Source organism: Lactobacillus sp., assembly GCF_051893255.1.
Classification (GTDB): domain Bacteria; phylum Bacillota; class Bacilli; order Lactobacillales; family Lactobacillaceae; genus Lactobacillus.
The window spans coordinates 1-54,476 of sequence record NZ_JBJFHB010000014.1 but is presented as its reverse complement, the minus strand read 5'-3'; the positions used below and the strand labels follow the sequence as shown (position 1 = coordinate 54,476).

Annotated in this window: 42 protein-coding genes, 1 tRNA gene and 1 pseudogene; 12 read left to right on the top strand and 32 right to left on the bottom strand. The window is 47.6% G+C overall.

What is annotated here, in order from left to right; all coding sequences use genetic code 11:
- Positions 1-8: 8 nt before the first annotated feature.
- The 11 genes from ACI4WN_RS01170 to ACI4WN_RS01120 form a co-directional block, all read right to left on the bottom strand.
- Positions 9-962, bottom strand: a complete 954-nt coding sequence (locus ACI4WN_RS01170) for an ABC transporter ATP-binding protein (RefSeq protein WP_439776612.1) — start codon at positions 960-962, stop codon at positions 9-11.
- A 14-nt stretch (positions 963-976) separates the two neighbouring features.
- The gene (locus ACI4WN_RS01165; protein ID WP_008463477.1) at positions 977-2,020 is read right to left on the bottom strand and encodes an ABC transporter ATP-binding protein; all 1,044 of its coding nucleotides are present in this window, start codon (positions 2,018-2,020) and stop codon (positions 977-979) included.
- Positions 2,021-2,031: 11 nt separating this feature from the next.
- Entirely contained in the window at positions 2,032-3,063 is a 1,032-nt protein-coding gene (locus tag ACI4WN_RS01160; RefSeq protein ID WP_439776611.1) for an ABC transporter permease, read from the bottom strand.
- Positions 3,064-3,087: 24 nt separating this feature from the next.
- Entirely contained in the window at positions 3,088-4,008 is a 921-nt protein-coding gene (gene opp3b, locus ACI4WN_RS01155; RefSeq protein WP_439776610.1) for an oligopeptide ABC transporter permease, read from the bottom strand.
- A 454-nt stretch (positions 4,009-4,462) separates the two neighbouring features.
- Positions 4,463-6,106 (bottom strand): peptide ABC transporter substrate-binding protein, encoded by a 1,644-nt coding sequence (locus ACI4WN_RS01150; protein WP_439776609.1) that lies wholly within the window; start codon positions 6,104-6,106, stop codon positions 4,463-4,465.
- 202 nt (positions 6,107-6,308) lie between these two features.
- Positions 6,309-7,940 (bottom strand): peptide ABC transporter substrate-binding protein, encoded by a 1,632-nt coding sequence (locus ACI4WN_RS01145; RefSeq protein WP_439776608.1) that lies wholly within the window; start codon positions 7,938-7,940, stop codon positions 6,309-6,311.
- Positions 7,941-8,144: 204 nt separating this feature from the next.
- The gene (locus ACI4WN_RS01140) at positions 8,145-9,770 is read right to left on the bottom strand and encodes a peptide ABC transporter substrate-binding protein (RefSeq protein ID WP_439776607.1); all 1,626 of its coding nucleotides are present in this window, start codon (positions 9,768-9,770) and stop codon (positions 8,145-8,147) included.
- Positions 9,771-10,083: 313 nt separating this feature from the next.
- On the bottom strand, positions 10,084-11,712 hold the full coding sequence (locus tag ACI4WN_RS01135; RefSeq protein WP_439776606.1) for a peptide ABC transporter substrate-binding protein: 1,629 nt from the start codon (positions 11,710-11,712) through the stop codon (positions 10,084-10,086).
- 230 nt (positions 11,713-11,942) lie between these two features.
- The gene (locus ACI4WN_RS01130; protein ID WP_439776605.1) at positions 11,943-12,593 is read right to left on the bottom strand and encodes an HD domain-containing protein; all 651 of its coding nucleotides are present in this window, start codon (positions 12,591-12,593) and stop codon (positions 11,943-11,945) included.
- Between the two features lie 138 nt (positions 12,594-12,731).
- On the bottom strand, positions 12,732-13,859 hold the full coding sequence (locus ACI4WN_RS01125; protein WP_439776604.1) for a diguanylate cyclase domain-containing protein: 1,128 nt from the start codon (positions 13,857-13,859) through the stop codon (positions 12,732-12,734).
- A gap of 306 nt (positions 13,860-14,165) precedes the next feature.
- Positions 14,166-14,238: transfer RNA gene (locus ACI4WN_RS01120), tRNA-Thr, on the bottom strand.
- Between the two features lie 330 nt (positions 14,239-14,568).
- Here ACI4WN_RS01120 and ACI4WN_RS01115 point away from each other — a divergent pair.
- Positions 14,569-15,279 (top strand): LytR/AlgR family response regulator transcription factor, encoded by a 711-nt coding sequence (locus ACI4WN_RS01115; RefSeq protein ID WP_439776603.1) that lies wholly within the window; start codon positions 14,569-14,571, stop codon positions 15,277-15,279.
- Positions 15,280-15,338: 59 nt separating this feature from the next.
- Entirely contained in the window at positions 15,339-16,547 is a 1,209-nt protein-coding gene (locus tag ACI4WN_RS01110; protein ID WP_439776602.1) for a sensor histidine kinase, read from the top strand.
- 448 nt (positions 16,548-16,995) lie between these two features.
- On the opposite strand, the gene tyrS is transcribed toward ACI4WN_RS01110, so the two are convergent.
- From tyrS to ACI4WN_RS01080, 6 genes are all read right to left on the bottom strand, one after another.
- The gene (gene tyrS, locus ACI4WN_RS01105) at positions 16,996-18,261 is read right to left on the bottom strand and encodes a tyrosine--tRNA ligase (protein ID WP_279188990.1); all 1,266 of its coding nucleotides are present in this window, start codon (positions 18,259-18,261) and stop codon (positions 16,996-16,998) included.
- A 265-nt stretch (positions 18,262-18,526) separates the two neighbouring features.
- Complete coding sequence (locus ACI4WN_RS01100) at positions 18,527-19,585, bottom strand: acyltransferase (protein ID WP_439776601.1); 1,059 nt, start codon at positions 19,583-19,585, stop codon at positions 18,527-18,529.
- 77 nt (positions 19,586-19,662) lie between these two features.
- Positions 19,663-22,665 carry an LTA synthase family protein gene (locus ACI4WN_RS01095; protein WP_439776600.1) on the bottom strand — a complete coding sequence of 1,001 codons (3,003 nt, stop codon included), beginning with the start codon at positions 22,663-22,665 and terminating at the stop codon, positions 19,663-19,665.
- Between the two features lie 78 nt (positions 22,666-22,743).
- On the bottom strand, positions 22,744-23,361 hold the full coding sequence (locus ACI4WN_RS01090; RefSeq protein WP_439776599.1) for a glycerol-3-phosphate acyltransferase: 618 nt from the start codon (positions 23,359-23,361) through the stop codon (positions 22,744-22,746).
- Complete coding sequence (locus ACI4WN_RS01085) at positions 23,361-24,650, bottom strand: LCP family glycopolymer transferase (RefSeq protein ID WP_439776598.1); 1,290 nt, start codon at positions 24,648-24,650, stop codon at positions 23,361-23,363. The genes ACI4WN_RS01090 and ACI4WN_RS01085 overlap by 1 nt, the downstream gene beginning before the upstream one ends.
- A 262-nt stretch (positions 24,651-24,912) precedes the next feature.
- The gene (locus ACI4WN_RS01080; protein ID WP_008461910.1) at positions 24,913-25,602 is read right to left on the bottom strand and encodes a 2,3-diphosphoglycerate-dependent phosphoglycerate mutase; all 690 of its coding nucleotides are present in this window, start codon (positions 25,600-25,602) and stop codon (positions 24,913-24,915) included.
- Between the two features lie 160 nt (positions 25,603-25,762).
- Between ACI4WN_RS01080 and ACI4WN_RS01075 the strand changes: the two genes are divergently transcribed.
- Positions 25,763-26,509, top strand: coding sequence for a hypothetical protein (locus tag ACI4WN_RS01075; protein ID WP_439776597.1), 747 nt, complete (start codon positions 25,763-25,765; stop codon positions 26,507-26,509).
- 39 nt (positions 26,510-26,548) lie between these two features.
- Positions 26,549-27,508, top strand: a complete 960-nt coding sequence (locus ACI4WN_RS01070) for a Gfo/Idh/MocA family protein (protein WP_439776596.1) — start codon at positions 26,549-26,551, stop codon at positions 27,506-27,508.
- A gap of 57 nt (positions 27,509-27,565) precedes the next feature.
- Here the strand turns inward: ACI4WN_RS01070 and msrB are convergent, their stop codons facing one another.
- Complete coding sequence (gene msrB / locus ACI4WN_RS01065; protein WP_439776595.1) at positions 27,566-28,036, bottom strand: peptide-methionine (R)-S-oxide reductase MsrB; 471 nt, start codon at positions 28,034-28,036, stop codon at positions 27,566-27,568.
- A gap of 291 nt (positions 28,037-28,327) precedes the next feature.
- On the opposite strand from msrB, the gene pgmB reads away from it, so the two are divergent.
- Complete coding sequence (pgmB, locus tag ACI4WN_RS01060) at positions 28,328-28,987, top strand: beta-phosphoglucomutase (protein WP_439776594.1); 660 nt, start codon at positions 28,328-28,330, stop codon at positions 28,985-28,987.
- Positions 28,988-29,266: 279 nt separating this feature from the next.
- Here the strand turns inward: pgmB and ACI4WN_RS01055 are convergent, their stop codons facing one another.
- Positions 29,267-30,451, bottom strand: coding sequence for an MFS transporter (locus ACI4WN_RS01055; protein WP_439776593.1), 1,185 nt, complete (start codon positions 30,449-30,451; stop codon positions 29,267-29,269).
- A gap of 230 nt (positions 30,452-30,681) precedes the next feature.
- Positions 30,682-31,692, bottom strand: coding sequence for an AraC family transcriptional regulator (locus ACI4WN_RS01050; RefSeq protein WP_439776592.1), 1,011 nt, complete (start codon positions 31,690-31,692; stop codon positions 30,682-30,684).
- Positions 31,693-31,809: 117 nt separating this feature from the next.
- On the opposite strand from ACI4WN_RS01050, the gene ACI4WN_RS01045 reads away from it, so the two are divergent.
- The 3 genes from ACI4WN_RS01045 to ACI4WN_RS01035 all read left to right on the top strand — a co-directional run bounded on the left by ACI4WN_RS01045 (position 31,810) and on the right by ACI4WN_RS01035 (position 36,681).
- Positions 31,810-33,513, top strand: coding sequence for a glycoside hydrolase family 3 protein (locus ACI4WN_RS01045; protein WP_439776591.1), 1,704 nt, complete (start codon positions 31,810-31,812; stop codon positions 33,511-33,513).
- A gap of 13 nt (positions 33,514-33,526) precedes the next feature.
- Positions 33,527-36,322 carry a family 78 glycoside hydrolase catalytic domain gene (locus ACI4WN_RS01040; RefSeq protein ID WP_439776590.1) on the top strand — a complete coding sequence of 932 codons (2,796 nt, stop codon included), beginning with the start codon at positions 33,527-33,529 and terminating at the stop codon, positions 36,320-36,322.
- Positions 36,323-36,417: 95 nt separating this feature from the next.
- Positions 36,418-36,681, top strand: a complete 264-nt coding sequence (locus ACI4WN_RS01035; RefSeq protein ID WP_439776589.1) for a SemiSWEET family transporter — start codon at positions 36,418-36,420, stop codon at positions 36,679-36,681.
- Between the two features lie 359 nt (positions 36,682-37,040).
- Here ACI4WN_RS01035 and ACI4WN_RS01030 read toward each other — a convergent pair.
- A pseudogene (locus tag ACI4WN_RS01030) lies at positions 37,041-37,442 on the bottom strand (sugar nucleotidyltransferase); the annotation flags it as partial.
- 14 nt (positions 37,443-37,456) lie between these two features.
- On the opposite strand from ACI4WN_RS01030, the gene ACI4WN_RS01025 reads away from it, so the two are divergent.
- A complete protein-coding gene (locus ACI4WN_RS01025; protein ID WP_439776588.1) occupies positions 37,457-37,648 on the top strand; it encodes a hypothetical protein in 192 nt (63 codons plus the stop codon).
- Positions 37,649-37,754: 106 nt separating this feature from the next.
- Here ACI4WN_RS01025 and ACI4WN_RS01020 read toward each other — a convergent pair whose 3' ends face one another.
- From ACI4WN_RS01020 to ACI4WN_RS01000, 5 genes are all read right to left on the bottom strand, one after another.
- Positions 37,755-39,593, bottom strand: coding sequence for a monovalent cation:proton antiporter family protein (locus ACI4WN_RS01020; protein ID WP_439776587.1), 1,839 nt, complete (start codon positions 39,591-39,593; stop codon positions 37,755-37,757).
- 152 nt (positions 39,594-39,745) lie between these two features.
- Positions 39,746-41,332, bottom strand: a complete 1,587-nt coding sequence (locus ACI4WN_RS01015) for an SLAP domain-containing protein (RefSeq protein ID WP_439776586.1) — start codon at positions 41,330-41,332, stop codon at positions 39,746-39,748.
- A gap of 44 nt (positions 41,333-41,376) precedes the next feature.
- On the bottom strand, positions 41,377-42,618 hold the full coding sequence (locus ACI4WN_RS01010; RefSeq protein ID WP_439776585.1) for an SLAP domain-containing protein: 1,242 nt from the start codon (positions 42,616-42,618) through the stop codon (positions 41,377-41,379).
- A gap of 275 nt (positions 42,619-42,893) precedes the next feature.
- Positions 42,894-43,133 (bottom strand): DUF2922 domain-containing protein, encoded by a 240-nt coding sequence (locus ACI4WN_RS01005; protein WP_439776584.1) that lies wholly within the window; start codon positions 43,131-43,133, stop codon positions 42,894-42,896.
- Positions 43,134-43,248: 115 nt separating this feature from the next.
- On the bottom strand, positions 43,249-43,473 hold the full coding sequence (locus tag ACI4WN_RS01000) for a DUF1659 domain-containing protein (RefSeq protein WP_439776583.1): 225 nt from the start codon (positions 43,471-43,473) through the stop codon (positions 43,249-43,251).
- A 277-nt stretch (positions 43,474-43,750) separates the two neighbouring features.
- Between ACI4WN_RS01000 and ACI4WN_RS00995 the strand changes: the two genes are divergently transcribed.
- From ACI4WN_RS00995 to ACI4WN_RS00985, 3 genes are all read left to right on the top strand, one after another.
- On the top strand, positions 43,751-44,686 hold the full coding sequence (locus ACI4WN_RS00995) for a hypothetical protein (protein WP_439776582.1): 936 nt from the start codon (positions 43,751-43,753) through the stop codon (positions 44,684-44,686).
- A gap of 189 nt (positions 44,687-44,875) precedes the next feature.
- Positions 44,876-45,235 carry a hypothetical protein gene (locus ACI4WN_RS00990; RefSeq protein ID WP_195837460.1) on the top strand — a complete coding sequence of 120 codons (360 nt, stop codon included), beginning with the start codon at positions 44,876-44,878 and terminating at the stop codon, positions 45,233-45,235.
- Between the two features lie 158 nt (positions 45,236-45,393).
- The gene (locus ACI4WN_RS00985) at positions 45,394-47,463 is read left to right on the top strand and encodes a KUP/HAK/KT family potassium transporter (RefSeq protein ID WP_439776581.1); all 2,070 of its coding nucleotides are present in this window, start codon (positions 45,394-45,396) and stop codon (positions 47,461-47,463) included.
- Between the two features lie 1,065 nt (positions 47,464-48,528).
- Here the strand turns inward: ACI4WN_RS00985 and ACI4WN_RS00980 are convergent.
- The 6 genes from ACI4WN_RS00980 to ACI4WN_RS00955 form a co-directional block, all read right to left on the bottom strand.
- Positions 48,529-50,472 (bottom strand): M13 family metallopeptidase, encoded by a 1,944-nt coding sequence (locus ACI4WN_RS00980; RefSeq protein WP_439776580.1) that lies wholly within the window; start codon positions 50,470-50,472, stop codon positions 48,529-48,531.
- Between the two features lie 18 nt (positions 50,473-50,490).
- Positions 50,491-50,838 (bottom strand): glutaredoxin domain-containing protein, encoded by a 348-nt coding sequence (locus tag ACI4WN_RS00975; RefSeq protein ID WP_439776579.1) that lies wholly within the window; start codon positions 50,836-50,838, stop codon positions 50,491-50,493.
- A 122-nt stretch (positions 50,839-50,960) separates the two neighbouring features.
- Entirely contained in the window at positions 50,961-52,181 is a 1,221-nt protein-coding gene (locus tag ACI4WN_RS00970) for an MDR family MFS transporter (RefSeq protein WP_439776578.1), read from the bottom strand.
- Between the two features lie 100 nt (positions 52,182-52,281).
- Positions 52,282-53,613 carry a DUF438 domain-containing protein gene (locus tag ACI4WN_RS00965; protein WP_439776577.1) on the bottom strand — a complete coding sequence of 444 codons (1,332 nt, stop codon included), beginning with the start codon at positions 53,611-53,613 and terminating at the stop codon, positions 52,282-52,284.
- On the bottom strand, positions 53,613-54,200 hold the full coding sequence (locus ACI4WN_RS00960; protein ID WP_439776576.1) for an iron-sulfur cluster assembly protein: 588 nt from the start codon (positions 54,198-54,200) through the stop codon (positions 53,613-53,615). Before ACI4WN_RS00960 ends, ACI4WN_RS00965 begins: the two co-directional genes overlap by 1 nt.
- A gap of 12 nt (positions 54,201-54,212) precedes the next feature.
- A partial coding sequence (locus ACI4WN_RS00955) for a 4Fe-4S single cluster domain-containing protein (RefSeq protein WP_439776575.1) occupies positions 54,213-54,476 on the bottom strand: 264 nt, incomplete at its 5' end.

The window sequence follows — 54,476 nt, the reverse complement described above, 5'->3', positions numbered from 1 at the left end:
TTGCTTTTTTACTTTTCGTAGCTTTGAGCGACCTTTTCGTAGTACTCAACTTCGTCATCAGTACACTTAACAAAGTGGCCTGGGCGAATTTCGTGCATGGTCCGTTGGTCGTCCTTGCCGTCGCCTTCAAACTTGCCGTATTCGTAGTCGATCCGGTGACGGTTGCGTTCGATTTCTGGGTCTGGTTGTGGAACGGCAGAAATCAAACTCTTAGTGTAGTCGTGAAGTGGGTGGTCGTAAACTTCGTCGGCGTCCCCGACTTCCAAAAGCTTACCATAGTGCATAACCCCGATCCGGTCAGAGATGAACTTAACCATGGACAAGTCGTGAGCGATGAAGAGGTAAGTCAAGTTTCTTTCCTTCTTCAAGTCGATCATCAAGTTAACAACCTGGGCTTGAATGGAAACGTCCAAAGCGGAAATTGGTTCGTCGGCAACGATGAACTTTGGTTCAACGGCCAAGGCCCGGGCGATCCCGATACGCTGACGCTGACCACCGGAGAATTCGTGTGGGAAACGTGAAGCGTGGTTCCGGTTCAAACCAACGGTTTCCAACAGGTCTTCAACCCGCTGGCGGCGTTCTTCCTTGGTCTTAACCAAGCCGTGAATGTCCAAGCCTTCAGCGATGATGTCTTCAACAGTCATTCTTGGGTTCAAAGAAGCGTAAGGGTCCTGGAAGATCATTTGGGCGTCGCGGCGGAAGGCCAAGTTTTCTTCCCGACCATGAAGCTTAGTAACGTCCTTGCCTTCAAAGATGACTTCGCCCGCAGTTGGCTTGTAAAGCTGCAAGATTGACCGGCCCGTAGTGGTCTTACCTGAACCAGATTCACCAACCAAGCCGAAGACTTCACCTTCATAGATGTCGAAGCTGACGTCGTCAACACCCTTAGTGATGTTGCGGCCGTTCTTGAAGTATTGCTTCAGGTGCTTGACCTCTAAAATCTTTTTTCTTTCTTCTGCCATAATCTGCGTCTCCTTTAATCCTTGTCAGCTGCTTGCAATTCTTTGTAGTGTTCCCAGCGACGAACGATTTCTGCAGGTGGCGTAACCTTTGGTGCGTCTGGGTGCAAAAGCCAAGTAGCAGCTTCGTGAGTTTCTGAGACCTTGAAGAATGGTGGCTTCATTTGGGTGTCGATCTTCATTGCGTACTTGTTTCTTGGTGCGAATGGGTCACCCTTTGGTGGGTCCAGAAGATCTGGTGGGGTACCAGGAATTGATTCAAGCTTTTCACTGGTCAAGGTTGGCATGGAGTTGATCAAGCCCCAAGTGTATGGGTGTTGTGGGTTGTAGAAGATGTCGTCAACCGTACCCTTTTCCAAGAATTCACCAGCGTACATAACGTTAACCCGGTCAGCCATGCCGGCCACAACGCCCAAGTCGTGGGTGATGAAGATGATTGAAGTCTTAACCCGCTTTTGCAGGTCCTTCATCAAGTCCAAGATTTCGGCTTGAACCGTAACGTCCAATGCGGTAGTTGGTTCGTCGGCCAACAAGATTTCTGGTTCACAGATCAAGGCAATGGCGATAACAATACGCTGACGCATCCCACCAGAGAATTGGTGTGGGTATTCGTTGATTCTTTCTTCAGCGTTTGGAATCCCAACGGCCTTCATCATGTCCAAGGCCTTAGCCCAAGCTTCCTTCTTAGAAGCGCCCTTGTGCTTGATCAATGGTTCAGCGATTTGCTGACCAATCTTCATAGTTGGGTCAAGGGAAGTCATTGGGTCCTGGAAGATCATGGCGATTTGGTTACCACGAATTTGTTGCCATTCCTTTTCAGAAATCTTCAGCAAGTCCTTGCCGTGGAAGAGGATTTGGCCACCCATGATTTGGGAGTTCTTGGCCAAAAGACCGATGATGCTTCTAGTAGTAACTGACTTACCTGAACCAGATTCACCAACGATGGCCAGGGTTTCACCCTCATCCAGGTGGAAGGACACGTCACGAATGGCCTTAACTTCACCAGCGTAAGTGTGGAAGTCAATCTTTAAGTTCTTAACGTCTAAAATTCTATTTGCCATTTGTCTCCCCCTTATCTTTGGCCCTTAGGGTCGAAGGCGTCGCGCAGACCGTCGCCAAGCAAGTTAAAGGCAATCATCAAGATACACAGAACCGTTGCTGGATACCACATTTGGTATGGCAGGAATTGGAAGTTCTTTTGACCTTCGTTCAGCAGAACACCCAATGAAGTTTCTGGTGCAGAAATACCGATACCAATAAAGCTCAGGAAGGCTTCGAAGAAGATGGCACTTGGGATCGTGTACATCGTTTGAATGATGATGATACTTGAAAGGTTTGGAATCAAGTGCTTCCAGGCAATCTTGAAGGTTGATTCACCTAATGACCGTGCAGCCAAAACGTATTCTTCGTTCTTCAAAGACAGGGTCTCGGCACGGATCTGCCGGGCCATGGTCGTCCATGAGGAGATGGCCAGGGCCAAGATGATGGAAGTAATACCAGGCTTCAAAACAACCAGCATCAAAACCACGATAACCAGAGTTGGAACTGAGGAGATGATTTCGATGATCCGTTGCATGATGTTGTCGACCATGCCGCCCTTCCAGCCGGAGATGATCCCGTAGGTAACACCGATGGCCAAGTCGAAGAAGGCAGCTACCACGGCAACGATCAAGGAGATCTTAGTACCGTAGATGATTCTTTGAGCCAAAGACCGGCCAAGGTAGTCGGTACCAGCTACAAAGTACTTGCCAGCTGGTACTGAAGCGTAAGCGTCAGTCCAAACGCCGTTTTGCTTGATCTTACCGTTCAAGCCGTTGAGCCAGTCAAAGCCCTTCCACTTGGCAGGCAAGTTAGCATATTGCGGTGCTGACTTAACCAAGCTGGAGTTGTTGATCCAGAAGGTTGAACCAAAGGCAATCACGAACATTACGATAACGATAATTGCTGAAATAACCGCAGCCTTGTTTTGCTTAAATCTGATCCAAACATTTTGCATGAAAGAAAGTGATGGGCCAGAGATGTGTTCGGCGCTTTGAGTATCACCCTTTTGAACGTGTTCAAAAGATTCAGCAGTGATTTTTACATTACTTGCGTCTTGATCCATTGATTTAAAACCTCACTTTCTTAATTAGTCAGTCAATCTGATTCTTGGGTCGATCAAACTGTAGACGATATCAGTAATCAGCAAGATGACAACCAAGCCGAAGCAGTAAACCATACTTACGCCCATGATGGTTGGGTAGTCGTTAGTCAAGATTGACTTGGTAAATTGTTCACCGATCCCAGGAATGTTGAAGATGTTTTCGATAACCATGGAACCAGTCATCAGGGCAACGGCGTATGGCCCGATCAGGGTAACCAATGGAATCATTGAGTTACGCAGGGTGTGCTTTCTGATAACTTCGATCCGGCTCAACCCCTTGGCCTTACCTAATTCAACGTAGTCAGAGCTCAAGGTATCAACCATTTCCGTTCTGACGAACCGGGCGGTTTCGGCCAGTGGCCCTACGCAAAGCGCCAGCGTTGGCAAAACCGTTTGTGAGGCTTCACCCCAGCCGGCAATTGGGAACCAGCCGAGCTTCAAGCCGATGTAATATTGGAGCAGAACCGCTAAAACGAAGTTAGGAACTGACTTACCGATGATGGCCAAAACCGTGGAAGCTGAGTCGATCCAGGTACCTTGGTTCATAGCCGCAAAGGAGCCAAGAATGATACCGAGGATAACCCCAACAACCAAAGCCTGCAAACCTAATTGTGCAGATGCGCCAAGACGAGCACCAATCAATGATGAAACTGGTTGGTTGCTGTATTGGAAGGAAATCCCAAAGTCGCCGTGCGCTGCCCCAGCCAAGTAGGTCAAGTATTGCACCATAACTGGCTTGTCCAAGCCGTATTGCTTGTTCATAATTGCTTTTTGAGTTGCCGTCATCTTTGCTTCGTTGGCATATGGAGAACCAGGCATCATCTTCATCAAGAAGAAAGTGATGGTTGCCACTAGGAACAAAGTGAGGATCATGTAAAAAATACGCTTAAGTAAGTATTTACCCATTATCTCGCTCCTTACACTTTTTACTTTTAATCAAGTTTTTGTTTTTAATGTTTTTCTTATTATACCAGAAAATCAGGAAATTACCATACGATAATATAAAACTGTGCTCCTTTAAGTCAAGTATTTCCGACTGTTTAGGGCTTTTTTCGCTAATTTTCCACCTAACTTTAATTTGTCTTTTTTCTCTTTTTAGCCAATTCAAAGTTTAAATTATTATTTTTTAAATAAGTTTTTAGCTAGAAAAGTAATTTTTCTCAGGCAAAAAGCTTATTTTCGTAATTTTCACTTTTTGAAATCAGCGTTTTTCTTCCTCCTTCCTTATTTTTGTAAGCCTAACTTTTCTATTTTGTTCTTTTCCTTTTCCATTTTTGTTTTCTTCTTTTTGATTAAACAAAAAATAGAAAATTGGATGTTATAGAAACATCTCAATTTTCTATTATATCACGGTAGAATCTTAATTTTTAGTAGCGTAGGTCGTCTTGAAGTCTGGGTATTCACCATTGAAGACCAGGTTCTTGATGGTTGGCCGGATCATCCAGGCTTGTCCCATGTGGTAAAGCGGACTGATTGGCTCTTGGTCGACAATGATCTTTTCCGCCTTTAAGAGGGCCTTCTTCCGCTTAGCCTGATCCATGGTCAAGGAGACCTTTACCGCCTTGTCATAGGCCTTATTTGACCATTTACCGAAGTTGTAGGTCTGACCTGACTGCATGTAGGCCAAGAAGTGGTATGGGTCTGGGAAGTCACTGGTTAAGCCGCCCAATACCACGTCGTAGTTGCCGGCGATCTGTCTTGAAACTCTCGTCGTCTTTGGCAGGTTGTTGACAGAAACGCTGATCTGGCTGCCAAAGGCTTCGGTCAAGGCACTTTGGATGAATTCGGTCTGCTTCTTGTAGCTGTCATCGTCATCCGCCATCAAAGTAAAGGAAATCTTCTTAGCCTTTAATTCCTTCAGAGCCTTCTTATAGTATTTCTTGGCATCAGCCAAATTGTATTCAACGTACTTGTTGACAGAGCTGTTATTCTTTTCAGCTTCTTGAGCGAAGTTTTGCCCATCTAAAACGACGTTAGTAGCTGAGAAGGTCTTAGCCTGGGTGTTGTAGGTCCCGATGGTTGACAAGAGCTGCTTGCGGTTGATAGCCATGGAGATTGCCCGGCGCAGGTTGGCGTTTCTAAAGATCTTCTTTTTCTTGTAGTTGTAGGACAGGTAGGTCGTGTTGCCTAAAGTCAAGACCCGGTAGCCCTTCTTGTCCTTCATGCTCTTAGCCGCTTGCGTGTCCAGCAAGGCTGCATCCAGCTTGCCAGTTTGGTAGAGGTTGTAGTCGGTTGAAGGGGTCTTTTGCACGCTGTAGTTGACTGCAGACAGTTTAACCGCGCTCTTGTCCCAGTAGTACTTGTTCTTGACCAGTTTCCAGGTCAAGCTGGACCCAGTCCAGTCGCTTGACGTAAACGGCCCGTTGTAAACGGCATAAGCTGACTTAGTGCCGTACTTCTTGCCGTATTTTTCAACAACCTTGCTGTCTAGCGGCTTCAAGCTGATGGCCGTCACCACCTTAAAGTATGGAATCTTCTTTTCAAAAGTGACGACCAGCTTGTAGTCGCCATCGGCCTTAACGCCCAAGGTCTTGGCCTTCTTCTTGCCTTCTGAGATGGCAATGGCGTTCTTGATGCCTTCGTAGTTGTTGACTTGGCTAGAAGCCGTCTTTGGGTCCACCTGTCTTCTCCAGGCGTAAACAAAGTCTTGCGCCGTTACCTTGTCCCCGTTAGACCACTTGGCATTCTTTCTCAAATAAAAGGTCCAGGTTAAGCCGTCCTTAGAGGTCGTGCTCTTATAGGCTACGCCAGGAATGGTCTTTGAGTCCTTGCCTAAACGGTACAAGCCTTCATAGGTGTTGGCGATCTGCTCTTCACTGGCCGTGTCGTCAGCCTTGGCTGGGTCCAAGCTTTCCAGTTCAGACGTGGTCATCCAGTTGATGGACTTTTCATATTCGCTAGTCGAATTTTCTACTGCCTTCTTGGTGCTGGACTTAGAGCAAGCCACCGTAAAGACGGCAGCGGCCACAATGGCAGCCGCAGAAAACTTCTTCAGGTTCTTCATTTTTCCCTACTTTCTCGTATTACTCAATACTGTTAGACTTATAAAACAGACGAAATTAATTATTTTCTCATTATAGCCCTCTCAGCCCATTTTTTCAATTAAAAACCCTTCACTCATACTTGCTTTTTTGCATAAAAAAAGCGAAGAATGAATCTTCGCTTTCTTCGTGTATAAAGGATGTCTGTTAAAAATCTTCAGTAAATTACTTGATGTAAGCTTCCTTGAAGTTATAAGGAGCACCGGCACCGTTGAAGACAACGCCCTTAACCTTAGTCTTAACCAGAGTTGCTTCGTTAGTGTAGTACAGTGGAGTAACGCCTTGGTCTTCAACTAAAGCTTGGTCAGCCTTAACCATGGCCTTCCAGCGAGCAGCGGTTGAGCCAGTAGTCTTAGACAGAGAAACGTTCTTGTTGTAAGCAGTTGATTCCCACTTACCGTAGTTGTAGGCGTTGCCCTTTGAGAGCAGGTCAAGGAAGGAGATTGGGTCTGAGAAGTCAGCAGTCCAGCCAGTTGCAACCACGTCAAACTTCAAAGCGGAAACGCGGGACAGACGGGTCTTGAATGGAACGTTAGTAACTTCAACCTTCATGCCCAGAGTTGATTCCAAAGCACTTTGGATGAATTCAGTTACCTTCTTAGCGTCGTCAGTGTCGTCACCCAAAAGTTGGATAGTGACTGACTTCTTGCCAAGTTCCTTCAAAGCCTTCTTGTAGTATTCCTTAGCCTTAGCCTTGTCGTAGCCTTGAACGGCTTGAGTAGCAGCAGTCTTAACTTCGCTTGAGAAGTCCTTGCCAGTGCTTGAGTCAGTGATGCCGGCTGCCGTGAAGGAAACGGCTGCTTGGTTAGCGGCACCAACCGTAGTTGCCAATTGCTTCTTGTTGATGGCAAGAGAGATTGCCTTACGCAAGTTAGCGTTTGCCAAGTTCTTGTCCTTAGCGATGTTGTATTGCAGGTACTTGGTTGAAGCAAACTTTCTGACAGTCCAACCAGTAGTACCCTTCAATTGCTTGCTTTGTTGAGCATCCAGGTTGGTTTCGTCAAGCTTGCCGCTTTGGTAGAGGTTGTAGCTAGTGGATTGGGTCTTTTGAACGCTCATTGAGACTTGGTCCAGCTTAACGTTCTTCTTGTCCCAGTAAGTGTTGCTCTTAACCAGCTTCCAAGTCAAGTTGGAGCCAGTCCAGCCAGTCATCTTGAATGGGCCGTTAGACAGAACGTACTTAGCTGCCGTACCGTACTTAGAGCCGCACTTTTCCACAAACTTTTGGTTTTGTGGGAAGAAGATGTAGAAGCCCATGAGCAGCTTGAAGTATGGGATTCTTCTTTCCAAGGTAACCGTCAGCTTGTACTTGCCGTCAGCCTTGATGCCCAAGGTATTAACGGCCTTCTTGCCGGCAACGATTTGGTCAGCGTTCTTCACGCCGCTGAAGAGGTAAGCATATTCTGAAGCAGTCTTAGGGTTAACGGTTCTTCTCCAGGAGTAAACGAAGTCGTTAGCAGTTACTTCGTCGCCGTTTGACCACTTAGCACCCTTACGCAGGTTGAAAGTCCAGGTCTTGCCGTCCTTGCTTTCCTTCCAAGAAGTTGCCATACCAGGCGTTGCCTTGGCATTGTTGCTCAACCTGATCAAACCTTCCATGACGTTGTTGAATTGGTCAGCGTCGTAACGGTCAGTGGCCTTGGATGGGTCCATGGTGGTCAATTCAGCAGCTTCGGTCCAGGCAAGCTTTTGTGGCTTAGAGCTGGATGAGCTGGATGATGATGAGCCACAGGCTGCCAAAAGAGCAGCTGCAGCCAGGGTTACAGAACCGGTTGCAAAGAGTTTACCTTTTCTCATAATTACACCTCTACTATTAGTTCTTCTTAAAAACGTTAGACAAAAATTAAAAGTTATAAGATATATCTAATTATAGCAACTTTTTCTTAAGAATCAAACTTTTAATTAAACTTTTTTCTAAAAAATCTCAGAAAATCTCTCATAAAGAAAAAAGAACGCCAAAAGGCGTTCTTTTAATTCATGTTCGACTAGTCTGTCAAGAAACTACTTGATGTAGGCAGTCTTGAAGTTCCAAGTACCACGGTTTTGGATGACGTTCTTAACGCTTGGACGGATCATCCAGACGTTAGTGTCGTAGTAAAGTGGTGATACGCCGACATTGTTCAGCAGGATTTCTTCAGCCTTGGTCAAGTCGTCCCAGCGCTTTGAGCTTGAAGCAGTCGTCTTAGAGTCGGCAACTAACTTGTCGTATTCGCTGTTCTTCCACTTACCGTTGTTTTCAGCGTTAGTTGAAGTGAACAGGTCAAGGAAGGAAATTGGGTCGGCAAAGTCAGCTGACCAACCAGAAACAACGATGTCGAAGTTACCGGCAGTTGAACGTGACAAACGAGTCTTGAATGGCAGGTTTTGTACGGATACGCTCACCTTCTTGCCAAAGGTTGATTCAAAGTTTGATTGCAATGATTCAGTAGTCTTGTTGCCGGCGTCGGTGTCGTCTGACAAGATCTTGAAGCTAATCTTGCTCTTGCCCAGTTCCTTCAAGCCCTTGTTGAAGTACTTAACGGCTTCGCTCTTGTTAGGAGTTGCTGGGTACAAAGTTTCAGCTGACTTAGAGATGCGCTTAGTGTAGTCTTCACCATTAACGTCAGTCAATTGCGTTGGAGTCAAGGTGTTGGCTGGAAGGCTGTTGCCGCCCAAAGTGGTGGTCAAGCCCTTACGGTTGACAGCCAGTGACAAGGCCTTGCGGATGTTGGCGTTAGCCAGATCCTTGTTCTTAGCAACGTTGAATTGCAGGTAGAAGGTTGCACCTTGGTTCAAGCTAGTATAGCCCTTTTGGTTCTTCAATTGCTTGGTTTGGGATGAGTCCAAAGAAGTTGCGTCCAACTTGTTTGATTGGTACAAGTTGTAAGCAGTTGATGGAGTCTTTTGTACGCTCCACTTGATGGTGTCAAGCTTTACGTTCTTCTTGTCCCAGTAGTATGGGTTCTTGACCATCTTCCAAGACAAGTTGGAGCCAGTCCAGCCAGTTTGCTTAAATGGACCGTTGTAGAGCATGTACTTAGAAGCAGTACCGTACTTTGAGCCGTACTTGTTAACAGCCTTTTCTGATTGTGGGAAGAAGACTGCAAAGCCCATCAGCTTGTCAAAGTAGGCAATCCGGCGTTCCAAGGTCACAACCAGCTTGTACTTGCCAACAGCCTTGATGCCCAGGCTACTTACAGGCTTTTTGCCAGCAACGATTTGGTCAGCGTTCTTGATCCCGCTGAACAGGTAGGAATATTGAGAAGCAGTCTTTGGGTTAACGGTTCTTTGCCATGAGTAAACAAAGTCCTTAGCAGTCAATTCGCTGCCGTCGCTCCACTTAGACTTGCGCAAGGTAAAGGTATAAGTCTTCCCATCCTTAGATACCTTTTCACTAGTTGCCAGACCCTTTTCCAGCTTTGAGCCCTTGCCTAAACGGTACAGACCTTCCATGGTGTTGGACAGTTGGTTGAATGAGGTTACGTCAGTCGCCTTTGACATGTCCATAGTTGGAATTTCGGCTGAGTCCATCCAAGTTAAGGTTTTCTTAGCACTTGATGATGATGAGTTGCTGCCACCACATGCGGCAAGCAAGGCTGCTGATGCCAAAACAGTAGCACCAACGCTTAAAGTTTTAGATAACTTCATCTTTTTTCTCCTTTGATACATCCTAGTTTCGCAATAAGGCGTGCTAGCGGGCCTAGACAACTCGGAAGTCGCGTTGATCCTTAATGTCTTTTTCATTATAGTTCTCATTTAGACCGATTTCAAGAAAGTAAGAGAAAAAGATGAAACGTTTTTAAATAAAACTCATTCTAAATGAGAATATAGCGGGCTTTTTTAGAAAAATCAGAGTAAAAATAAATAGTTAGACAAAAGTTATTGACTAACCAATGAAGCTGCAGTTAAAAATGGCAAGAAAAAAAGAAGCACCGAAGTGCTTCTTTTTCTGATGTTCAAACTACTTGATGTAGGCGTCCTTGAAGTTCCAAGTACCACGGTTTTGGTATACGTCCTTCACAGTTGGGCGGATCAAGGCTGCGTTAGTGTTGTAGTAAAGTGGTGCTACACCAACGTTGTTCAAGAGGATTTCTTCGGCCTTAGTCAGGTCGTCCCAACGCTTGGAAGTTGAAGCAGTCGTCTTAGAGTCAGCGATCAGCTTGTCGTATTGGCTGTTCTTCCACTTACCGTTGTTTTCAGCGTTAGTTGAAGTGAACAGGTCAAGGAAGGAGATTGGGTCGGCAAAGTCGGCTGACCAGCCAGAAACAACGATGTCGAAGTTACCAGCAGTTGAGCGTGACAAACGAGTCTTGAATGGCAGGTTTTGTACGGATACGCTCACCTTGCCGCCGAAAGTTGATTCAAAGTTTGATTGCAAGAATTCAGTAGTCTTCTTACCAGAGTCAGTGTCGTCTGACAAGATCTTGAAGCTGATCTTGCTTACGCCGAGTTCCTTAAGACCCTTGTTCAGGTACTTCACAGCTTCACTCTTTTGAGTTGAAGTTGGGTAGTAAACTTCAGCTGACTTGGAGATGCGCTTAGTGTAGTCTTCACCGTTAACGTCAGTCAATTGAGTTGGAGTCAAGGTGTTGGCTGGAAGGCTGTTGCCGCCAAGACTTGAAGTCAAGCCCTTACGGTTAATTGCGAGTGACAAAGCCTTACGTACGTTAGTGTTAGCCAAGTACTTGTTCTTAGCTTGGTTGAATTGCAGGTAGAAGGTTGCACCTTGGTTCAAGGTTACGTAACCCTTTTGGTTCTTCAATTGCTTGGTTTGGGAAGCGTCAAGACCAGTGTAGTCCAGCTTGTTTGATTGGTACAAGTTGTAGCTGGTTGAAGGAGTCTTTTGAACGCTCCAAGTGATGGTGTCAAGCTTTACGTTCTTCTTGTCCCAGTAGTTGGCGTTCTTAACCATCTTCCAGGAAAGGTTTGAGCCAGTCCAGCCAGTTTGCTTGTATGGACCGTTGTAGAGCATGTACTTAGAAGCAGTACCGTACTTTGAGCCGTACTTGTTAACAGCCTTTTCTGATTGTGGGAAGAAGACTGCAAAGCCCATCAGCTTGTCAAAGTAAGCAATCCGGCGTTCCAAAGTCACAACCAGCTTGTACTTGCCAACAGCCTTGATGCCCAAGCTGCTTACTGGCTTCTTGCCAGCTACGATAGCATCAGCGTTCTTGATCCCGCTGAAAAGGTAGGAGTATTGAGAAGCAGTCTTAGGGTTAACAGTTCTTTGCCATGAGTAAACAAAGTCCTTAGCAGTCAGTTCGCTGCCGTCGCTCCACTTGGACTTGCGCAAAGTGTAAGTGTAAGTCTTACCGTCCTTTGAAACCCTTTCGCTAGTAGCCAGACCCTTTTCCAGCTTTGAGCCCTTGCCTAAACGGTAAAGACCTTCCATGGTGTTGGAAAGTTGGTTGAATGAGGTCGCGTCGGTTGCCTTGGACAAGTCCATTGATGGAATTTCAGAAGCAACCATCCAGTTCAAGGTCTTCTTTGATGATGAGGACTTGGATGATGAGGAACCACCACAAGCGGCCAAGAGAGCAGCTGATGCTAAGACAGTAGCACCAACGCTAAAGGCTTTAGTAAACTTCATAATTGATTTTCTCCTTTTTCACTTTTTTTCATGACAAAGGGGGCCGGCGCTTAAAAAGCGCGCTAGTCCCCTTTAATGCTAATTTAATTATAATTAGCATTTTTACCAATTTCAAGCTAATTTGATAAAAAAATGAACCATTGTTTAATATTTAATGATTTGTTCGCTAGAAAAAGCAAAAAATGCCTAGAACTTGTTGAGAATAATCGCTATTTGCCTAGGCCAAAAAGTTAGTCCAAGTTCCATTCTTGCAAAAATTCGTCGACAAATTCATGCATGTAGTCAGTCCGCCGGCGGGCTTCGGCTTGCACCGCCTTAGTGTTCATTAAGCCGGCCAGCTTGAACAATTTCTCATAAAAGTGATTGATGGTCGTCTCTTCATGGTTCCGGTATTGGTCATGGTCCACTAGCTTAGCTGGCTTAATTTCTGGATCATAAATTTTATCATCGTGCTTGCCGCTATAGACAAAGGCCCGGGCAATGCCGATGGCGCCCAGAGACTCCAGCCGGTCGGCGTCTTGCACGTACTCCCCTTCTAAAGACAACTGGTAGCGGTGCTCAATATTTTTAGAAAAAGACATGTGCTCAATAGTGAAAAAGACGTTATCTTGGTCTTCTTGGCTTAGGCCAGCTTGAATAAACAAGTCCTTCAATTCAGCTAAGACCCGGTCTGGATCATCGCAGACCTTCTCATCAATCGTGTCATGCACCATCGCGGCCGTAAAGGCAATGTCCCGGCTGGCTTGACTGGCGTCTGGATGGTCCTCAACCAGCATCCCTTCTGCCAATTTCGCCGTCCGCACGCCGTGGTAGTAGTCGTGCCCCGTTCTTTCATCTGCCAGGTTCTGCTTAACGTAATTGATGATTAGCTCTCTCTTCACTTTGGCCCTCCAGAAAAAATAGATTTTAATCGTGATTACAAAATTTGACTATTTTTCCATTATAGCTTTCTAGGGCAAAAAGACAAGAAAAAAGAGAACTGACGTTTAGTGCAGTTCTCTTATAGTTTTACAATCTTGCTAATTGCGGTAGATGGCTGACAAGGCAACATAGAAAATTTTGCCATAGCCCTTTTTATTTACCAGCTGGCTTTGGCAGAAAAACTTTTTCTTCTGCCGGTCCTTGGTCTGCAAGTTGCAGAAAAAAGGCTGAACCTGGCCAGTGCCTAGATCGGTCTGGATCTTTTGCTCAACCAGGGGCTGATCAGTCGGGGCAACCAGGTTCATCAGCTTGCCGCCAGTCGCCTTCATCAGTTCACCGAAACTGGTAAAGCCAAGGAGACTTAACAGGTTTTCGTTAGAAAAAATAATCTCGCGCTCGCCTTGGGCTGAGCAAACCAAGAAAGCGATCGGCAGGTTGGCCAGCATGTCCTTAGACGTGAGCTGGAGCTTGCGCTCAGCGGCTTGGTCCATCCAAGGCTGGTAGGCTAGGCAGTCATTTTTATCATGCTGCTTGACCACGTAAAGGGCCCGGTCGGCCTTGATCAGGGCGTCGCTTTCCGAGACGGCTTGCTGGGGGTAAAGCACGTAGCCAATCGAAATGGTGAAAGGATACTGCTCATCTTTCGCGGTATAAACCTGCTCAAGCTGGTTCAATTCCTCAATCCGGTCGAGGCAGCCTTTAGGCAAAAAGGCGCAGAACTCATCCCCGCCATTGCGGCAAATAATGGCTTCTTGGCCCAAAACGCTCTCCAAGTTCAAGGCCAGCGTTACCAAAACCTGGTCACCGATGCTGTGGCCATGGTGGTCGTTGATGCCCTTAAAATTGTCGATGTCCAGCATGATAAAGACCCCTTGGTCATCGGGATTCCTTTTTAAATAAGTATTAACCCGGTCATCAAAGGCGTTACGGTTGAGCAAGGCTGTCAGGTTGTCTCTTGAAGACAAGTATTCGAGCTCTTTCTGCCTTTTTAAAAAGTAAGCGATCAGGGTAAGAATATAAGTTAATAAAAATGCTATACAGATGTGCGACCAGAAATAGCGAACATCAGCGATCCTGAACCCTGTCTCAGCAAAAATAAAAGCGGGAGACAAGGTCTCCAGCGCCGCTAAAATCACGATAAAGCTGGCAAAGAAGGTTAAAAAGGTATTACAGGCTTCAATAAATTTCCGCTTCTTAACCTGCCAGTCGATAGATTTCCCCTGCATTCTTTTCCCTCGAAAAATAAGATATTACTTATATTGTAGCAATTATCTGCAGGTAAGCGCAACCAGTAGCACTAAGTTGTGTCACACAAAAAAACAGGCCTCAAGGCCCGTCCTTATGCTACTTTTTGAATATCAAGTTTTCCTAAAATCACGATTTCTGTCACACAGAATTTTTGTGTGACAAACTGTTTGACGCTCGACTATTTTTTGATTTTTTCTCGTTACTGATTTATTAACGAAAACTGCGGCAAATTGCGGTTTGTTGCGATTTATTTCTATTTGTTTAAACTTGTTTCGACTAAATTAAGCTGCTAGCCAGATTTGAACTGGCGACCTCCTCCTTACCACGGCGGTGCTCTACCTCCTGAGCTACAGCAGCGAACCTATTATAGCAAAAAGGCGGAGCTTTTTTAACCGATTTGACCATTCAAGCGGAAAAATGAACCACTCAGCGGAGGTTGACCCATTTTCGGCAAAAGGCCAGCTACAATACTGATGAAACTTGTTTTAGGAGGTAGTATTATGATCTATTTTTCATCTGCCTAGCCGTTTCTTCTTCCCTGCTAATTTTTGTCATGGGCACCAGCTTTAACGCCATTGCTGGCTGCCAGCTTGTCTTCGCCCTGCTGTATACTAGTATTTACGGAGTAATGCTAGTTAGACAAAGTCAGCAGAGCGTAGAAATAATCGTCTGCAGAAGGGGGTAGCCATGGAAGAACTCAGGCTGAAAATTGCCATTTGCGATGACCAAAAAAAGGACCGGCAGGACCTTTATCAGATCCTCTTGCCACAGGTCCCGGCCAAGATTGACCAATATGCTAGCGGGGATGCCTTATTAGCCAGCGGGAATAAGTACGACCTGATTTTTTTAGACATTGAAATGCCCGGTACTAACGGGATGGAGACTGCCCAAAAATTGCGCCAAGCCAAGCGGCAGGACCTGCTGGTCTTTTTGACGGCTTACGACCGCTTCATGCCGGACGCCTTTACTGTCAAGGCTTTCCGCTACCTGCTCAAGCCCTTGAAAAAAGAGGCAATTTTAGCTGTGGTCAAAGAAGCGCTGGCAGAAATTCGGGCCTACCAGCACATCGCCGTCCCTACACCCGACCACGGCCTAACCAGCATCCCCTTGGCTGCCATTTCCTTAATCGAAAGCCTGGGCGACCAAAGCTGCCTGTATGCTGGCGGCGAAAAGGTCATCTCGAGCAAAAATCTAAAATACTGGGAAGAGCAATTAGGACCTGAAGGCTTTTTCCGTCTTAGCCGGCAATACCTGCTGGCCCTCAGCCACATTTCTTCTTTAACTAATAAAGCGGTCCTGCTGGACCAGGGCCAGGAAGTAGCCATCCCCCGCCGCAAGCGGAAAGATTTGGAAGCGAGCTGGCTGGACTACCTGCGCTACCATGCCCGGCCCTTGTAAACAGAAAAATAAAAGATATCGAAAACAAAAAGTTGTGTATTTAACAAGTGAGAACGACCATGAACATTTATGCTTTTATCACTGAGCACAGCACAGCCATTTTAAACCTGCTCTTGCTGCTGCTCGCCTTTACAAACCTCTACCTAGCTGCCATCTACCTTTTTGCCCAAAAAATCAAGGCGCGCTGGCTAGTTGGGCTCTACCTCTTGGGGCTAGTCGTTACCGCGGCTTTTGCACCCATCTTTTCCCTGAAATTTGAAGGGATCCTTTTCATTCTTTTGGCCTGCCTCCGCCTATTTTTAGACAAAATGAGCCGGCAGGACTGGCTAAACCTGGTCAGCTACAGCATCTTAGTCAGCCTGACCCTGGCCTTGCGCCAGCTGCTCGGCTCAAGTCTGATCTATGAAGGCCTGGTTTGCCTGAGCCTGGTCTACCTGCTTTTTGCCAGCCAAGCTACCTGGTCTGCTGGCAAAAAGGCTAACGGACTAACCCTCTTTTTGGAAGTCGCCCTGTTAGCCGCAACGATTGCCCTGGCCTGGCTCAAGACCCGGTACCAGTCGCTCAGCCTTTTGACCAGCGCCCTGGCCGGCATGACCGTGCTGCTGACAACTTTTTTACTGAACAAGCAGGTCGGCCTCTGGCAGGCCCAAAGCCAGATGGACGAGCAAAAGCAGCTGTTTAAGCTGGAAGAAAATTACTACGAGTCCCTGCTAGCCCGGGAAAAAGAAACCAAAAAGTTCCGCCACGACGCTCGCCAGCACCTGGTCACCATGCAGGCCTTGGCCCAAAGCGGCAACTACGGTGAACTGACCGCCTATATCGAGGACTTAGCCAGCGATGCTAGCTTTAACCAAAAGTTGATCGACACCGGCAACTTGACCGTCAATGCCATCTTGGCTGACCTGGCCAGTCGCTACCCAGGCGTCAGCTTTGCCTGGACCGGGATCATCCCCCGTCTGACCATCAAGCCGGTTGATTTGACCATTATTTTTGCCAACTTGCTCAAAAACGCGGCTCAAGCGGCTAGCAGCGCCGGCGACCACCAGGTGACGGCAACGGTCCGCTTTGCTGGCCGGACCCTGGTTTTCAACGTAGTCAACCAGACCAAGGACGAAGTCGATACGTCGGCTACGGACTTTGAAGGGATCGGCCTGACCAATGTCCGCCGCAGCCTGGACGCTTACCAGGGCCGGTTAACCCTGGAATGTACAGACGGCACTTTTTCCGCCGAAGTGATCGTGCCCCAGGCCATGGCGGAGGCCGATTGACTGTAGGGCTGAGGTCCTGCACAAAAACTTACTCAACTGTGGGAGATGTTGCTCAAAAACTTACTCAAGTAGACAAAAAGCTGCTCATGATCTTACTCAAGTAAACAAAATGCTGCTCATGATCTTACTCAACCGGCCTGCAGCATACGTTAGTTGAGTAAGTTTCGGGCCAGGTCATCTGTTACTTGAGTAAGTTTGTGTGCACCTTTTTTTTTAAAAAAACCTAGTTGAGTAAACTTTGGGCCACCGTCTCTGTTACTTGAGTATGATTCTGTGCAGCTTTTTTTAAAAATCAACCCAGTTGAGTAAACTTTGGGCCGGACCATCGGTTACTTGAGTATGATTCTGTGTAGCTTTTTTCAAAAAGCAATTTAGCTGAGCCAATTTTGGTCAATATCCACTCAAAAAAGGACCCGTTCAACTAGAACGAGTCCTTTTCCCATTGCAATTAGTCCTTTACGTGAACCAAAGTGTACTTCTTCTTACCCTTGCGGATGATGACGAACTTGCCATCAAAGGCAGCAGCTGGGTCAACGACGAAGTCCACATCTTGTACCCGGTCGCCGTTAACGTAGATGGCACCATTGTTGATGTCTTCACGGGCTTGGCGCTTGGAGCTTTCGATCTTAGTATCGATCAAAAAGTCTACCAGGTTCTTCTTCTCGCTAGTGGCATCAGCACTTGGCGCCTTGGCCAAGGCAGTTTCCACTTGCTTAGTCGTCAATTCCTTAACGTTGCCAGAGAACAGAGCGTTAGTAACGGTTTGCGCTTCCGCCAGGCCTGCTTCGCCGTGCACGAACTTGGTTACTTCTTCAGCCAGCTTCTTTTGAGCTTCCCGCTTCCAAGGTTCAGTCTTAACCTTTTCTTCCAAGGCGTTGATTTCTTCGTGACTGAGGAAAGTAAAGTACTTTAGGTACTTAACCACGTCGCGGTCATCTTGGTTGATCCAGAATTGGTAGAATTCGTAAGGGCTGGTCTTTTCTGGGTCCAGCCAAACGGCACCGCCAGCTGACTTGCCGAACTTAGTCCCATCAGCCTTCAGCATCAGCGGAATGGTCAAGCCAAAGGCTGGCCGGTCTGCCCCTTCCAAGCGGTGGATCAAGTCGATACCGGCCGTGATGTTGCCCCACTGGTCGGCCCCACCGATCTGCATTTGCACACCGTAGTCCCGATTCAGGATGTAGAAGTCGATGGCCTGCAGGATTTGGTAGGAGAATTCAGTGAAGGAAATCCCGTTTTCCAAGCGGCTAGCTACCACTTCCTTGTTCAGCATGTTGTTGACTTGGAAGAGCTTGCCGTAGTCGCGGAGGAATTCCAGCAGGGTCATCTTGCCCAACCATTCGCGGTTGTTGACGATGCGGAAGTTTTCCGTGCCAAAAAGCTTCACCATTTGGCTAGTCAAGGCTTCTTCGTTCTTGTGGATGGTTTCTTCTGATTGCAAAACCCGTTCCGTAGACCGGCCCGATGGGTCACCGATTGACCCGGTACCCCCACCAATGATGATCACTGGCTTGTAGCCGGCCAATTGGAATCTCTTCAGGATCATGAAGGGAATCAAGTGCCCAATGTGCAGCGAATCCCCAGTTGGGTCGGTCCCGCAGTAAAGAGCCAGGTCGTCATGCTTGGCCAAGTAGTCTCTTAAGCCTTCTTCGTCAGTTTCCTGGTTGATGGCGCCGCGCCATTTCAAATCTTCCAAAATGTCAAAATTAGCCATTTTTACCTCCAATAAAAAACGCCCCCTGGATCATCGATCCAAGGGACGACTAAGTTCTGCTTTAGCCGTGGTACCACCCACGTTTGCACAATTGTGCCTTACCAAGGGAGATTAACGAGGCCCTTGCCCCGCGCCGTATTTCGGCCATTTGACCTGCCTAGCTTGCACCACCCGCTAGTTCTCTGAACGCTGAGTCAAACTCCTACTGTTTTCTGGCGTTTTATAAACATAAAAATACCATGATTCCGCGCCAAGGTCAAGCCTGCTACAGCAAATATCGCCTCAAAAAACTGCTCTTTCTTAACAGATAGACCAAAGCAAGGGTTAGGAAAAATACTGTCAAAACGGCTGCCGGCAACAGCCAGGACCACTTTAACGTCACCGTCCATAGGCTGGTCTTGCTCAGGTAAAAGAGCACCAATGGGTGTAGTAAGTAGATCCCCAAAACCGACTGAGACACTTCTTTTAAAGGTCCCTCCCACCGCGGAAGCGGCTTGAGCTGAGACAAAGTCAAAAAGACCGCAGTCGCTGCTAATAAAGTGAAAAAGGACGTATAGCTGTAAAAGTCTAGTTTTAGCTTACCGGTCAAGACCGTTAAATAGCCGCTCAAGACCGCCGTGACAGTAGCTCCTATAACGCCTAGCACCTGAACCAGATAAAGGTGCTTTTTGGTCAGATGAGCCCGGCTGAAATAGTATCCTGCCACATAATAGCCGCTATAACCCATCACCAGCTTGACGTTCATCTTCCCCAAAAAACGCATCAAAGACTGCGATAGGTCTTTCAAGTGCTTGATTGGAAACGGATAATTGTTCAGCAAATCCAGCAAGGTTGGCAAGACAGAGGCAAAGATCAGGGCCAGCAGCAAATAGTATTCAAGCAGCTGACGATTGCGCACGATTTTTCGCAAAAAAGGCGTTACCAGATATAAGCCTGCGATCATAGGCAGATACCACAAGTGATCATAGCTAGCGACTAAATACTTGACCACGGTCAATAAATCATAGCCCTTGCTATAATAAGCCCAGCTGCAGTAAAAGACCTGCCAAAAGCCATAAACGACCGCAATCTTAGCCAGGTACTTTTTAAACAGCTTTTTCAGCGTTAAGTCAAAAGCAGGATCTAAAAACAATGCCCCAGAAATCATGATAAAAAGCGGTACGCTGATCCTGCTCACTCCGTCAAACAAGTTTAGTAGCTGCCAATTCAGTCCTTGATAGTCTTGCTGGTAGAAATTTAAGGAAGTCGACACGTGAATAGTAATTACGCCTAAAATTGCAATTATGCGCAAATAATCTAAATACCAGATTCGCTGTTTTTGCATAAGCACCCCCCTAATTACAAAAACAGGGTACAAGCTCAAACTTGTCCCCTGTCAAAAAATCTGAATAGCCTTAATTGCTATTTATTGCTTTTCATCGTGTAAAAGCCCTTAACCTTCAAAGCATAAGCGCTGCCGGCAGTCATGTCGTATTGGATCAGTTCGTAATCCTTCAGCAGAGCTTGCTGTGAGCTGGTCAAGGTCTTTGGATCAACTTCTTTGCCCTTTTGGTCAACCAGCGTGAAGCCGGAGTCGTCAGAGTAAGAAATGGTCAAAGCTGGCAGCTTCTTGTGCACTTCCGTTAACAAGGCTTGGTATGCCGTCACCTTGCTATTACTTTGTTCCAGCATCATGGCAATGAAGTCACTAGTGTTGACGTAGTTGGTCTTAGAAGTCAGCTTGGCCTTAGCCCCGTGCTGGCGCGCATACTTGTTAGAGTAGATGAAGTAGCGCGTTGAGTGCATTTCAACTGGATACTTAGACGTGTAAGATTGAGAAACAATGGATGGGTAGTGGTCCCCGTAGAAGACCAGAGTGATTGGCTTCTTAATTTTGTCAATCTGCTTGATGAACTTCTTAACCGCTTGGTCAGTGTAGTGGGTCCCCATGACGTAGGTTGCCATCTGGGTCCGCACGTCACCATCGCTGAAGAGGTCACCTGAGATCTTACCAGCGTAGTAGTTCTTTGGATACCAGTTGTTGTATGGCATGTGGTTTTGAATAGAAATCAGGTTGATGAACTGACCATTCTTGCGGGAGTTGATCTGCTTCAAGCCGTTAGCGTAAGTGGTGAAGTCAGAGTTGTAAGAGTTGGTCCCTAGCTTCTTTTGGTCAATGATCTTGTACTTAGAACCGATGTAGACAAACTTGTTAAACTTAAACCGCTTGTAGTCTTCAATTCTAGAGTAGTAAGTCCCGATGAATGGGTGAACGGCTGAAGAGTAAGTGAAGTTGGCCCCAATGGTTGGGTAGTACTTGTATTGCGGTACAACTTGCACATAAGGAGTCAAGCTCGTGCTGAAGGCACCCATGTTAAAGCCAGTCAATGATTCCCATTCCATGTTGGCGGTACCGCCGCCGTAGCCGGCACTCAGCATGGTCCCGTAAGTGGTTGAGCTCTTTAATGAGTGAATGTATGGGATTGGATCTTTGGTACCCTTGGCAAACTTAATGGTTGGGAAGGTGGTTGGATCCATGAAACTTTCACTCAGGTTGAAGATAACCGTTTGATCAGACAGGTTATTCTTTCTTGTCTTGTTGATCTGGTCAGCCAGCTTTTGGTACTTCTGGTAGAGCTTGGTAATTTGGCTCTTTGAGTAGTTTTCTGGCTTGTCCATGATCTGCAAGTCAATGTAGTTCAAGAAGTTTAAGATTGGACCATTAACTTGAATATCTCTTTCAGGGTTTCTGAAGGATTGCTTGTTATCAAAAGCCCGGCTGATCCGGTAAATGACAGAGCCTTGGTGGTTGAACCACATTGGCGTCATGAATAAGGCTAAGCTGGCCAGGGCCCATAAGCCGCGCCGCTTCCAGTTGCCACGCTTCTTAACTTTAAACTTGATTTCGCAAAAGACGATCAAGGCAATGACGATAGCTAAGCCAATCAAGATCATGACCAAGGTCTTTTGCCCGCCGATCATGCTCAGCAAGCTGTCGGCATTAGTTACTTCTGACAATTCACTTGGGTAAATTGGCTCACCACGCAGATCCAGCTTGATCTTGTTGGCAATCGCCCAGGCCAAAACGATGGTAGAAGTAGTAATGATTGATAGCCAGTAACGGGTCGTTAAGAAATACAGGATAGTGAAGAAGGCATCGACAAAGATTGTCGTCAAAATCAATGCCCCAAGCTTCGTCCCAATCAGCCAAACAACCGCGTTAACGTTTGCCGCCGTAGAAATCTGAATCCGCATATTGTCAGATTCAATCAAGAAGGAGGCAAAAGTCAAAACAAAGAAAAAGGCCCAAGTAAGAAGATTGGTTCGGTGGTACTTGATAAAGCCCCAAGCCCGGTTGAAGCTGCCTTCCGCAACTTCCCCAAAGCTCTTGGTTTCATACAAGAACTTATTCATTCGCTTGACCGGCTTGAAGCGGAAGAGGTAGCGGTCTAAGACAAAATGCCAGACAATCGCAATCGCAAACATGATCAAGATCGTGATCAAGCGGTTGAGCTGTCTGCTACCCGTACCATATTTCAAGGATGACATGAACTTGCTTGCCGCTGGTGCCTGCATAAAGATAATCAAGATGACCAAAAAGCCTAGGTCTCTTTCTTCCAAGGTCTTGATGGCCTTTTGGGCAATGGCAAAAGCTGCCAAAGACAGCAAAAAGATGAATGGTGACGTCACGTTGATCAAGAACTGGTCGTTCCAAGAAGTCGTGATGGCGTGGCCAGACAAGATTTGAGACCAATAGACAGCGTTAAAGCCCGGAACGCCGACAATGACAAAGGCAAAGGAAACTGCCCCAGCCAAAATGGACAAAATCGTTCTCTTAGCAGTCCATTTGATCCGGCCTAAGAACATCCCCCAGGCAAAAGGCAGGATCAGGTAGAGACCATAAATTGAATAATTCAGTGAGTAGGTCCCAGCTGACAAGGCAAAGCCTAAGAAGGTCAAGCCAGTCAAGATGATCAAACTCTGTTTGTGACTAAACTTTTCCTGCCAATCATAGATAACCGGCTGCACTAACAGACCAAAGACAATCCCGGTCATTAAAACAGAAGTTGAGGTCAAAATCGGGAAGAAGATGCCCCAGAAAAGCCAGGCATTGAGCTGAGCCGGCTTCATAATGAAGTAGACCAGGTAGTAGACAATCAAGGTTGCTTCCATGACTGCCCAGGCCTTAAAGCCCTCGTTAAAGCGCAGCTTCTTCTTGCTAAAGACTGCCCCAAAGACCATTGGCAAGAACCAATAAGTCGCGCTTTCAGCAGTAGTTGGCAAATAGCGCAGATAAGTGATCGAGCTTTTCAGCATTGAGTGTTTAAAATTAAACATCTGCAGCAAAATGACTAGTGCCGCAATGACCAAAAAGCCGATCTTCAACAAGTTGTGTTTTTTATTAGATTGTTTTGGTTCACTCATTGTGATCTGACTAATCCTCTTTCTTTCACATTTTCATTTTTTCATTATACCCGGCAAATAAGAAGAAAAGCTAAAGATTCACTTTAGAATCCCAAGTTTCTTCTTGATACTGTATAAAATATCCACTTTTTTGCCATGGCCAGTGAAAAAGTCATAGATGTCTTTCTTGAACTTGTAAGCCATAATTGCCGTAATGATCAAAAAGATCACGCCAGCCTCCACTGACTTAGTCAGTTCATAGCCGCTAAACAGCAGCATGAACACTAGCGGCGGGATGGTCAGGTTCTGCATGACAGCCGTTAAAAACAGGGCGATCAGCAAAGTGATCAGCCCTGCCTTGGTATCATACAAAACAGTAGTCATGGCCATCACGGCCACGGCCTTGCCGCCCTTAAAGTGGTTCATGACCGGGAAGCAGTGGCCAATGACCACCCCTAAGCCCGTATAGGCAATTAATAAATGCTGGCGATAGATGGCGTAAACCAGGCCAATCGCCAGCAAAGTTTTTAGCAAGTCGCCGACGCAAGTCATAATGCCGGCTTTTTTGCCAAAAACTGCTCCCACGTTAGCCGTACCAGGATTGCCAGACCCAAATTTGGTGGGGTCACGGTGCAAATAAAACTTGCCGACGAACATGGCACTCATGAAGTTGCCAAAAACGTAGCCAATCAGCACGGCGATAATCTTCGCTTCCACTAGTAGCCTCCTGAGAATGGATTGGTACTGTAGCTATAGGTGTAATTCGAATAGTAATTAGTGCTATAGCCAGTAGAACTATTGCTACTAGTATTATACGCCGTTTGCGAATCGGATTGGCTGCTTTGACTAGTCTTATTCGCTGAAGATGAACTTGATGATGAAGATGATTTCTTCTTTTCAACTTCGCTAGTCGTCGTTGATTCAGAATAGATCGTGTAGTTCTGCGTCTTGCTAGAATTGAAGTTAAAACCGTTAGCGATGTTGAGCGTGTTGAGCTTGGTTTCCCGGTTAGAAATGGTTTCGGTCTTCAAGCCTAAAAGCTTTCTAATCTTGTTGGACACCCGCTGCAATTCGCTGGTTGACGCGATTTGGTAAGCTGCATCATCGATGTAGGCACTGTAGCCGTGCAGGTAGTCACTGTCACTAGCCGACGTACAGTTGGAGTAATTAGCCAAAATTGACTTTAGGGCTGAGAAGCTCAAGTTGGTCTTCACGTTTGTTGACAAGGTATCTGCAATCTTGGTGAAGTTTTGCAGGGAATCCGTCGTTGCCAGCTTCTTAACCAGCTTGGTAATGACTTCTCTTTGCCGCTTCTGCCGGCCATAGTCCCCTTCTGGGTCGTCATAACGCATCCGGCTGTAAGCCAGGGCCGCTTGCCCATTCAGGTGCTGGCGCACGCCCTTTTTAAACGGGAAGCCGCTGTAAGTAAAGGTTAGAGTTGGCGTCACGTAGATCCCGCCAACGTAGCTGACCAGTTTCATCAGCCCCTTCATGTTGACCAAGGCGTAGTACTTGACCGGAATGTTCAAGAGGCTGGAGACGGTCTTCATGGTCATCTTGGCCCCGCCAATGGAGTAAGCCGCATTGATCTTCTGCACGTCGTCTGAGTCGTCCCCCACCATGTCCGCCATAGTATCCCGCGGAATAGAAATCATCGTGTAATTTTTCTTCTTAGGATTGACCACGACGACGATGATGGTATCAGTATTCCCCATCTTTTCCGTCCGGTCCAAAGCCCCCGTATCGGTCCCTAGAAGCAGGACAGCAAAGGAATTCTTGCCGTTAAATTCACCGTAAGTAGTCTTAACAGCATTTTCCTTGTCGTAAGCCTTGTTAGCCGCATTTTCGGCGGTCTTATAAAGGTGGGAAGCGTAAAAGCCGGCGCCGGCAATCGCCACGCAGACTACAGCCAAAATGCCGATGATCCAGTTTCTGATCAGCTTTTTCTTGCGTTTTTTCGCCTGTACCCGACTTTCAGGAAATGTTTTTTGCTCTTTTTTGTTCATAGCCTAATTACCTAAATTCAAAAAATGTACATTAGTCATTATTGTAGCAAAAAAGTACCGCTAGCTTAACATATTTCAAACTTTCTTATCGAAATTGTAAAAATCTAGCCTTCCTTTAATGATCAAAAATCAAGTTTTCTCTCTTACAAGCTAACATTTATCATTAGGCAGTGTCAACTTTGGGTAAAAAGAAGATTAAAAGGCAAAAAATGAGCAAGAAAAAAAGCAGAGCTAAGCTCTGCTTTCTTAAGGAAAGAAGGAATTAGTCCAACTTTTCCTTGCTTACTACGTTCAACTTGTCGTCGAAAGTGTAAACAACTGGTTCACCAGTCTTCATTTCAACATCCATGATGTCTTCGTCAGAGATGTTTTCAATGTACTTGGTCAAAGCACGGAGTGAGTTACCGTGAGCTGCGATGATCACGTTCTTGCCAGCCAACAGGTCTGGAGCAATGTGGTCTTCCCAGAATGGCATAACTCTGTCCAAGGTAACCTTCAGGTTTTCTGCCTTAGGAACGATGTGTGGGTCCAAGTTTGCGTAACGACGGTCGTTAGCTTGGCTGAATTCTGAGTCGTCTGCCAAAACTGGTGGCAAAACGTCGTATGAACGACGCCAAATGTGAACTTGTTCGTCGCCGTACTTTTCAGCAGTTTCAGCCTTGTTCAAGCCTTGCAATGCGCCGTAGTGACGTTCGTTCAGTCTCCAAGTCTTAGTTTCTGGAACCCAAAGTTGGCCACTTTCTTCCAATGCAAAGTGCAAAGTCTTGATGGCACGGGTCAAAACTGAAGTGTAAGCTTGGTCAAATTCCAAACCAGCTTCCTTGATCAAACGACCAGCCTTCTTTGCTTCTTCAACACCCTTGTCTGAAAGGTTAACGTCAACCCAACCAGTAAATTGGTTTGAAAGGTTCCATTCACTTTGACCGTGACGGATTAAAACTAATTTAGACATGAAAAATCTCCTTTAGCAAATTAAACGTTTCACTAAATATTATACGGCCTATCGCCCGCTTTTCAAAGTCTTTGACCGAAAAAAAGCGAATTTTCTAACCTCAATTTTACCAATCCCCCGCCAATTTGCTAAAATTGTAGTCAAAGGAGGCTGATTACTAATGAATAAGAAAAAAGGCAAGTTTTTAAGCCTGTTTGCCGGGCTCTTTTTAGCACTATTCATGCTAACCGGCTGCAGCCAGCCTAGCAGCCAAGCACTTTTAAAAAAGGCCCAAAAGACCGACATCCAAAACTTCCAATTGCAACTGGACGAAAAATCGAGCAGCGAGCACTTCTATGGGCAAGTCAGCTACCAGCGGTCACCCTTTTTAATGAAGACCAAACTAACGGAAAAAGGCGACCAGACCATCAACATGTGGGTCCAGGGCGACTACGCCTACGTCAAGTACTTAAAGGGCCAGCAAGCTGCTTGGTACAAGGCCCAGCTGAGCCAATATACCACCATCAAGCAGTTCCAAGCCACCATCAAAAAAATGGACCAGCTCTATTTAAGCAAGCAGTCAGCCAAGCTGTTTAAGGTGGCTTCTACCGCTTCTGGCTACCAGTTGACCTATACGGGCAAAAACAAAAACTTGTGGCAGGACATCACCGAAAAAGACGGCTTGGCGACCCTAACTAGCGACGCTAGCATGGTCAAGGCCACAGTCAAGCAGATCAAGATGACGATCCTGCTCAACAAAAAAGGTTACCTGACCGGAGTCAAATTGACCGCCAAGTATCAGCCTCAAGGCAAGCAAAAGGCGACCACGACCAAGTTGTCTCTTTTAAAGATTAACCAAGGAAAGCAATTGACCTTGCCGGAAAAGGTGAAGAAGAACTCAGTTGACATCACTAAGCTGAACAAGTAATTTTTAAATCAAAATAAAAAAGAAAGGAAAAGACACAAGATGAAATTAGGCATTATCGGCAGCGGCAAAATCGTCCACGACTTTTTAACAGCCTTGCCCATCCCGGGGCTAGAATTAGCTGCCATCGCCACCACCAAGCGGTCAGCCCTGGTGGGCCAAGATTTAGCAAAGAAATATCATATCCATAAGTGCTATGACGACTACTTGGAAATGTTGAAAGATCCAGACGTTGATACGGTTTACGTGGCAACTCCTCCGTCCATGCACTACCAGATGTGCCGAGACAGCCTCGAAACCGGCAAGAACGTTATCTGTGAAAAGCCCTTTGTCTTTACGCCTGATGAGGCGCTAGATCTAAAGAAGACGGCAGACGAGCACGGCGGCTTGATCGCAGAAGCCATCACCACGGTTTACTTGCCTAATTTTCAGGCCTTGCAGAAAGACCTGGCAAAAATCGGACCCGTCCACGTGGTCAGCCTCAACTACACCCAGTACTCCTCTCGCTACGATGCCTTTTTGCAAGGGGAAATCTTGCCTGCCTTTAACCCCAAGCTGGGCGGCGGGGCCCTCCTTGACTTAAACGTCTACAACATCCACTTGGCAACCGCCTTGTTTGGAGCCCCAAAGGCTGTCCACTACTATCCAAACATGCAAAAGAACGTGGACACTTCCGGTATCTTAATTTTGACTTACGAAGACAAGCAGGCTACTCTAACCGCGGCCAAAGACTCCCAAGCCTTTTTCAAGAACCAATCCCTAATTGCCGGGGAGAAGGGCTTCATCTCCTTTGCCGGCAGCCCTGGGGCTCTTGCTTCCTACCGGCTGGACCTAGGTGCAGGCCAAGATGAGGAGAAAAAACTCTCCGTCAAGCACCGGATGATTCCGGAATTTGCAGCTTTTGTTCAAATGATGGATAACCGCGACCAACTGGCCTGCGACCGGGCCTTCCAGCACAGTCTGGAGGTCATCCAGGTTTTAAATGACGCACAAAACGGCTAAACTAAAATCACAGGCAAATAAAAAATCCCAAGATCAATGATCTTGGGATTTTTTGTCTTATATTGTCTGACTTGTATTGTTTGTCTTTTTTTCAACTTGGCTACAATTAAACAGTTCCTTGTATTCACCATAGCCGGCTGCTTCCAGCTGATCATAAGGAATAAACTTGAGGGCAGCGGAGTTGATGCAGTAGCGTAAGCCCCCCTTGTCCAAGGGACCGTCGGTAAAGACATGGCCCAGATGGGAATCAGCCTGGCGGCTGCGGACTTCAATTCTTTCCATGCCAAAAGACTGATCCCGGCGCTGGGTAAGTTTGGTAAGCGGCTTGGTAAAGGCTGGCCAGCCGCAGCCAGAATTGTACTTATCCAAAGAGGAAAAGAGAGCTTCTCCACTGACCACGTCAACATAAATGCCTTTTTCAAAGAAATCGTCATACTCACCGGTATAAGGCGGTTCAGTTGCTGCATTCTGCGTTACCTTATATTGCATTGGCGTCAGCCGGTCTTTCAGCTTGTCTTGTTCAGTCATTTGAGTCACCTCATCTTTAGGATAAGGCTATTGTAGCTTGGATAGATTCGCGAGGCCTTGATCTGGATCAAGAAATTACTTGTTTAAACCTCGGTATATGGCTTAATGGCTGATAATTCACCGCTAAGATTTTTCTTTGCATCCCGCAAGTCAATGTCCTTTTTGGCAGAAATTCTTACATCCCCAAAAGAACTGTAAAATGAGCATGATTCTTATTTACTTTGACCATAGTTTCCAAAAGCCACTCTACTTATAATAAAATCCATGAGTAATAAAACGGAGGATTGTTATATGACTAAAGCAGCTTTATTTGATTTAGACGGCGTGATCGCTGACACGGCAGTTTACCACTTGCACGCTTGGCGGAAATTGATCCAGGAGCACTTTAACCAAGATGTTCCAGCTGACTTGTTGGCCCAAACCAAGGGCTTGAGCCGGGTGGACTCCTTAAACGCAATTTTATCCGGTCTGAACTTGACCGTATCCAAAGAAGAATTCACTCATCTGGCTGATGAAAAAAATGACCTCTACCGGCAATCACTGGCGGATTTAAACGAGCAAGGCATTCTGCCGGGGATCTCAGACTTATTGGCTGAGCTTAGAAAAAAGGATTTCCATCTTGCTCTGGCTTCAGCCAGCCACAACGCGCCCTTGATTCTTGAAAAGCTGGGTTTAAGTGACAGCTTTGAAGCAATCGCTGATCCCCACAAAGTGCGCTGCGGCAAACCAGCTCCAGACATCTTCCTGGCTGCTGCTAAAGACGTCAACTGCAAACCAGAAGACTGCATCGCTTTTGAAGACTCGGCTGCTGGGATCACCGCAATCAAGGCTGCCGGCAGCTACGCGGTCGGCGTTGGCAAGCAAGACGAACTCCATGCCGACATCTGCTTCCCTAATACTGCCGCTATTGACCTGGAAGAAATCCTCAGCAGCTGGCAAAAAAGCAAGTAAATTTCGAAAACACATTATTAAGGATGAAACTCGCCATGCTTCGGGTTTCATCCTTTCTTTTTGCTCAAAATCACTTTTTTAGCAATTTATAATAGCATTTCTAGTACTTTTTAGCATTATTTTTTGTCAAAAATACCATTTTGATAAAAAAGGAATTGAAGTACTCCCTCTTTTTCCCGCAAAAATGCAATTTTAAGATTTTTGGGCAAACGAAAACCCCCTTGGAAATTGAGAGCATATTCCAAGAGGGCATTATATCTTTTTACGGCAACTATTTGCTTAGGCTTCAGCTTTTAATAAGCTACCTGATTCAACCTTCTTTTCAAAGCCAGTTACCAGCAAGGCAATGACTACTACCATTGCCAATGCACCAGCAAAGACGAATGAAGGAGCACCAGCTGGGACATGCAGCCAGCCGATCAATTTTGGCGCAATTGCTGCGCTCAACCCGTTGATGAAGGCAAAAACTGACATAACGGCTGGAACTTGCTTAGGTTCAGAAAGCATTGACAGCATGAAGGTTGCTGTTGGCATTACCGTTACCATCGTAATTGCTGAGAAAGCAGAGGCAACAGCCAAAAGAATCACATTGTTAGTAAAGTAAGTTAAGGCTAAAGTGATTACCAAAAAGCCAAAGCCAGCTGCCAAAGTGTTTGGCTTGGTTGCCTTTCTGACATACTTAAAGCCTAAACCGGCAAAAATTCCGACAAAGTTACCAACCGCGCTGATCATCCCAGTAACAGCAGTTCCGCCCAAGTTCTTGGCAGAAACAATGATTGACAGATTTGCCATGTAAGCCGTGTAAGCTACACCCAAGATAAACACAGCCAAGTAGATCCAGAAAACGTTACCGTTCAAGCCTTTGAGGATCTGCCAAGTTGATTCCTTCTTGCCGCCATCTGCCATATTAACCGGCTTATCATTTGGCAACAAGAACAAAACTAACAAGAAGACTACTAAGCCAAAAGCATAAACCCAGTACAGGTTGTGCCAGTTTTTGGCCCCTAGAAAGCCACCAACAGCCGTCAAAACCGTTGACCCCAAGGACGTCATCCCGTTGTTGATCCCCATCATAGAAGACCGGTCTTCGCCTTCAAAATATTCCGTCAGCAGCATTGGGTTGACCGTATTGATAAAGCCAACCCCCATACCCAGCACCAGTGAGCAGACTAAGAGCCAGACAATAGAACTGTTCCAAAAAGCTGGAATTACCCCGCCTAAAGTAACTAAAGCTACCCCTAGCAAAACCAGCTTCTTCTTAGAGATGTGCATGGCCATCTGCCCAGCCACCAAAGTGATTAAGAGTGATCCCAAACCAGGCAAGGTAGTTAAAAGCTGGATCGTTGAGATCGGCGTATGCGGAAATGATTGGGAAATGGCAGCGATCGCCGAGCCGACAACATTCCCCGACATTGCCAGAGTCGCCATACTGACAACGCCTATTCTGGTTTTCATTTTATTCATGACATTCAATCCTTTCTCAGCCAGGTACGGCTTATTTCCTCGATTTCTGGATTAATTATAGCGGGCCTAAACCGCTTGCACTATATCCAAACGACAGCAGACATATATCCATTTCCCAGATTACTCCCTATTAGCCAACATTAATTTCTCGAAAACACCTGCTATAAATTCCGCCATATCAAGCTTTCTTTTGTCAAAAAACTCCGTCAAATAAATTGACGGAGTTTTTACTATTCATTTTCCTGTTGTCTTTGCCGGTAGTCTTTGGGTGAGCACTTAAAGTACTTTTTAAAAATCTTGTAGAAATAGGACGGATTTTCATAGCCAACCTTGGTCGCGATCTTTTCAATCGACCCGCTGGTATAGGTCAGGTATTCCGCGGCAACATTGATCCGTTGCAAGTGAACCAGTTTGATAAAGGTCTGCCCCGTATACTTCTTCAGATAAGCCGACAGGTAATTGGGGTTGTAGCCGAACTCCTTAGCCATCTGCTCCAGTGTGATCTGCTGGTAGTTCTTTTCAATATAAAGCAGAAAGTCCAAAATGTCGGTCCCCTTGTTGGTCTTCTGGTCAGTCTCAACCGCGCTGGACTTCTGGTAGGCCAGACGTATCAAGCGAGAGAAGAGGCCCAAGAGGTCAAAGCGGATGATCTGGTTAGCCTGGACATCGTTATTGTAGTACTCAGCGATAATATCGTAGATCACGGCTGTAATTTTAGGGTCATGCTCCGTCTGAAAAAGCAGGTACTTGGCTTCCTGCTCGCTGCCGCTGCTGATCAGTGACATCAGTACATGAGAAATTGACTGGGGACTGCCTGAATGAAGCATGAAATTTAAGTCATTCAAGGAAAAAGCCGTATCCTTCAAGGCCAGATTGACTACAATGGCACCAGTTGCCGTATCTTCAACCCGGTGCGGTACTCCCCGCCCGACCATAATGATACTTTCCTGGTCCAGCTTGATTTTCTTGCCTTGAACGATCACCGTGCAGCTGCCTAAAAGCGGAATTGTCATTTCCGCGCAGTTATGAACATGGAAAGGAATATAAGAATTCTGCGGCTGAACGGAAATAGAGATCGATTGCGGATTAATTTCTAAATTGTCCGTCAAAGTAGAGTAGAATTTATAGACTGGCTGTCCGCCTTCATAGCCGGCAATATCAGCTTTAAACTGATCTTGAACAGCCGACCAGTCCCGGGGCTGGCTGCTGCCACGTAACTTTTCAAGGATTTCTAGATTCATTTTCTCCCTCCTGACAAATCTGTGAAATGGCCATAGTTCTTGTTGCTTTTAACGATAGCACAGAAAATCCCGCTTGCCTATAATGAACTTGACAAGAAAAATGATGGAGGATTATTCATGCTAGATTTAAGCGCTAAGCCTTTTAACTTAAACGATGAACAGATTGCCCGCGTCCAAGAGCAAGTCAAAGAAATGTCTTTAGAAGCCAAGATCGGCCAGCTCTTCTTCGTAATCGGCCAAGATGAGGACCAGACTGACCTGGCTGCTTTTATCAAAAAGTATCAGCCAGGCGGGATGATGTACCGGCCTGACAAGGGGGCCAAGATCAAGCGGCAGGTCAGTGCCCTGCAAAAGGCCAGCCAGATCCCGCTCTTTATCGCGGCCAACCTGGAATCTGGCGGCAACGGCTTGGCAACTGAAGGCACCTGGCTGGGGATGCCAATGGAAATTGCCGCTAGTGCTGACCCGGATGCCGCTTACGAGCTGGGCAACGTGGCCGGCTATGAAGCCCACCAAGTCGCTGCTAACATGGCTTTCGCGCCAATCGTTGACCTGGACCAAAATTTCCGCAATCCAATCATGAACGTCCGGACCTTTGGTTCTAAGCAAGAAACAGTTTTGTCCTTTGCTAAAAAGCAGGCCCAAGGCCTGCAGGACAACAATATCATCCCTGTCATCAAGCACTTCCCTGGCGACGGGGTTGATGAACGCGACCAGCACCTTTTGGCTTCAGTCAACTCCTTGGAAGCCGACGCCTGGTCCGCTTCCTACGGGGCAATTTACCAAGACCTGATCGACCAGGGCATCCCGGCCGTAATGATTGCCCACATCATGCTGCCAGCCTGGGAAAAGAAGCTGGACCCGGCCATCAAGGCTCAAGACCTGCGTCCAGCCTCCTCTTCCAAGCTTTTAGTTGACGGATTGCTCCGGCAAGAATTGGGCTTCAACGGTCTGACCATCACTGACGCCACCCCAATGCTAGGCTACAACACGGTCATGCCGCGGTCTGAACTTTTGCCAGCCACGATCAATGCCGGAATCGACATGATCCTCTTCAACAAGAACATTGATGAAGACTACGAATACATCCGCCAGGCCATCAAAGACGGCAAGCTATCCATGAGCCGGGTCGATGAAGCCGTCAGCCGGATCCTGGCTACCAAACTGGCCCAGAAGCTGATGGATGAAGAAGGCAACTTTATCCAGGAAATTCCTGACCAGCTGGACTTGAAGCTGGCTGAACATGAACAAATTGCCACAGCAATTGCCCAAAAGGCTGTAACCTTAGTCAAGGACCGGGACCAGCTCCTGCCTCTGACCCCAGAAAAATATCCTCGTATCCGCCTCTATGTTTTAGGCGACCAGGATGATGGCGGCTTTAAAGAAGGCGGCCATGTCGGCCAGCTCTTCTATGACCAGTTGACCAAGCTGGGTTTTGAAGTCAGCCTCTTTGACCGGCAAAAGCTGGACTTCCATGAAATTTTTGAAGAAGGGGTCAGCGACTTAGAAAAGAAATTCGACTTAGCCTTGTACGTGGCCAATGTCGAAACGGCCTCCAACCAGACGACCACCCGGCTGGACTGGATCCACTTGATGGCGGCAGATGCCCCTTGGTTCTTGAGATCAATTCCAACGGTCTTTGTCTCAACCGCCAACCCTTACCACCTCTTCGACATCCCTAGCGTGTCAACTTATATCAATGCCTACACTGGCAACCCGGCCAGCGTGACAGCCACAATTAAGAAACTGACTGGGCAAGATGACTTCCGTGGCAAGAGCCCGGTTGATCCCTTCTGCGGCCAGTTATTTACCCAACTGTAATATGGAGAAAAAGATGGAAATCACACAAATTTTAGTCAACCACATGACAGAACCGGTCGGTTTTGACTTGACTGGCTTGCGGATCGAATTCAGCTTAAAGGCTGAGCAAGACCAAGCAGTTGAAAAGCGGCTGGTAATAACTGATGATCAAGCAGCTGTCGCTTATGATTCTGGCTACCAGTCTTACCAAAACAACTACTTCTGCCCAGATCTCACCTTAAAACCCCGCTGCCGTTACAGCTTGACAGTTTATGTCCGCGGCAATCAAGCGGAAGTTTCATCCAGCAGTTTCTTTGAAACAGGCAAGATGCAAGAAGACTACCTGGGCGAATGGATCGGCCATCCTGACAAGGACCTGGCCAACACTCTCTTTAAAAAGACAGTTGTGGTCACCCAGCCCGTCAAGCGGGCCCGCTTGTACGCGACCGGCCTCGGGGTCTATGAAGCTTACCTTGACGGTAAAAAAATTGGCCAGGAATTTTTAGCACCCGGCTTTACCGATTATGACAAGTGGGTCCAAGTTCAAACTTATGACTTGACCAGTGGCTTGAAATTGGGCCAGCACAATCTGATCTTCTCTTTAGGCGACGGTTGGTACAAGGGCAATATTGGCTTTGACGGCGGTCAGGAAAACACCTACGGCGACCAGCAAAGACTGCTGGCTGAGCTGCACTTGGAATTCGCGGACGGCAGCCAAACGGTCGTAGCAACCGACTCATCCTGGCTGACCACTAGCGGCCAAATAACCAAATCCGGGATCTATTACGGGGAAGACCTGGATACCAGCTTACCGGTTACCGGCTGGCAGGAAGCCCAAGTCCTGTCTTACTCTAAAGCAGTCTTGGCTGACCGGCTCAGCCTGCCGCTGACGGTCAATGAAGTCTTGCCAGTCAAGGAAGTCTTGCAGACCCCAGCTGGGGAAACAGTCCTGGACTTTGGACAGAACCAGGCAGGACTGTTTGAATTCTACAATGACGCGCCGGCCGGCAGTGAACTGATCTTTGAAATGGGGGAAATCTTGCAAGAAGGCAACTTCTACCGGGGCAACCTGCGACAAGCCCGGGCTAGCTTCCACTACATTTCAGATGGTAAGCCTGGCTGGGTTCGTCCCCACTTTACCTACTTTGGCTACCGCTATGTCAAGGTTACCGGCTTAAGCCATGTTAAGGGAGAAAACTTCCGGGCCATGGTGATTTATTCCCAAATGCCAGAAAGCGGCTCACTGACCAGCGACAATCCATTGGTCAACCGCCTTTTTGCCAATATCGTCTGGGGGCAAAAATCCAACTTCTTCGACGTGCCGACCGACTGCCCACAGCGGGATGAAAGACTTGGCTGGACCGGGGATGCCAATATCTTCTCCAACACAGCCGCTTTGAACATGAACGTCTTTGAATTTTTCAAAAAGTATGCCCGGGACATGGCTTGTGAACAAGCTGACCATGACGGCATGCTGACCATGTACGCTCCTTCTTTGGGCCATTCCGAAGGCGGGGCTGCCGTTTGGGGCGATGCAAGCGTGACGATTCCATGGAACATGTACGAAGCCTATGGCGATACTGCCATTTTGCGGCAAAACTATCCAGCCATGAAGAGCTGGGTTGATTGGATTGGCCGGCAGACCAAGAGCAAGAATCTCTGGACTGGCAGCTTCCAATTTGGCGACTGGCTGGCTTTAGACGGAGAAGTGCCAGGTCTGCCAACCGGCAAGACTGAAGAAGACTTTGTTGCTTCAGCCTACTACTATTACTCATCCAAGCTTTTAGGCCAAAGTGCGGCCCTGCTGGGCTTTAAAGAAGACGCGGACCATTACCAAAAGCAGGCCGCCGCGATCAAAGCCGCCATTCAAGCAGAGTACCTGACGGCAACTGGCCGCCTGGCCTTGGACACGCAGACCGCCTATGCCTTGACGCTATACTTCTCTTTAGCCAAAAAGGAACAAGAAGACCGGATCTTGCGCGACTTGATCACCCGCTTGAGTAAGGACCACGACCACTTGAAGACTGGCTTCGTGGGCACGCCATTTATCTGCCAGGCCTTATCTGAACATGGAGCTCATGACTTGGCAGTCAAGCTTTTCTTAAACGAAGACTATCCTTCCTGGCTTTACGCGGTCAAGCACGGGGCGACGACTGTCTGGGAACGGTGGAATTCCGTGCTTGATGACGGCAAGATGAACCCTGAAGGGATGAACTCACTTAATCACTACTCATTTGGGGCCATCATGGAATGGGCCTACCGCTACCTGCTGGGCTTAAAAGACCACACGCCCGGCTACCAAGAAGTTGTCTTCGCGCCAAACTTTGACTACCGCTTCAAGCAAATGAGCGGCCACTACCAGTCAAGCTACGGGGACTTGAAATTGGCCTACCAGATTGAAACTGACTACCAGCACACGGTCAAGCTGCAAGTGGAGATTCCATTTGGCCAAACCGTCCACGTCAAATTGCCAGCCGCCAGTCAAGGTCCAGTTCTAGTTAACGGGGAAAGTCAAAGTGCCAGCTTCAGCCTGACTTGCGGCAGATACGAGATCAGCTACCAACCAGACCATGACTTCATCGGCCATTACCGGGAAGATTCCCCAATTGCCGAAATCATGGCTGACGACCAGCTGGTGGAAAAATTAGCTACGGTTACGGACACGATCAATTTCTTTAGAAATCCTGACAGTCAAAAGAACTTTGGCGAAATGTCCCTGGCCAAGGTCAGCTCGATTCTGCCTTTCATCAACTTCACGGAAGAAGAAATGGCAAAGATGAAGCAAATTTTAACTACTAGCCCATTAATGAGTGAAAGGACAAAAGCCTGATTCGACCTGGACGGGATAATTGCTGACAGCACCCTTTACCAGCTGCAGGCTTAGCAGCAATAAGTTTAAGTATCAGACAAGAAGGTGTTTTTAACTTGAATAATTCCAAATTAGCCCGGCTGGTTGGCCGCGTGGCCAGTGTCATGTCGATTGCCATGTACGTCTCCTACCTGCCACAGATCGCCAATAACCTGCACAGGCAGTACGGCAACCCGGTTCAGCCCCTGGTTGCCTGCATCAACAGCGTCTTCTGGTGCGCCTATGCCCTCCTGCAGACCTACAAAGACTGGCCGGTCTTTATTGCCAACCTCCCCGGCATTATTTTTGCCTTGATCACTTTTATCACGGCCCTTCATTAATCTTCACGAATATTTCGGTACACAAAAACGCTCTCTACAACTGTGAAGTGCCATAGAAAAGTTAGACATTTTAGAAAATCTTAAATAGTTGCCATTACACGATCTCTGTATTTTACAGGGATCGTGTAATTTAGTTTATTATTAAAAAACAGGCGAGTCTTGCGACTCACCTGTGATCAATCTTCTTTTAAAATTCGCATCGTTGCCGTTAAGGCATCGCCCAGCCGCGTGTCAGCCACAAAGCCGAGCTTGCTGAACTTGTCAATGTCCAGCAGGGCCTTCGTTGCCGTTGAATACCCAGACGCTTCTTCGGCATCTGGCAGTTCAAAGACGACCTTCGTGCCGACTACATTCGCAATCGTAACGGCGTAGTTGCTCTTTGGGTGTTCTGGCTTTTCTTCGATGGAAATGGCCTTGCCGTTTTCATCAAAGTCAACCACGCCAAAGCGTTCTGGATCGTTGACGTAGTAGCCAAAGACGGTTGCCTGGCCAGCTTCGGCGTCACGAGCAGCTTTTTCCAAAAGGTCGGTAAAGCCGTTGCCGTAAAAAATGTTGTCGCCCAAAACCATGGCACATGGTTCGCCATTGATAAAGTCTTCCCCCAGGGTGAAGGCTTGAGCCAGGCCGTCTGGACTTGGCTGCACCTTGTAAGTGAGCTTAATCCCGAATTGAGACCCGTCGCCTAAAAGTTCCTTAAAGCGCGGAGTGTCAGCTGGCGTGGAGATGACCAAGATATCCTTGATCCCGGCCAGCATCCATTCAGGCCCTGGCCAAGTTGATCACCCGCCGCCTCTTCAACAACTACCAAATTACTGACCTCCGCCTGCCGCTGACAGCCGGCAAGGACCTGGCCTACCTCCACCAGCACGCCCGGGTCTTAAAGGAAGACTATCAAGCTGATGGCATCGCTGTTTCTGCCCGCCTGTCACCACAAGACAAGAAGCGTTTTGCTGCTTACCAAATCTAGACCACGTAAAAAGCCAGACTCTATCACTAGAGCCTGGCTTTCCTATTGCTATAGGACTCTTCTAGCCCGACTTGGTCTTTAGCCAAGGCAACAACCTTGTTTTAAATTACTTCTGACTCAAAATTTGGTGGATCCGGTCGGCTTCTCGCCAAGGGCCACTGAAGACCAGTTCATCGCCCGGTTCAATCACCGTGGACCCGTGCGGAGAAATCCACTTGTTGCCCCGGCGAATCCGCGAAACAGTGATTTCGTCGATGAAGTCCCAGTCCATCAGCATCCGGCCAGTATAGAGCGGATTTTTAACCACAACGTCGTAAAGGGCGTTGTTGGTGTCGGTGATGATCCGGTAAACGGCTGGCGATTCGATCAGGGCTCTCAGCATGGCGCCTCTGATGTTGTTGAAGGCAAAAACTTCGATCCCTTCATCTTGCAGCTGGTCGACCACCTCGGCCTGGGCCTGGCGCTGCCGGGCAATGACCCGCTTGACCCCGGCCCGCTTGGCTGCCAAGGCGGCTTCATAGTTGATCTCGTCATTGTGGTAGGCCGCAACGAAGATGTCCGTATCAAAGCCGCCTGCTTGCTCGATCGTCTCTGGCGTAGCGTCTGGCATAAGCTGCAGCTGCTTGATCTTGCTCTTATAGGTGTTGTAGTTTTCTTCCTTGCAAGTCAGCATCTCCACTGAGTACCAAGAATCGTGCAGGTCCTGGAAAACCGTGGTTGTCAGGGTGTTGAGGCCTAAGATCGTAACTTTTTCCTTGATCTTGTCGGCTGGCGTCAATTTAAAGGTCGCATTAAAGACGATCGGGCAGACGATGCAGACAATGACCGCAGCCAGGATAAAGGCACTGGACTGGGTGCTGGTGATGGCCTTAAGCTTGCGTGCAACTTGCAAGGTTGGCAAGACGATGGTAATGGTCGTTGCCGTTAAAAAGCCGCCCGCAAAAGCATTTCGCTTGTCAAAGTAGCGCATGTAGACCAGGGTAACTGGGGCCTTAGCCAAGAAGAAGCAGATGACCAAGACCGGCAACAGGGCCAAAGCCTGAGGATTAGCAAAGAGCAGCTTCAAGTTTAAGTTGACCCCAGTCTTGATGAAGAAGATGGGGATAAAGAAGCCGTAGCCAATGGACGTTAATTTGTCCTTAGTGGCCTGGCTGGGCTCCAGCAGCTTCATGACCATCCCGGCCAAAAAGGCACCCAGGATGTTTTCGGCCCCTACCTGCTCAGCCACCGTAACCAGGGCAAAGATCAGGAAAAAGGCTAGCCGAATATCCAGCTGGGTCGTGGCCTTGGTCACCTTGCTAAACCAGATGTAAGGCTGCTTGAACCTTTTGAGCAAGAAGATGGCCGCCACAAAGAGCAAAACGATCAGCCAGAGCTTTTTCGCATCCCCGCCGTTGATGGAGGAGTAAATGGTCAACAGCAAAAGCGGGATCACTTCACCTAAAACCGCCGTTAAGAGCACTGTCTGCCCAATCGGCCGGCTGAGGATTTCTTTTTCCTTTAAAGTGGCAATGACCACGCCCAGGGCCACCGTCATAAAGATGATCGTGGCTAAGGCCACGTCGCTAAAGAGGCCCATCGCCTTCATGATCAAGGCCAGGCCGACAGCGAAAACGGCCACCCCGGCAAAGGCCAGGCTAGCAACTAAAAGCGGCTTAACCTCCTTGCCGGCTTCCGACTTTCGAGACCGGTTGGTCCGGCTGGGTTTCAGCAAGTCAAAGTCGATTTCCATCCCGGAAAGGAACATCAAGATGATCACCCCCAAGTTGGACAAAAAGGTCAGCTGGGAGTTAACAGTAACTAAGTTGAGGGCACTTTTGCCCATGATAATGCCGACAATGATTTCGGCAACCGCGGTTGGCACGGTCGTGACCTTGAAGCGGGCCATGACGATGGGAATCACCAAGGCCAGAAAGGTCGTTAAGAGTAGTGACAATCCGTTCATTCAGATCATTCTTCCTAAATTAAGAGTTTTATCTATTATACCAATAATCAAACTTGAAAAAAGAAAAACGGACTCAGAGTTTTCTGAATCCGTTTCTGCTTTGTTTCTGTTGATTTGTTAGTACTTCTAGTTTTTGTATTTTTACTTTTTAACTAAAAGTTGCCAGCCTTCAGGTACAAGGCGGTGTTGCCGCTAAAGCCAATCATGTAGTACTTCTTGCCTTTGATGGTGACAGCTGAGCCATAGGCCGCAACTTGCGTCCCCTTTTGCCGGGTAGCTTCGGTCTTGATCCGGCTGCCGCTAGCTGAGTAAACGTAGGCATTGTGCTTCAAGGTTCTCACCGTGCCATCGATGCTGTCGGCCTTCACGTACTTGTCCGTACCGTAGCGGTAGAACTTGGTGTTGCCGATGGTTACGGCGCTGCCGTAAACCGTCAAGTAGCTGCCAGCCTTGAACTTAGCAATAGACTTAACCTTTTGGCCTTGAGCATTGTAGGTGTAAGTGTTCCGCATCAGGCGCTTCTTAGTGCCGACTTCCCGAGCTACAAAGTTGCCAGCCTTCACGTACTTGGCTTCGCCCTTGGCGTTAAAGCCAATCATGTAGTACTTCTTGCCCTTAATCGTCACTTGGCTGCCGTAAGTAGCTTGGCTTGCGCCCTTGAGCAGCTTGGCTGAGGTCCAGTCTCTGGTCCCCTTGATCGTGTAGACGTAGGCATTGTGGGTCACCGTCTTGGTGGTCCCATCGATGTTGCCGGCCTTGACGTATTGGTTGTCGCCGTACTTGTAGTACTTGCTATTGCCAATGGTTACGGCATTGCCGTAAATCGTCAAGTACTTGCCAGCCTTGATGGCCTTGGTGCTTTGCTTTTGCCCAGCAGAGTTGTAAGTGTAGGAGTTCCGCATTACTTGCTTCTTCACAGCGTTGGCAGCCTGACTGGCTGGCTTTTTGCTGGAAGAGCTGGATGAGGAACTTGAGCTGGAGCTAGAACTGGATGAACTAGATGAGCTGGAAGAACTCTTTGAGCTTGAGCCGCCTTGCTTGTTGTAGTAGTAAGTGATCAAGCTGTAAAAGTCGCTCATGGAGTAGCCCCACTTGGCAAAGTAGCTGTCAGGGTCTCCGTGGTCGGTCCCGCCCAGGTACTTAGAGACTTCGTTGTGAGACCAAATCGTGCCCGTGCCGTTTGAAGCAGCCCGGGATGGGGTCAGGTTGTACTGGTGCAAGAGCTGAGCGATGTAGTAGGCATCGTTAGCCACGCTTTGCACGAATTCGTCTCTGGTGTTAACTTCGCAGAGTTCGATTTGGATATAGCGCTGGTTGGCAATTGGGCCAGCTCCCCAAACACCGTAGTCGGTTGACATCAGCTGGATGGTTTGGGTGTTGTCGACAACCGCGTGGACGTAAGTATAAGCCGTCATCCAGTTGTTGTTAAAGTAGCGGCCTTCAGCCCAGGCATTGGCCCCTGGCGTCGCCGTTTCGTGAACCACGACCCCTTCTGGCTTGCCGACACCGTTCCGGTAGCCAAAGCGGCTGCCATACTTCTTGCCATTGGCCACGCTGTTGAACTGGTTATAGGTCAGCCCTGCAGCCTTCAGCAGATCTTCCAAGTACTTGGTCCCGCTATAAGTCTTTTTCTGAGCATCGCTGTTGATCGATGCACTGGCCGTTTGCGCTTGACCGGCAAAGCCGAAGGTCAAAGCACCCACCGCCAGCATGGATACTAAAAGACGTTTAAATTTCATGTATTTTCTCTTTTCCTTTTATTCAAAAAATCTAGGCTTTCTGACTAAAAGTTGCCCTTCTTGACGTATTGGTTCAAGCCAACAACGTAGTAGTACTTGCCCTTGATCTTGACGGTCCCGCCATAAACGGTGTGCTTAGATCCCTTCAGCCACTTCTTGGCCTTCTTGATCCGCTTGCCTTGGCCATCGTACAAGTAGGCGTTGTGCTTCAGCTTCTTTTTAGTCCCGTCAAAGTTAGAAGCCTTGATGAACTGGTCAGCGCTAGCGGCGTTAACCCGGTAGTAGCTGGCACCGTTGATGGTTACCTTGCCAAAAGTCGTCACGCTAGTGCCAGCCTTAACCGTCTTGTCCTTGGTCCGGCTGCCCGTACTGTTATAAATAGCAGCGCCGTGCATCAAGGTCTTGGCTTGGCCAGTGGCACTGGTTTCAGAGTCAGTTGCCGTATTAGCGCTGGTGTTTGAGCTGGTGTTGCTTGATGGCGCTTGAGAAGAGCTGGTCGTCAAGCTGTCGCTGTTGACCCAGCCTAAGCCCTTCAAGTACATGCGCTTAGTACCGTTATAGTAGGTAAAGGTCTTCGTAACCGTTACGGTTTGACCAGCCGTAATCGTACTCAATTTTGGAGAAACTGAGTGATCAGTTGGGTACAGGTAGGCTGAGCCAGATTTGACGATCTTAGCCGTGTAAGAAGTCTTAGAAACAACTGGGTCGTACTTGGTCAAGTTGTAAGTTGCAATCAACTTCTTCAGCTTGGATGGGTAGTTGACGTCGGTGGCGTAGCCGGCAGCCTTGATAGCGTCAGCAGCTTTAGACACGCTTGAGGCATTTTCCAGCCAAGTAGCGCTGTAGCGCAGGCCCGTCCCGCCAAAAGTCGTTCTCATCTTCAAGCCATAGTCGTCAAAAGAAGCTTGGTAGCTTGAGTACTTTCTAAAAGCGGCGTTGATGTAGTAAGTGGCGCCGCTGGAAGTTTGTTCTGCCGTCCGAGCAGTGTAGGTGGCCCCGGTCCAGCCAGTGCCTGCCTTCATGCCAAAGAAGTTGTAGGCTTGCGTGGACAGGGTTGAGTTGCCCCAGCTGGATTCAAGCGCTGCTTGGGCCAGCATCAAAGAGGCGTAAACGCCGTATTTCTTTGAAGTCTTTTGGGCCTGAGTCCCGACCTTGCTCAAAAAGGCATCACTGGTTGCGGATGCCTGAACGGTATGATTGGATAAAGACAAGTTGTTGGTCACTGGAACGGCGACTGAGGTTAACATCGCTGCGGTAGCAAGTCCAGTCATAAATCTTCTCTTCATTAAGTTCCTCCTAATTTTTACTGTGGTACACCCTATTGTATGATCTTCCACCCTCCCTTACAATCGAACTCACATTCTGTAAAGGAAAAGTAATATTCACCCGTAAAAAAGCGTTTTATTCACCTTTTAAGCAAAAGAATTTAAGGTTACTTATGGTTGTTTCACGTTATTTCTGTTAAAAAGCAAAAAGGGCAGCTAGGCCGCCCTCCTTACTTAAAGATACTAGTTTTTGCTTCAGGCACTCACACTTGGTGATGATGCAGCCTAAAAGCTTATTAATGATTACTATCGTCAAACACAGTCGTAACGTTGCGTTCGATATATTTTGCAGACAGCGGTGCATCATAGAGGATTTCCCCTTCCTTGACGAACAGCTTCTCGCCAGCGATGGCACTGGCTGCGGCCTTGACTTGGTCGACGGTCAGGTTTGGCAAGGCAGAAGTGAAGTTGAGGTTCTTCTTCTTGCCGGCGCTGGACTTGAAGGTTAATTGCAATTCGGTAGTAGTGGTAGTCATTTTTTGCTCCTTATTTGTTAAAAATCAAATTTAGTACTTTTTCTAGTTTTCGCGTTAAGAGTCAGCTATTTTCAGCAGTATTTCTTCGTTATTCTAAAATTCTTTTTGTCAAAAATTACTTATTTTCAGCTTCAGCCACATTCAAGGTCTGCTTTTGGATGAGGCAGAGCTCCGTCAGGTCGTCGCCTTGCAAGGCACTGATGGCCTTGCCAACCTTGACCAGGCTGTCCGGGGTCGCATCAAGCTTAACGTCCTTTAAGCTGCGGGTCATTTGCCCATCCTTGTACTTGTCGGCCTTGAAAGTGTATTGAATGTTTTGGCTGGATAACTTGAAATTCATGGTTTGCTCCTTTTTCTTCTAATTTAGCTAATTGGATTCAATCAAATATTGGATAGGAGATTTCCCTCTCCTGCGGGGGTAAGTCAGGCGCCTTTGTCTTACACTTACACTAACGATTTGAGATGGCAAAGTCGGCCAACTTTTTGCCAATTTTTTTAAAAAAGTTTTTCCTTAGCTGCTTAGCTTAATTTTTAAGCTTCAGTTACAAATCCCCTGACTAAAAGATCTCAGAAAAAAGTTTGGTATAATTGGGACTTAACAGGAGGAAACTATTCACATGAAACGCAAAACCCTATGGTCCATCCTGGCCATTGTTGCTGTAGTGTTAGTGGGCGGCGGCATCTTCTTTGCTAACCGCAAGTCTAATTCAAGCAGCGACAATTCCGCCAGCTACCAGACCTACATGCAGGCCGGCAAGGACGCAGCTCAAGCCAAGAAGTATGCCAAAGCCGCTGACCAATTTGGCCAAGCTTATAGCGTTAAGGCTACTGCTACGGCCAAGCACTACCAAGACCAGGCCCAAAACCTGGCTGATTCGGTAAAATTGGCCAAGACCACGACCAAGTACCAAAGCGCGGTCAACCTGGCCCAAAAGGCTCAAAAGCAGACCGGCGGCTACCAGGTAATGACTAGCCAAGCCAAAAAGCTGGTCAAGACCTTGAAGGCAGTCTTAGACAACTACCAAAGCGAGATCAAGCCGCTGATGAAGAAGGCTGCTAGCGACATGACTGACGGCAACTACAGCGATGCTGCTTCTATTTACAGCCAGATCCTGGATCTGCCATATATCAACGGCGTCTACTACGCTAAGGTGCGCTCTGAGGTCAAGAGCCTGCTGAAAGAAGCGAAGAGCAAGAGCGATGACAGCGATTCTTCATCATCTTCTAGTTCAGAAGACTCATCATCCAGCTCAAAGAAGGACGAATCAAGCTCTAGCTCCAGTTCTAGCGCTGACTCTAGTTCATCATCCAGCTCATCTAACCAGGCTGAAGGCCAAAGCCAAAGCAGCAACGACAAGGTCAACGGGTCAACCGTAACCAGCCGGGATACTCAACAGATCCGCAACCAATTGGATAACCTTGGCGTTGGATCAAGTGGCTGGAGTCCGCAAGACTTGATCAACCTCTTCCGCTACGCTTCTAGTCAAGGCCACACCACGATTGACTCCATTACCAAGAGCGACGTTGAAGGCTACTTGAACTCAAGCAAGTAAGGAATTTTTCAGAAAAAATCAATCGTTTTTTCGCGCCAGATCCCGAGTTTTCGGGGTCTGGTGCTTGCTTTCTGAGCCTAAAGTCGTTAAAATTACTATTGACTTTATGGACTTTTATTGGAAAAAGGAGCTACAACTTTGGCTGAAGAAAAGAAAATCCGCGATAACGAAGACTTGCTCAAGATCGTCATGCCTGAGCCTGAACGCGTAACCATGCCTGCACGCGAAGTTGAAGAACAACCAGCTTACCTGGTAAACTTCGCCAACTTCTACGTTTCTTCTTTTGAAAGAGACGACTTGGAAATCATCTCTGAATTTGACAGCGACCACAACATGGTCAACATCAACCACTACCTGCTGCTCAACCAGCCATTCACTAGAAAGAACCTGGTAAAGCACGTACTCGTTGACCACGCCCACAACTTCCAAGCCATCTTGGACAAGATGACCGAAAAGACCGGCGTTGACCCAGAAGCCATGACCACTTACGAAGACTGGAGCAAGTGGTACGAAGCTGAACGGGCAAAGATCGAAAGCAGTTTGTCTTAAAAGACTTGAAAAATTGCTCTAAATATAAGAAAATTACAGTAAAAAGAATGTCTGATGGCATTCTTTTTTTACTTGTTAAATTCAAGCTACTGTGTGTTGAAATTAACAGTCTAATAAATTACAAGCTTTATTAAAAGTTTGAGGAGTATTTTTATATCATGGAAGCACAAAACAAACGCAACCGGATGTCCGCTGCGGGCCTCTTGATCGCGATTGGGATTGTCTACGGTGATATCGGGACCAGCCCTCTGTACGTTATGAAGTCCGTCATTTCAGGCAATGGCGGGATCAATACCGTTAGCCGGGACCTGATCATCGGGACGATTTCCTTAATTCTGTGGACCGTGACCGTTTTAACGACGGTGCAAACGGTCATGATCGCTTTAAAGGCTACCAACCACGGCGAAGGTGGTATCTTCGCCCTTTACGCCTTGATTAGAAAAAAGGCCGCCTGGCTGGTGTGGCCGGCCCTGATCGGTGGGGCCGCCATCTTGGCCGATGGTACCTTGACCCCTGCCGTGACGGTTACGACCGCCATTGAAGGGTTAAAGGGGCTGGAATTCGGCAAGGGCAATGTCCCAGTCAGCAACCAGACCACCGTTTTGATCATTACCATCGCCATCTTGCTCTTCTTGTTCGCTATTCAGCGGATGGGGACTAGCATTATCGGTAAGGCTTTTGGGCCAGTCATGTTTGTCTGGTTCACCTTCTTGGGCGTGATGGGCTTGATCAACATCGGCGGGGACTGGACCATTATCCAGGCCTTAAACCCATACTACGCAATCAAGCTCTTGTTTAGTCCATACAACAAAGCTGGCTTTGCCATCTTGGGTTCCATCTTCCTGGCCACGACTGGGGCTGAAGCCCTCTATTCAGACGTTGGCCACGTCGGCAAGGGCAACATCATTGGCTCATGGCCATTCGTCTTTGTCTGCTTGTCCTTGAACTACTTCGGGCAAGGGGTTTGGATCTTGCACAACACCGGGATGCACTCAGCTACTGAAATCAACCCGTTCTACGCAATGATTCCAGAAAGCATTCGTTTGGCATCTATCGTTTTGGCAACCTTGGCTGCGATCATCGCTTCTCAAGCCCTGATCACTGGTTCCTTCACTTTGGTGGCTGAAGCGATCAACTTGAAGTTCTTGCCAAGAATGAACATCCTCTACCCATCAGATGAAAGAGGTCAAATCTACATCCCAGCCATCAACAAGATGCTGGGCGCTACCACTATTGCCCTGGTTCTCTTCTTCAGAACCTCAGCCCACATGGAAGCAGCCTACGGTCTGTCCATCACCATCTCCATGCTGACGACGACCATCCTGCTGTACGAATGGCTGGTTCTCAAGCGCGGTCACAACCTGTGGAACACGATTTTTGTCATCTTCTTCAGCACGATCAACATCCTCTTCATGGGGTCTAGCTTGAGCAAGTTCACCAAGGGTGGCTACGTTTCACTCTTGATCACCCTCTTGATTGCCTCAATCATGGTGATCTGGTACTTCGGCAACAAGGTTCGCGACAAGAACGAATCTGTTAATGCCTACGTCCGCCTTGACGAATACACTGACATGCTGACTGACCTGAGTCACGATGACAACTACCCAACTTACGCTGACAACTTGGTTTACATGGCCAAGGTTAAGTACAACAAGTTCATCAAGCGGGAAATTCTGTACTCCATCTTGGACAAACGGCCAAAGAGAGCGCGGGCTTACTGGTTCGTTTCTGTTAACGTCACTAACGACCCATTTACGGCTGAATACGCGGTCAACACTTTTGGCACCAAGAACGTGATTAACATCCAGCTCTACCTCGGCTTCAAGCGGCAAACGAGCGTTAACGTCTACTTGCGGCAGATCGTTCACGACCTGATCAAGGACAACACCATTGAAGCTCAGCCGCAGGAATACACGACCACTCCAGGCCGGGACGTCGGTGACTTCAAGTTCGTTATCGTTAACGACGTGATCTCCCCTTCAACGACCTTGACTTCCTACCAAAAGTGGCTGGTTAAGGCCCGGGTACAGCTGCAAAACCTGTCACCAAACCCTGCTCAATGGTTTGGCCTGGAATTTGCGGACACGGTCATTGAACGCGTGCCTTTGATCTTGGGTAAGCAAAAGCCTGAAAGAATCAAGCGGGTTGCCCCAATTGACTACAGCAAGACGGCAATTAACCCAGACAAGGTAAAGCTTGTTAAGCAAAAGAACAAGAAAAAGAAGTAAAAACAGCTAAACAGCTAAGCAAACAGGGACTGCCCATGGCAGTCCCTGTTTTTTGCGGAAAATTTCTTAAGCTTCCCTACTTTTTCGTAAGCATTAATTCACTGAAGAAAAAAGAATCGGTCATAATTTGTTTACACGTGCCTATTATTATATAAGCATAGACAGAAGCAACAGCTTCTCCTATAAGAATTAATTTTTCTTTTTCTTTTTTCCTCTTTTACACACAACACACATTAAACACACAGCAAAAACAAGAGCAGTCGTTGATGGAGCGGCTGCTTTTGTTTTGCCTTGAAAAAGTGTCTAGGACATACAATTAGTTCTTTTTAGCTTCTTTAGCATTTAAAGAAAATGCAAAGACTTTTTTCATTGAAGTTCACCAAAGAGGGCATAAATTGGATACAAAATCTCGTTACTATATAAGCATAGAAAGAAGCAACAGCTTCCTCTATAAAAGATTAATTTTTCTTTTTCTTTTTTCCTCTTTTACACACAACACACATTAACACACAGCAAAACATGAGCAGCCATTGATGGAGTGGCTGCTTTTGTTTTTGCCATTTTTGATTTAAGATCTTTAGCTCTCTTAAATATCTAAAGAAATTCAGAAGGCTTTTTTCATTAAAGGTCACAATCATGATCATAAATTGGATACAAAATCCCGTTATTATATAAGCATAGACAGAAGCAAAGAACTTCTCCTATAAAATTACTTTTTCTTTTTTCCTCTTTTACACAACACACATTAGACAAACACACAGCAAAGCAAAAGCAGTCGTTGACGGAGCGACTGCTTTTGTTTTGGATTTTTTGTTTTTAGCCTTTAAGCTTCTTAAATATCTAAAGAAATTCAGAAGGCTTTTTTCATTAAAGGTCACAATCATGATCATAAATTGGATACAAAATCCCGTTATTATATAAGCATAGACAGAAGCAAAGAACTTCTCCTATAAAATTACTTTTTCTTTTTTCCTCTTTTTACACAACACACATTAGACAAACACACAGCAAAAAAATGAAGCCATATCGCTCGATATGACTTCATTTTTTGTTTTTATTAGCTTGCTACCAGATCTTAACCCGCTTGTCCTTTTCCAGGTACATCCCGTCGCCTGGCTGAACGTTAAAGGTTTCGTAGAATTCGTCCTGGCATTGAGCTTGCACGTTGGCTCTAAGTGGACCTGGCGCGTGCACGTCGATGGAGACAATCATCTTGATGGCTGCTTCCAGGGACTTTTGGGCCCAGACTCTAGCCCAGTTGGCGTAGAAGTCCTTCAGGTCTTCTCCTTCTTCCTTGCAGGCGGTCATGGCTGCCGTCAAGCCGCCTTGGTCAGCGATGTTTTCGGACACGATCTGCTTGCCGTTCAGGGTGCTTGGACCGTACTTGAGGCCGTCAAAGAGGTCGATTTCCGCTTGGGTCCGCTTGGCAAATTCCTTGTAGTCTGCCTCAGTCCACCAGTTCTTCAGGTTGCCAAATTCGTCGAATTGGGCACCGTTGTTGTCAAAGGCGTGAGAGACTTCGTGAGCGATAACGGCACCGATCCCGCCGTAGTTGGCTGCCCGGCTTTGGTCGACGCTGTAAAATGGCGCCTGCAAGATGGCAGCTGGGAAGGTGATGTCGTTTCTTTGTGGATCGTAGCAGGCGTTAACCAGGTCCCCTGGCATCAGCCAAACCGTCCGGTCAACTGGCTTGGTCAACTTTTCCAAGCTGTACTTGAGGCTTTCTAGGCCCGCTGCCTTTAAGTTGGAGTACAGGCTGCCGCCAGCGCTGGCTGGGGTAACGGTCAAGCGGTTGTAGATTTCTTCGATCTTGTCTGGGTAGCCCACCTTCAAGATCAAGGCTTGCAGCTTGACGATGGCCTTGTCCTTGGTTGATTGGGACAGCCAGTCGTTTTCCGCAATCCGCTTTTCGTAAACCTTCAGCATCCGGTGGATCATGCCTAAGACGTCGTCCTTGGCCGCTTGACCAAAGTAGGTTTGGCCGTAGTAAACACCCACGACTTCGCTAAAGGTGCCATCAGCCAGGCGGAAGGCTTGCTTTTCCCCGCTAGCCAGTTCTGGTTGACCAGTCAAGGCTTGGTGGAATGGGAAGGCTGCTTCACGGAATTCTTGAGACAGGCTGGAAGCTGCACCGTTGATGAACTTCACGATCATCCAGCCCTTGATTTCGTCAAACAATTCGCCATTGATCAAACCGTCTGCTTGGTCCAAGTAGCGCGGTTCTGAGTTGATCAAGGTGTCCACGTCTTGGCCTAAGTAATTCTTCAAAAAGCCGGCAATGTCGAAGTGGGTAAACTTGCCCTTGAAGTCGGCGCTGGCAATTGGGTTGTACATGGCTGGGTAGTCTGCCCATTCTTCGCTGGACTTAACCACCTTGGACAAGCGGCCATCGTAAGCCAAAGCTTGGTCAACGTACTTTTCAGCATCCTCAGCGTCAACGCCGGCCATGGTCAGCAGCTTCACGCTTTGGGCCTTCAAGACGCCCAAAAGCTTTTCGGCATCGTCACTTTGGTAGGTAGTGGTGTCTGGCAAGAAGACGCTTGGGCCACCGAAGTAGACGATGTTTTGCTTGGTATTTTTCATATCGGCATCAACGGAAACAGCGAATGGCAGGTCAAAGCCGTCCTTAGCCAGGTCTGCTGCATGAGCATTGAATTCATCCCAGGTCAAGGCTTGCAGCTGCTTCAAGTCGTCTTGGATTGGCGCAGCGCCATCGCTGTTTCGCTTGTCAAAGTCCTTTGCTAGCTTGTAGAGCTCAACGGCCTTGGTCAAGTTAGGCACGTCAGGAATTTCTTTTTCACCCTTGGCAAAGGCCGCAAAGTCAGCCATCAAGGTCTTTTCAACATTGTCAGCAATTTGGACAAAGCTGCCCATGCTGGAGCGGTCAGCTGGGATTTCCAGCTTGTCCAGGTATTCGGAGTTAACCGCCAAATATAGGTTGTCTTGTGGGCGGGCGTCCTTGTTTAAAACGGTCGTGTCGCCGGCGCCGCCGCGTACGTTATTTTTCATCTTTTTCTCCTTCAAAAATTAGCAACCAGCTTGGTCAATGGCGCAAGCATCCTTTTCAGCTTGGATCTTGGCCATTTGTTCATCGGCTTCCTTAGGCCAGATTGGTTCAAAGCCGCGTTCTTTCAAGTAGCCTTCCCAGTCAAGGTTGACGCTGCCGTCAGCTTCAATGATGGCGGGAATGCCGGCGTTGCCGGCTTCTCTGGCTTCAGCGAAGGCTGAGTTTTGGTCTCTCAAGCGCAGGAATTCCTTAAACTTTGGCATTGATTCGAAAATGTTGATGAATTGGTAGTCAATGCCATAATTCTTAAAACTAGCTTCAAAAGCAATGCAGTCAGGACAAACCTTAGTCCCGTAAACTTTGAGCATGAAATTTACCTCCTATATTTTTCACTATTCTTTTATTTTACCTTTTTACAGAGGAAAGCGTTATGGAAATGCTTTTCTTTTTAGCCAAAAAAGACCAAGCCAACCTGGCTTGGTCTCACAGCTTATCTAAAATAATGTACTTGATCCTTCAACTTCGCCTTCAGCGGAATCAGGGCGATCAAACATAAGAAGATCCCGCAGCTGGCCACGACAAACATGGTCTTGTAGCCAAAAAGGTCAATCAAGGTCCCGCCAAACAGCGGCCCAAAGGCCCGGCCGAGCCCGCTGGCCACCAAGGTTAAGCCCTGGTACTTTCCCTTGCTGGAATACGGCGACATGTCGTTGACATAGGCCGGAATCGCCGAAAAGGCGGTCGATTCACCCAAGGTCAGGATGGACATCGACAAAACGAAGCCCGGGTACGTTTTGGCAAAAATCAAGGTCAGCCAGGAAATGGCAAACATGAAAATGCCAAAGAAGATCTGCTGGTAGATGCTCTTGAAGATCCCCGGGAAGCGCGCCAAGATCAGCTGCACGACCACGATGATGCCGGCATTGATGGTCCACAAGGTGGAATACAGGTGGAAAGGAATCCCTAAGCTGACCATGTAAACGGAGAGGTTAGACTCCCAGTTCATGTACATCAGCCAGGTGACACCTAAGGTGATGAAGAAACCCAGGGTCATGTAGAAATTGGCCTTTGGCATTGGCTCGGCCTTGGTCGGCGCTTGCCCACTCTTTTGCTTCTCTTTTCTTTCAGCATGATAGGCAATGATTGGCCGGAACTTGGTCAAGGCCACAACCGTCCCGATCAAGAAAAGGCAGCTGGCGATGATAAAGAGCAAGTGGATGGAGTAGTCATAGAGATAACCCACGATCAGGGTCCCGATGACCACGCCCAGGTTTTGGGAGAAGTAGAGGATGTTAAAAATATACCGTCCTGGATACTTCTTCAAGCTGGTAGCGATGGAATTAACCAAGGCCCCGTTCCAGCCGCCCAAAAAGCCGGTGCAGACCAGCCAGAACCAGTAAATCGGCCAGCCATGGAAGAAGGCCATGGCTAGCAAGACCAGGGTATCCAGCAGCATCCCCCCGACAATTAGCGGGTAAGGATTGAACTTGTCAAACAGCCGTCCACTGATCGTAGACCCCACCATGTTGGCCGCACAGTTGCAAAAAAGGACGATCCCGATCACCGACAGGCTGATCCCCAGCCTTTTATTCAGATAAACCGAAGTCAAAGGCCAGATAAAGCTGGCCCCAATCCAGGTGGCTAGTTCCGCCACCACCAGCCAAGGCAGGCCAATTTCTGGCAAAGTCTGCTTACCATGTTTAGTTTTCACAAAAATCGTCCCCTTTCTTATTTAGCAATTCATTTCAATTCTCTTTGCAAAAAGAAAAGCCCATGCAAGGCATGAACTATTTTTTCTTCTATATAAATTATTATAAATCTTTCTTGCTGCCTTTTAAAGACCTGACATAGGTCGCATCCTGCAGAACTTCCAAGACGCCCAGGTACTTGCCCTCGCTTCTGACAGCGATGTACTGGATGTAGACAAAGCGGCCTCGGAGCTCAAACCAGAACTCGTGCTTGTCCTTTTTCCCGGTCCGCAGGTCGTCAACGATCTGCTTAACCTTGGCCACGCTCTTAGGCATGTGAATGCTGAACAGGTTCATCCCCAGGTCGTTTTTAGAATGGGGGTAAAAGCCGCAGCTGCCGCCAAAAAAGCGGATAGTGTCGGTATCGTCGACAAAGGCGATGTCAAAGGGCATCACGCTGAACATGGCCCGGAGCTGGTCAACCCGCAGGCGTCCTTCCGCAAAGTCGACAAAAAGATTAGCCAATTGACTATCTTTTTCTCCATCTCCCCCATTTGCCTCTGCTCCCTCAGCCACGGCAACTTGCTTATCATAGTGTTCCTGTTCATTGCCGCCTAAGTTTTGGGCAAAAAGATCCACCTGCGCATTCCACTTGGCAATGGTTTCGGGATTTTGCTTGAAGTCAGCGATTTCCTTTTTTGACGGCTTCCAGTTGACCGGCGGGTTGATCAGGCAGTAGCCTACCTGGCCTTCGTCTTCTTTCACCGCCAGCCAGTCTAAAGGAGACGCCACATCAGCCAAAAGCGGGATCATGATCGCTTCTTCTTTGAAGATCATTTCCGTCACTTCTTTAGCGGCCTGCTTGATCTTTTGGGCTAAAAGGTCTGGATCAGGATGCTCCTTGCCTGCTTCAACCTGAGCTTCCTTGATCCAGCGGCGGATGTCGTCGTCAACGCCCCACATGACTTGTGGCGGCGCCGTAATCCCATACTTGGTCATCAGGGGAAACATGGAGATTTCTTTTCGGGTATAGTGCTTGTTGATCTGGCTGAGGTCGGCTAATTCTTGCCGGATCGCCGCTAATTTGTCTTTTTTCCCGGCTAAAAATTTGTCCAGGTCCGGCAAAAGGGCGTCGTTGACCAGACTGGTCAAGACCAGGTTTTCCTGCTTTAAGGTGTGAACCGGGTGGCCCGGCTTTTCAAAGGCCGGCAGGTCTTCTTTTTCCCCGATGGATCCCCGGAAGACTTCTGCGTGGACGGTGCAGAGATTCTGGATCTCTTGGGGATTGAGGCCGCCAGCGATCAGGGCGCGCTCGGCTTCCGTGATTTCTTTGACAGAAACCTGGTCAAAAGCGGCTTGGAACATGCTTTTTGCCTGGTCAAAGTCGCCATCTTCTTGCAAAAAGCGCAGGATCTGCAAAATCTTGTCCTGTCGCTCTTTTAGTGACAAAGCCATTAGTCGCTCACCTTGTACCCTTTCTCTTCCAGCTTCCGCTTAACCTCGGCCAGATCAAAGCCCATGGCCTGGCTGCCTAGTTTCAGGTTCATCACCCGGCCAACCGTGTTCAGCATCCCCGGGATCTTGATCCGGTCAAAGCCAATCTCAGCCATGTCGTCAGCAAAGCTTGGGTACTTGTCGGCAAAAGTCTTGATTGGGGTGTGGCAGTCGATCTGCTTGACCGTGTCTGCGGAATTTTCCACCTTCTCTTGTCTCTTTTGCTCAGTTTCTGCCCCAATCCCCAGCTGCCTTTTGGCGCTGTCTGACATGCGGTCAACGCTCCAAACCGGATACCAGACGACCTTGATGTCGACCTGGTCAATTCCTGGTACTTCCAGGACGGCCTTTTTAATGGCTTGGTCCAAATAGCCGCTCAAGGGGCAGCCCATCGTCGTCAGAGTCATGGTCACCGTGCAGTGGCCATCGTCCAGGTCGATCCCGTAGATCAGGCCCAGGTTAACTACATCGACCAAGAGCTCGGGGTCTTCAACCTCCTGCAATTTTTCCAACACTTGGTTGGCTAATTCTGCCTGCGTGACTTCCATACGCCCTCTTTTCTAGCGAATCAGCTTGTCCCAGAGAACCGGGTGCTGGTCTGGCGTAGCCAGGGACTTTTGCACGTCGATGATCCGCTGGTTGCTGGACCCTCTAAATTGCAGGGTCAAGTCCTTCAGGTTGTCCATGAAGCGGCCATCGACCAGGATGTCAATCTTGTGCAGCATGTCCAGCTTGTCTGGGGTTTCTTTCAGCAATTCTTCCCAGGTATAGCCCGACCAGGACCAGATGTCCTTAGTGTGGCCAAATTCCTTTCTCACCCGGTC

Coding starts and splice junctions, on each gene's coding strand:
- opp3b (WP_439776610.1), bottom strand. CDS start 4,008: ATGGGTAAATACTTACTTAAGCGTATTTTTTACATGATCCTCACTTTG.
- msrB (WP_439776595.1), bottom strand. CDS start 28,036: ATGACTGAACAAGACAAGCTGAAAGACCGGCTGACGCCAATGCAATAT.
- ACI4WN_RS01125 (WP_439776604.1), bottom strand. CDS start 13,859: ATGCAGGGGAAATCTATCGACTGGCAGGTTAAGAAGCGGAAATTTATT.
- ACI4WN_RS01095 (WP_439776600.1), bottom strand. CDS start 22,665: ATGAGTGAACCAAAACAATCTAATAAAAAACACAACTTGTTGAAGATC.
- ACI4WN_RS01020 (WP_439776587.1), bottom strand. CDS start 39,593: ATGAACGGATTGTCACTACTCTTAACGACCTTTCTGGCCTTGGTGATT.
- ACI4WN_RS01100 (WP_439776601.1), bottom strand. CDS start 19,585: ATGCAAAAACAGCGAATCTGGTATTTAGATTATTTGCGCATAATTGCA.
- pgmB (WP_439776594.1), top strand. CDS start 28,328: ATGACTAAAGCAGCTTTATTTGATTTAGACGGCGTGATCGCTGACACG.
- ACI4WN_RS01145 (WP_439776608.1), bottom strand. CDS start 7,940: ATGAGAAAAGGTAAACTCTTTGCAACCGGTTCTGTAACCCTGGCTGCA.
- tyrS (WP_279188990.1), bottom strand. CDS start 18,261: ATGGCTAATTTTGACATTTTGGAAGATTTGAAATGGCGCGGCGCCATC.
- ACI4WN_RS01140 (WP_439776607.1), bottom strand. CDS start 9,770: ATGAAGTTATCTAAAACTTTAAGCGTTGGTGCTACTGTTTTGGCATCA.
- ACI4WN_RS01055 (WP_439776593.1), bottom strand. CDS start 30,451: ATGAATAAAATGAAAACCAGAATAGGCGTTGTCAGTATGGCGACTCTG.
- ACI4WN_RS01040 (WP_439776590.1), top strand. CDS start 33,527: ATGGAAATCACACAAATTTTAGTCAACCACATGACAGAACCGGTCGGT.
- ACI4WN_RS01015 (WP_439776586.1), bottom strand. CDS start 41,332: ATGAAATTTAAACGTCTTTTAGTATCCATGCTGGCGGTGGGTGCTTTG.
- ACI4WN_RS01115 (WP_439776603.1), top strand. CDS start 14,569: ATGGAAGAACTCAGGCTGAAAATTGCCATTTGCGATGACCAAAAAAAG.
- ACI4WN_RS00985 (WP_439776581.1), top strand. CDS start 45,394: ATGGAAGCACAAAACAAACGCAACCGGATGTCCGCTGCGGGCCTCTTG.
- ACI4WN_RS01150 (WP_439776609.1), bottom strand. CDS start 6,106: ATGAAGAACCTGAAGAAGTTTTCTGCGGCTGCCATTGTGGCCGCTGCC.
- ACI4WN_RS01075 (WP_439776597.1), top strand. CDS start 25,763: ATGAATAAGAAAAAAGGCAAGTTTTTAAGCCTGTTTGCCGGGCTCTTT.
- ACI4WN_RS01000 (WP_439776583.1), bottom strand. CDS start 43,473: ATGAATTTCAAGTTATCCAGCCAAAACATTCAATACACTTTCAAGGCC.
- ACI4WN_RS01085 (WP_439776598.1), bottom strand. CDS start 24,650: ATGAACAAAAAAGAGCAAAAAACATTTCCTGAAAGTCGGGTACAGGCG.
- ACI4WN_RS00965 (WP_439776577.1), bottom strand. CDS start 53,613: ATGGCTTTGTCACTAAAAGAGCGACAGGACAAGATTTTGCAGATCCTG.
- ACI4WN_RS00995 (WP_439776582.1), top strand. CDS start 43,751: ATGAAACGCAAAACCCTATGGTCCATCCTGGCCATTGTTGCTGTAGTG.
- ACI4WN_RS01110 (WP_439776602.1), top strand. CDS start 15,339: ATGAACATTTATGCTTTTATCACTGAGCACAGCACAGCCATTTTAAAC.
- ACI4WN_RS00980 (WP_439776580.1), bottom strand. CDS start 50,472: ATGAAAAATAACGTACGCGGCGGCGCCGGCGACACGACCGTTTTAAAC.
- ACI4WN_RS01160 (WP_439776611.1), bottom strand. CDS start 3,063: ATGGATCAAGACGCAAGTAATGTAAAAATCACTGCTGAATCTTTTGAA.
- ACI4WN_RS01010 (WP_439776585.1), bottom strand. CDS start 42,618: ATGAAGAGAAGATTTATGACTGGACTTGCTACCGCAGCGATGTTAACC.
- ACI4WN_RS01170 (WP_439776612.1), bottom strand. CDS start 962: ATGGCAGAAGAAAGAAAAAAGATTTTAGAGGTCAAGCACCTGAAGCAA.
- ACI4WN_RS00960 (WP_439776576.1), bottom strand. CDS start 54,200: ATGGAAGTCACGCAGGCAGAATTAGCCAACCAAGTGTTGGAAAAATTG.
- ACI4WN_RS00975 (WP_439776579.1), bottom strand. CDS start 50,838: ATGCTCAAAGTTTACGGGACTAAGGTTTGTCCTGACTGCATTGCTTTT.
- ACI4WN_RS01070 (WP_439776596.1), top strand. CDS start 26,549: ATGAAATTAGGCATTATCGGCAGCGGCAAAATCGTCCACGACTTTTTA.
- ACI4WN_RS01080 (WP_008461910.1), bottom strand. CDS start 25,602: ATGTCTAAATTAGTTTTAATCCGTCACGGTCAAAGTGAATGGAACCTT.
- ACI4WN_RS01135 (WP_439776606.1), bottom strand. CDS start 11,712: ATGAAGTTTACTAAAGCCTTTAGCGTTGGTGCTACTGTCTTAGCATCA.
- ACI4WN_RS00990 (WP_195837460.1), top strand. CDS start 44,876: ATGCCTGAGCCTGAACGCGTAACCATGCCTGCACGCGAAGTTGAAGAA.
- ACI4WN_RS01045 (WP_439776591.1), top strand. CDS start 31,810: ATGCTAGATTTAAGCGCTAAGCCTTTTAACTTAAACGATGAACAGATT.
- ACI4WN_RS01005 (WP_439776584.1), bottom strand. CDS start 43,133: ATGACTACCACTACTACCGAATTGCAATTAACCTTCAAGTCCAGCGCC.
- ACI4WN_RS01165 (WP_008463477.1), bottom strand. CDS start 2,020: ATGGCAAATAGAATTTTAGACGTTAAGAACTTAAAGATTGACTTCCAC.
- ACI4WN_RS01050 (WP_439776592.1), bottom strand. CDS start 31,692: ATGAATCTAGAAATCCTTGAAAAGTTACGTGGCAGCAGCCAGCCCCGG.